Here is a 56,786-nt window from a genome sequence, read left to right as displayed (position 1 = left end):
ATCCGACGGCTACACCGACTACTCGATCCCGCTGTCCGGCAGCGGTGACACGACGATCGCGCTGCCGCACATGTCCGGCCGGATCTACTTCGCGCTGGGCGAGCCGCTGAAGTTCAAGGCGGTGCCGGACGGCAACGGCAACCCCGCGCTGGCGTACCCGGCCGGCTGGGTCGAGTCGGATCCGAACTACCCGGTGCTGCACGACTTCTTCGAGTTCACCTACGACGGTTCCGGGATGCACTGCAACAACACCCAGGTCGACATGTTCAGCGTGCCGTCGTCGGTGCACCTGGTCGGCGCGTCCGACCAGACCACCGGGACGCTGGCGGCTGGTGGCCGCGGCGCGATCTTCGCCGACCTGTCCGGTCAGGCCGGGTTCGGCTCGCTGGTGCTCGACGACCTGCGCGTGATCGCGCCCGGACACGGCATCGAGGTCGGCCGGTTCGCCGGCGACTACTTCGACGGCTACATCAACGACGTCTGGTCGAAGTACACCGGCGAGACGCTCACCGTGCACACCGGCAGCGCCGACCGCACCGGCCGGGTCTCCGGCGGCGTGTTCACCTTCGACGGCGGCGTCGCACCCATCTCCAAGCCGAGCACCTCCGACGTGTTCTTCTGCGCCGGCGCGCTGGCCGCACCCAACGACGGGCTGACCGGCCCGGTGGCCGCGGCGCTCGGCGCCGGCTTCAACCGCTCCACCCTGCTGGCCTCCGCCAGCCAGCCGACCGACGACCCGGCCGGCTTCTACGCCACCGACCCGACCAACCACTACGCGCGGGTCATGCACGCGCACATGACCGACGGCAAGGCGTACGGGTTCCCGTTCGACGACGTCGCCGGCTTCGCCTCGTACATCGAGGACGGCGCGCCGACCGCCCTGCACCTGACCCTCACCGCCTTCGGCTGACCCCGCCCGGCGGCGCCCGGCCCGCGCAGCCCGGCGCCGCCGAGCCGGCCCCGGCGAACGACGACCGGCCGGACCGCCGGATTCGCGGCGTCCACGGCGTTGAGGCCAGGCCGCCGTGGTCCGCGGGGCCGGGGCGGGCCGCCGCCGGTCAGCGGCGCGCGGCGATCGCGGCGTACGAGGCGGACCGGTCGGCCTCGGTCCCGTCGGCGATCGTGTCGGGATGCCAGTCGCCCAGCCGCACCAGGCCCGGCGGTACCAGCGGGAACCCGTCCAGCAGCGCGGCGATCTCCGCCTTCGACCGCGGGTACAGCCGATCACTGGTGTGCTGGTAGAGCGACCGGACCTGCTCGCTGTGCTCGTTCGGCGTCACGTGCGAGATCGCCAGGTACGAGCCCGGCACGGTACGGGACAGGTAGTCGGCGACGAGCGCACCGGGCCGCTGCTCGTCGGCGAAGAAGTGCAGCACCGACACGAGCAGCAGGGCGATGGGCCGGTCGAGGTCGAGCAGCCCGGTCACCTCCGGCGAGCCGAGCACCGCCGCCGGGTCGAGCAGGTCCGCCTGCAGCACCGCGACCCGCGGCGCGTCGGCCAGCAGCAGCTCGCTGTGCGCGACCGCGACCGGCTCGGTGTCCACGTACACCACCCGGCTGTTCGGGTCCAGCCGCTGCGCGATCTCGTGCACGTTGCCGGCGGTCGGGATGCCGGAGCCGAGGTCGAGGAACTGGTCGATGCCGGCCGCCGCCAGCCACCGCACCGCGCGCTGCAGGAACGCCCGGTTGGCCCGGGCGATGTCGCGGATCTCCGGCGCGATGCTCAGCAGCGTGTCCGCCAGCTGCCGGTCCGGTTCGAAGTTGTGCGCGCCGCCGAGAAAGTAGTCGTACATCCGGGCCGCGTTCGGGCGGGAGTCGTCCACCCCGTCCGGCGTCCAGTCGGAGCCCTGTCCGCTCATCGTCCGCCTCCGTCGTGCCCGACCACGGTGACCGAGCAGTCACCGTACCGACGGTAGCCCGTGCGCCGCCACACCGGTGCGCGCGGTCCCGCACCCGGCACCGGTACGACCGGCAGCGGGCGCGGGACAGCGACCGCTGCCGGCGCCGTGGCGGACCGGCGGCCGCTGCCGGGCGGCTCGGGCGGCCAGTTCCGGCGCCGGACGGCCCGGGCGGCCCCGGTTCCGACGCCGGGCGGGTGCGGCGGCCGCCGCCGGCGCGGATGCGGCGGCCGCCGCCGGCGCGGGCGGTGGCCGGATCCGGGCGGGGTCAGCGGACCGCCGCGCCGTCGAAGACCAGCAGGCTGTCCCGGTTCGCCGGGTCGGGCCAGGCGACCAGGCAGGTCTCGTGATTCAGCAGCACCGTCGACCGGGCGTCGTAGCCGGCCAGCCGCCCGGTCTTGATGTCCCACAACACGTTCCGGTCGCCGTACATCGCGTCGACGAACCGGCCGCCGCCGAACCGGCCGCTGGCGACCAGATACCTCGGTGCCGAGACCGTGCGCCCCACCGGTTCGGGCCCGAGCAGCGTCGCGCGGTCACGGAGGTTTCCGATGCACCAGTCCGGCACGCAGTCGCGAGTCCACATGCCGGCCGCGGAGAAGGTACGCCGCGCGCCGGTCACCAGGTTCGTCGACACCACCGCGTGCCGCGATCCGCCGGGGTCGGTCAGGTTGCTCGCCCACGGCCAGGAGGTCAGGTGCAGACCGCGGCCACCCGGAACGGGCTCCGACGCTCCGTTGCCGGACAACGGGATCCGCCGCACGCCGTCGGTGCCGGTGTAGACCAGCCAGCGATGGTCCACCAGGTTCAGCTCGGTGATCCCGAGCTCGCCCGGCACGGTGGCGAGCAGCCGCTCGTGGCCGCCGGCCAGGTCGGCCGCGACGAACTCGGTGACCTTCCTGCCGCGGGCGTCGGTGCCCTCGGCGTTCCAGGCCACCGTGCGGTCGTCGGTGGCGAAGCCCTGCGGGAAGTACCCGCTGAGCCGGCCGACCGGTGCCAGGTCGGCGACGGCGGAGAACGTCTCGTTCCGCAGGTCGTAGCGCAGCAACGCGCTGGTCCGCTCTCCGCCACCGGACTCGGCGACGAGAAGCTGGTCGGCACCAAGCACGCCGACCGGCAGCACCTTCGCGCCGCCCGGCGCCGTCGCCGGCATCCGCTCGATCGCCGCCGGCCAGGTCCGCTGCACCGACCGTACGGTCGGTGTCGCCGGCGGCGCGATCGGCGCGACGATCCGTGCCGGTGTCGGAGTGGCCACCACGGTCGCCGGTGGCAGCCCGCGATCGCGAGCGGCGGGCCGCGCGAGCTGCCAGCCACCCACCAGCACCGCCAGTACCGCCAGTACCGCCAGGGCGAGCCCGCCGGACAGCGCCGCGCGCCGGGTTCGCCGGCGGCGGCGCACCCGCCCTTCGATCCGTTCCCACATCCCGGCCGGTACCTCGATCGTGACGTCGCCATGCCGGCGCAGCGTCCGGATCAGGTCGCGTTCCAGCAGGTCGCTCATCGTCCCTCCACCACCTTCTGCGGCTCGGCGGCCGGGGCCCACGCTGCCCGCAGCTTGGCCAGCGCGCGATGCGCCTGGGTGCGGACCGTGACCCGGGCGACGCCCAGGATGTCCGCGATCTCGTCGTCCGACCGGTCGTCGTGGTAGCGCAGCACCAGCACCGCACGCTGCCGCGGCGGCAACACCGCGAGCTGGGCCCACAGGCCGCGGTCGTCGGCGACCCGGCGCAGCGCCACGTCCTCCTCGACCGGCTCGGGCGGCTCGGCCACCACGCGCTCCCGGCGCAGCCGCCGCCATCGGCTGATGTGCAGCCGTACCATCGTGGTCCGCACGTACGCCTCCGGGTCGGTGCGGCGCCGCACCCGGCGCCAGGACACCCGCAGCCGGGCGAACGCCTCCTGAACCAGGTCGGCCGCGTCGTGCGGGTTGCCCGCCAGTACGTAGCCGTACCGCAGCAACGCCTGCGAGCGGCGCCGGTAGAAGTCCTCGTACGCGTCGTCGGGCTCGTCGGCGCCGGGGCCCGCCGGGGCGGCGCGGTCCGGTACGCCGTCGCCCGGTTCACCGCGGTCGCCCGGCGCGGCGCGATCTGCGCTCATTCGGCCACCTCCCTCCCGTCACCAGGACGCGACAGCCCGCCGTACTGTTGCACCGGCGCCGGCACGGCGAGCGCCCGGCGGCTCCCCGGCGGGTGGCGCCGCCTCCCATCCGCCGGGAGCCAGCGCGCCGGCGGATGATGTCGGCTCCCCGGCGAGCGCCGCCTGCGCGCGGGCCCGGCGGCGCTTCGCGGTCCCGAGGCGTTCGCGGGGGCGGCGGTTCGCGGGTGCGGGCGGTTGGGGGGTGCGGCGGCAGCTTCCGCGCGGAAGGTGCCGCCCGCGGGCGGGTGGCGTCAGGTACCGGGGCGGGCAGCGGTGGCGAGCCGGGCGGCGGCGCGGGCGCAGCCCCACGACAGCGCCACCCCGTTGCCACCGTGGCCGTAGTTGTGCACGCAGCGTGCCGCGCCGAGCGACTCCGCCTCGACCCGTACCGCGGGCCGGTCGGGGCGAAGGCCGGTGACCGTCTCGATCACCTCGGCGTCGTGCAGCCGCGGCTCGATCGCCCGGCACCGGCGCAGGATCCGCGCGCCGAGCTCGGGGTCCGGCGTGGTGTCCCAGCGGTCCGGGATGCTGACGCCGCCGCACACGATCCGGTGCGGATGCGGGAAGAAACTGGTCCACTCGGTGCCGGTGGCGAGCTCCAGGAACAGCTCGTCCAGGCCCGGGTTGGTCAGCACCACGTGCTGGCCGAACACCGGCCGCAACTGCCGGTCGGCGGCCAGCTCGCGGGCACCGAGACCGGCGCAGTCGAGTACCACCGGGGCCACCGCCGCGGCCTCGGCCAGCGAGTCGACCCGGCGCCGTTCGATCCGGCCGCCGGCCGCGGCGAGCCGTTGCGTGAGGTAGCCCAGGTAGCGCGGCATGTCGATCAGCGGCATCGTGGCCCGGATGCCGGCGGCGAACCCGCCCGGCAGCTCGGCCGGGTCCGCCGGGCGCAGCTCCGGTATCAGCCCGACCTGCGGCGGCAGTTCGCCGGCGGGTGGCAGCGCACCCACGGTCAGCGCGGGAGCCAGCCGCACCCCGGTGGCCGGATCGCGCGCCAGCTCGCGGAAGACCCGCAGCGAGTCCCCGGTCCAGGCCAGCGTCTCGGCGACCGGCTCGGTGAACACCGGGCCCCACAGCGCCCCGGCGACCGCGGAGGTCGTGTCGGGCGGCGACTCCGCCGCCCACACGCGGACCGGATGGCCCGCCTCGGCCAGGCAGATCGCCGTGGTCAGCCCACTGACCCCGGCGCCGACCACGACCATCTGCTCCGGTACGGCTGTCATCCCGACACCGTACCGGCGTCGCGCCGCCCGGGATGCGTTCCAGCCGCCGCCCGACCGAGTCGCCCGAGCCGAGTCGGGCCGCGCCGAGCTGGGCCGGGACCGGCCGAGCTGGGCCGAGTCGGAGTTGGCCCGGGCAGGGCTGAGCCGGCCGGGTTGAGCCGAGCTGAGTCGAGTCGGGCCGGGCCGGGCCGGGCCGGGCCGGGACATGGTCGGGCCGGGCCATGGCCGGGCCATGGTCGGGCGGGGCCGAGCTGGGTCGGGCCGGGAAGGCAGTGCTATGCGGAGATGCGCTTCCAGGCGGCCGAGGTCGTGCCCGGCCGGTACGGGGCGTCGCGGCGCTTGGCGACGATGCCGGGCAGGCCGCGTTCCCGGGCCGTCGCGCGCACCGCGGCCGGGTCGTCGAACCGGGGTGCGAGCTGGCAGCTGCCACCCCACCAGGGCAACGCGTCGAGCCGGTCCCACCGCTGCTGCTGCGGCCACCCGGTCAGGTCGACCCCGTCGTCGTACAGCAGGTCGAAGCCGACGAACACCGGGTCGGCCGCGAGCGTGACCAGTTCCCCGTCCAGTACCGCCGGGCGCGCGCCCATCCGGCGGGCCGCGCGGGGCAGGCCGGCCGGTGCCCGGATCTCGCTGCCGTCCGCGGCGTGCAGCCGGATCCGCCCGCCGGACACGAACGCGATCGCGCGCTCGCCACCCCAGTCGAACTCGTAGGAGTACCGGTCCCGATCCCGCGGCGGGTTGGCCTGCCGGACCGGCTGCATCGGCTCGACCGTGTCGGGCATCGGCACCCGGTCCGGGTCCTGCGGCGGGTCGAGCCGGCGGATCAGCCAGTTCCTGCCGTCGGTGGCGAACAGCGCGTACCGGCCGCGCACCCGGCTGCCGGCCAGCGTCACGGTGACCTTGTCGGCGCGCCACTCCTCGGTCTGGTACGTCCCGGCGTCCCAGACCGTCATCGTGCCGCCGCCGTACTCGCCGGCCGGGATCGTGCCCTCGAACGTCGAGTACTCCAGCGGGTGGTCCTCGGTGTGCACGGCGAGCCGGTTGACCCCCGGCTCGGCCGGCAGCCCGCGCGGCACCGCCCAGGACACCAGCACGCCGTCCCGCTCCAACCGCAGGTCCCAGTGCAGGCTGGTGGCGTCGTGCTGCTGGATCACGAACGTGTCGTCGTGCCCGCTGGCGGGTGTCGCGGTGGGCATCGGCTCCGGCGTGCGGGCCGGGTCGCGACGCCGCCGGTACTCCCGCATCGGCCGGTCGGTGTCGGCGCCGCGCCGTCGCGCCATCCCGTGCCCCCTCACCGGCTCGGGCGCGTCAGGCGCCCTACCGTCAGGGTACGGTCAGGCGCGGCGACGGCGGGCCAGCAACCAGACGCAGCCGCCCGCGGCGAGCAGCGCCACGGCCACCGCGACGAGCACCCCGACGCCGCCCCCGGTGACCGGCAACGTGGGCGTCGACGGGCTGGTCGACGTCACCGGCGTGCTGACCGACGCCGACGGCGACGCACTGCCACTGGCCGAAGCACTGCCGCTGGGCGACGCACTGCCGCTCGGCGACGGGCTCGCGCTGGTGGTCGACGGCGAGGGGCTCGGCGACCCGTACCCGCCGGGCGCGGACGGGCTGACCGAGCCGGGCGCCGACGGACTCGGCGAACCGTACCCACCGGGCGTCGGCGTGCAGGACGACCGACCGTAGCCGCCGCTGGCGCAGGTCGGTGACGGACTCGCATGGCCGGCGGCGGGCGACCCCAGTGCGAGGACGGTACCGGTGGCCAGTGCGGCCACCGCCAGCGCGCGGGACGTACGCATGCTTCTCCTTGATCGGGCCCTTGATCTCACCGAACGCAACGAATCGATCCCGCTATGGTTACTGAGGGTCGACATATCGCCGCCATCGGTCGGACCTCGGCGCGACTGGGCGAATTCGGCACCGATGGGTGGCGCGGTCGGCAGGAAGCGGGCGTGCCGCGTGGTGCTGAGGTCGGGCTGCGCACCCGACGCGAGCCGGACGTCGCGATCCTGCACGCCGAGCGGTACGACGACGACCGCACGGCGCAGCTGGGCATCTCGCCGCACCCGGGCCGGTTCGCCACCGAGCCCGGCCCGCCCGAGCGGTGGTCGCCGCGCCCCGCCCGCCCGGACGGTGCGCGCCGGTTCGCGTGGACGGTGCGCACCGGCCCACCGGACGGTGCGGGCCGATGAGTTCCGCCGACACCGGTCGTCTGTTCGGAGGCACCCGCCGGGTGACGGCCGGCCGCGAGTTTCGGGAGGAACCATGCGTTCGATCAGCGCCACGATGTTCATCAGCCTGGACGGGGTCGTGCAGGGCCTCGGCCGGCCGGACGAGGACACCCGCGGCGGGTTCACGCACGGGGGCTGGGGGCCCCGGTACACCGACGAGGTGATGAGCCGGGAGCTCGGCAAGGGCATGGCGCGGCCCGGCGACATGCTGTTCGGCCGCCGTACCTGGCAGGACTTCACCACCGCGTGGGGGCGGGCGACCGATGGCAACCCGTTCAGCACGCACATGAACGCGGCCACCAAGTACGTGGTGTCCCGCACGCTGCCGGACGCGAACGCCTGGCAGAACTCGATCCTGCTGCGCGGCGAGGCGGTCGACACGGTCGCCGAGCTGAAGGCGCGGCCCGGCAGGGACCTGAGCATCAACGGCAGTGCGTCGCTGGTCCGCAGCCTGCACGCGGCCGGCCTGATCGACCGCTACACCCTGCTGATCCATCCGCTCACGCTGGGCAGCGGGATGCGGCTGTTCGACGGTCCCGCGCCGCTCACCGAGCTGGAGCTGACCGGCAGCGTGACCACCGGTACCGGTGTGATCATCGCGCACTACCGCCGCCGCTGAACTCGATACGAAGCACCGAGCCGCGGCCGGCGTGATCCGGTGACCAGCCGGGCCGGTCGTCGGCCGGTTCAGCGGTCGGCCGGGCCGGTGGTCGGCCGGTTCAGTGGTCGGCCGGGCCGGTGGTCGGCCGGTTCAGCGGTGGTCGGTTCAGTGGTCGGCCGGGCCGATGCGCGGCCGGTTCGGCGGTCGGACGGTTCAGTGGTCGGTGGCCAGCAGGGCCGCGAGGCGGTCGAGGTCGCGGCGCAGCGTACGGGCGAGCAGCGGCCGCAGCACCGGCGCGAGCAGCCGCTGCGCGCCGACCGGCCGTACCGTGGCGCGCAGCGTCACCCGCGCCGACCGCGCGCCGAGCGGCCGCACCGTCCGACCGCCGTGCGCGACCAGGCCCGAGGTGGTACGCCAGGCGAAGCCGCGCCCCTCGTCGACCTCGGTGACCAGCCCGCCACTGCGGTAGGTGCGGCCGGCGAACCGCAGCACCTCCGCCGTGGTGGTACCGACGGTGACCGGGCCGGATGGCTGCGGCGCCATCGTCGACACGCCGTGGCGCCACCGCGGGTCGTGGCCGTAGTCGGCCACCACCGCCCAGGCCCGTTCGGCCGGCACCGGCACCTCGCGGGCCGCCGACACCTCGATCATCGACACACCCTACGACGCGACCGGCAGCGGCGTGGACAGGGCGGTCACGGCACCGGCCGGGTTGCGGCCGTCACCACGCAGGCGACCCGCTGACCGGCCAGGTCCGCGCCCAGGGTGAGCGTGTCGGCGTCGGCGCCCCCGATCGGTGTGGGCAGCTCGAACGGCCCGGCCCGCGTCACCGTCGCCCAGCCGTACCCGATCGACTCGGGCCGGTCGCCCCGGGAGCGGCTCCACACCGGTGGCGCGCAGTGCAGCGTGCCGCCCACCGTCGCCGATCCGGTCACCTCGGGCGCACCCGCCGGGTACGGTTCGAGCGGAAGGCGCGGCGCGAACAGCCACCGCCGCAGGCCGGTGGTGTCCGCGGCGTACTGCGCCGACGGTGTACCGCAGGCCTTGCCCGCGGTCTCGCCGCCGAAGCTGAACAGCCCGACCAGCCGGGGCCGGCCCTCCGTCCAGGCCACCAGCGGGCTGCCACTGTCCTGGAAGCAGCCGGTGACGCCGGTACCCGCGGTGTCCTGCGCGCACCACACCGACGGCGTGTCGACCGTGCCGGGCGTCCCCGCCGTACAGTCGTTGGGGCGCAACGTGGTCAGGTCACCGCGGTGCAGCACGTCGTCGCGGAAGTCCGCCCCGGCGTGCCCGGTGGTGCCGTGCGCGAACAGCGACACCTCGGTACCGGCTGCGGGTCGACGGTCGGCCACCGGCAACGGCGCGATGTCGGTGACCGGGCGGTCGAGCAGGATCACGGCGAGGTCGTCGGCGGCGGTGGAGTCGTTCGGGTCGTCCGGGTTCGCCGGCGACGGGATGATCCGGTAACCGGGCCGGACGCTGACACCGCGGATGCGGCGCGTCTCCCCCGGGTCGGTGGACAGCACCCGCGCGCCGACGTGCACCTCCTGCCCGCTGGGATCCACCTGGTCCACGCAGTGCGCCGCGGTGACCACCCGGTCCGGCGCGATCAGCGCGCCCCCGCAGCCGGCCCGCTGCAGCAACGAACCGTCCCCGGCGAGCGCGAGGGTGGCGACCCACGGGGCCGGATCCGGTGCCGGCACCGGTTGCCCTCCGGACATGGCCGCCGCCGGGCCTGCCACCAACACCGTCGCCACCGCGACCGCACCGGCCGCCACGGCCGGCATCCGTCGTTTCCTCATGGGGACCGACCCTAGGAGCCGGACCCGGCCGCGCGCATCGAACCAGCGAGCGAACTCCGGTCCACCGCCCGGCGTACGGGTGTACCCGCAGGCGTCATCCCCGACCATGACACCGTCCGTTGTGGACAGAGCGTGGTCCGGCCCGGCCCCCGGTCGCGCCGTCCGCCCCGACGGTCGTCGCGGACGGCTCGGCGGCGAGCCGGGCCGCTGCCGCCTGCCTGCCGGAGTCCGGCGAGCTCTGGCAGCACCGGCGCGCCCGGCCGGAGCCGCCAGTCCGCCGAGGCACGCAAGGTCCGTCGGCGGCGGCACCCCCGCCGGAGCACGCGAGGTCCGTTGGCGGCGGCACCCCCGCCGGAGCCACCACCCGCCGAAGCCCGAGGGCGGCGGTGAGGCAGGCCGAAGCCGCCAACCCGCCGGGCCCATCGGAGCCCGACGGCGGCGGCGAGCCCGGCCGGAGACCCCACCGGCCGGGGGCCCCGGTCGGTGGGCGGCTCAGTCGAGCAGGGCCGCGACCGCGGTGGCGGTGGCGGGATGCTCGGTGAGCAGCCCGGCCGGTGGCACGGATACGGTGCCGTGCCAGGGATCGGTGCTGCCCAGCAGGGCGGCGACGGCGTCGCAGCTGTCCGGCCGCTCGGCCAGCAGCTCGACCGCCGGCCCCGCAACCGCCGGTACCGCTGGGATCGGCGCCGGCGGCGTCTCGGCCCACGGCGGGGTCCAGGTGTCGAGGGCGCGCAGCGAGCCGGGGAAGGTACGACCCGCCTCGCGCACCAGCAGCGGCATCAGCTCGGCCGCCTCGGCCCGCAGCGTGGTCAGCAGGGTCGGCAGCCAGGGCAGCAGCACCTCGTCGGGCAGCCGGGCGAACGCGCCGGACAGCGCCTCGACCACGAACCCGGTCAGCCCGGGCGCCGGGTCGAGCGCCTGCACGAACCCGCTCAGGTACGCCGGGAAGGACGGCACCGTCAGCGGGTTGCCGAGCAGTTCGTCGCAGCGGGACCGCAGGTCGGCCAGGGTGAGCAGGCCGAGTTGGTACCGCGCGGCCCAGAGCAGCGCGATCGTGGCGGGCGTCTCCGGGTGCGACTGCGCCACCGCCAGCTCCAGCTGGGCCCGGTCGCAGCCGAGCGACAGCGCCAGGCTCTCCATGCTGAACAGGAAGCCCAGCATGGCGGCGACCTGCCGGACCGAGGTCTCCTCGTCGACGGTGGCGACCGGCAGCAGCGTGCAGTAGTGCGCGTAGCCGGCGGTGACGAACTCCTGCACCCAGCCCGGCAGCGTCGGCGCGACGCCCCGGTAGTAGGTGAGGAGCCGGCGGATGCGGCGCAGCACGTCGGGGGCGCCGGCGACGGTGCGTTCGGCGGCGAGCAGGCTGACCGCGCGGGCGCCGAGCTCCTCGGTGAACCGGCGGTTGGCCAGGAACAGGATCGAGTCCTCGACGGCGGCGAGCGCGGTACCGGCGGTGGCGGTGGGGTCCCAGGCAGCGCGGCGCAGCCGCTGTTCGAGCACCTGCTCGACGGTGACCCCGTCGTAGCCGAGCTCGATCAGCGAGCGCTGGTTGCGGCCCAGCGCCAGGTCCCAGCTCTCCTGCACCGAGCTCTCGCCGAGCGTGCGCTCGCCCATGATCGGCCGGACGGTGCCGTCCGGCAGCAGCCGGCGCAGCAGCCACAGCAGGTCCGAGCAGGGCCGCAGCTCGGGCTGCGCGGCCAGGTCGAGCAGCGCGCGCTTCTGGGTGCGGGCGGTCAGGTCGAGGCCGAGCGGGGTGAGCCGGTCGTACACGTCGCGGGCCAGTGGCGGCAGCGCGTCGTAGCCGACGCGGCCGATCCGGTCGCCGCCGAGCAGGATCCCGCACAGCGTCGCGACGTCGCGACGGCCGGGCACGGTGTCCTTCTCGATGCAGGTGACGGCCGCGTCGGAGAAGTCGTACGGGGTGGGTCGGTGCCGGCCGCGGATGCCGGCGAGCAGCATCGAGGTCTCGAACACCGCGATCGCATCGGCGGTACTGGCCAGGTATCCGTTGCGGCGGGCCAGCCGGACCAGGTCGACGCACCAGCCGCGCAGCTCGTCGTCGTCCAGCCCGCCGGGCCGGGACGGCGCGGACAGGAACTCGGACAGCATGTCGCCGCCCGGCTCGGCCGGCGCCGTCGCCGTGGTCACCCGTGGCGTGGAAGCCTTCGCCGTCTTGCCGGACTTCGCCGAACTCAGCCGGTACGGCCGGACTGCCCCGCGGCCGCTGGTGGCGCGGGACCAGGTGGCCGCGGCGATCGACACCGAGCCGGGTGCGAGCCCGAACTGCGCCTCGATCGCCGAGTGGCTGGACGGGATCAGCCCGTAGAGCCAGCTCGTCTCGGTGCGCGGCCCGATCTCGTACGCCGCGGTCGAGTCGACGCCGAACTGGTCGACCCGGGTCGCCGCGTGGAACGCGCCGCACACGTACAGGCAGTCGCCGATGTCCACAGTGGACTGTGAGTGGTGCGCCCGGATCCGGGTCCACATGTACCGCTCGCGCGCCTCGTCCTCGGCCAGCCGGCCGGGGTCCGGGGTCAGCCGCCGGAACAGGCTGCCGATCAGCACCATGACCTGCCGGTACGTCTCGTGGTCGGCACCGACGAGCGGCTGCTCGACGTACTGGTCCCACCACTCCGACCAGTGCCGCACCTTGCCGTGGTGCAGCAGGAACGCCTCCAGCTCGGCGAACCGTGGGCGCAGGTCACCGAGCTGCACGCCGACCGCGTCACCGTGCAGCGCCGGCTCGGCCGACGCCGGCTCGGATGGCTCCGCCGCGGAACGCTCGGGCGGCTCGGCCGTGGAGCGCTCGGGCGGCTTCTGCTGGAACACGTGGTCGGCCGAGTGGTCCACGCAGACCAGCTCGACCCCGGGCGTGGTCAGCGCGTAGGAGATCGCCTGGTACTCGGCGGACGCCTCGGTGATCGGTGCGATCACCGACAGCGGGCCCCACTCGGCGGGGAACCCGTCGAGCTCCGATGCGTACGCCTGCAGCGCGACCGGCAGGGTGCAGTTGGCCAGCTCGCCCAGCAACGGCTGCAGATCCTCGCACAGCTCCAGGTAGATCACCTTGGGCTGCTTCGCGCGCAACCGCCGGGCCATCGCCACCGCGGACGCCGGCGAGTGGTGGCAGACCGGGAAGATCTCCAGCGCCTCGCGCAGCGCCCGGTCGACGTCGTCGACCAGCCCGGTCAGGATCTCGGCCGCGACCTCGCCACCGCCGAACTTACCGGCGGCGTCGTGAAGCTGGCCGCGCAGCGCCGCGAACGGCGCTTCGGCCGGCATCCCGCTCCCGGCAGCGCCGGTCATGACAGCGTCGCGATGGTGTCGCGACCACCGTCCAGGAACGCCGGCCACTCGCCGCCCTCGGCCTTGCTGCGCGGCTCGACCACCCCGTGCCAGTACTTGTTGAGGATCGCCAGGTCCTCCGGGCTGCGCCGGGCCAGCGAACCGACCAGCGAGGAGGCGAGCCGCTGCGCGGTCAGGGTGCGGTCGCCGAAGAAGTGGCTGGACAGGATCGCGTCCTCCAGCACGCCGATCTGCTCGGCGGTGGACAGCGCCGACTCCAGCTTCTCGTCGTCGCTGGCCGCCGACTGCGCCGCCGCGCGCAGGTCGGCGAAGCTCTGCAGCAGGATCGACAGCAGCGACGGCGGCACGTCCAGCTCGATCGCGTGCCGCTTCAGCAGCTCCTCGGTGCGGAACCGGACGATCTCGGTCTCGCTCTTCTTGTTCGTCACCACCGGAATGCGGACGAAGTTGAACCGCCGCTTCAACGCCGACGACAGGTCGTTGACGCCCCGGTCCCGGCTGTTGGCGGTGGCGATGATGGAGAAGCCGGGCTGGGCGAACACGATGTTGTCGTCGTCCAGCTCCGGGATCGACACGTACTTCTCGGACAGGATCGAGATCAGCGCGTCCTGCACGTCGCTGGTGGAGCGGGTCAGCTCCTCGAACCGGCCGATCACGCCGCGCTCCATCGCGGTCATGATCGGCGACGGGATCATCGACTCGCGCGACTGCCCCTTCGCGATCACCATCGACACGTTCCACGAGTACTTGATGTGGTCCTCGGTGGTACCGGCGGTGCCCTGCACGACCAGCGTCGAGTTGCGGCAGATCGCCGCCGACAGCAGCTCGGCGAGCCAGCTCTTGCCGGTCCCGGGGTCGCCGATCAGCAGCAGACCGCGGTCGGAGGCGAGGGTGACGATCGCGCGTTCGACGAAGCTGCGATCACCGAACCACTTCTGCGGTATCTCGCGCTCCAGCCCGTCGGCGCGCTCGGAGCCGAGGATGAACAGCCGCACCATCTTCGGCGACAGCCGCCACGAGAACGGCTTGGGCCCGTCGTCCACCGACTCCAGCCAGTTCAGCTCGTCGGCGTACTTGACCTCGGCGGGCGCGCGCAGCAGGTCGTCGGTCACGATGTGTCTCCTAGCCTTAGCCGAGGAAGTTCTTGAGTTCGGTCACGAGCTTGCGGATGTGGCCCGAGATCACCGGGGTGCCCAGGTCCTTGAACTTCTGCCGGAACCACGGATTGACCTCCTGCCGGCCGGAACTGGTCACCGAGCCGACCGGGATCAGCCGCACCCCCGAACGGTGCGCCGCCTGCAGCCCGTCGAACAGCGGCTGGGACCGGTCGAACTCGTAGAAGTCGGAGATCCACACCAGCACCGTGTTGCGCGGGTCGGCGATCTTGGGCTGGGCCATGGCCAGCGCGACCGGCCCGTCGTTGCCACCACCGAGGTTGGTGCGCAGCAGCACCTCGAACGGGTCGTGCACCCACGGCGTCAGGTCGAGCGAGCGGGTGTCGTACGCGATCAGGTGCACGTCGACCTTGGGCAGCCCGGCGAAGATCGACGCGAGGATCGTGCAGTTCACCATCGAGTCGACCATCGAACCGGACTGGTCGACGACCACGATCATCCGCGCCGGGGTGGTACGCCGCGCGGTGTGCCGGTAGAATAGCCGGTCGACGTAGAGCCGCTCGTCCTCCGGGTTCCAGTTGGTCAGGTTCTGCCAGATGGTGCGGTCGATGTCGAGGTTGCGGAACACCCGCTTGGGCGGCACCGACCGGTCGATGGTGCCGGCGCTGGTCTTCTCCACCTGGGTGCGCAGCACCTGCGCGACCTCGTCGACGTACCGCCGGATCAGCGCCTTGGCGTTGGCCAGCGCGACGCCGGACAGGTTCGACTTGTCCCGCAGCAGTTGCTCGATCAGCGACATGCTCGGCGTCAGCTGCCGGGCCAGCACCGGGTCGGCCAGCACCTCACGCAGCCGCATCCGGTTGACCAGGTCACCCTCGATGCCGGCGAGCACCCCGCCCAGCTCGTTGCCGTGGGGCGAGCCGCGCAGCTGCCCCGGCTCGCAGCCGAGCGCGCGTTCGAACCAGCCGGCGTCTGCCTGCCAGCCGGCGAGCTGGGTGGCGCTGACGTTGCCGCTGCCGGTGGCGAACACGTTGAGCAGCAGCTTGCCGGCGAGCGCGGCCCGGCGCACCTCTGCGGCGGTGTCGCGCTCTCCTGGCGTGGGCCGGAACAGATCGTCGAACTCCGCCGCCAGCTCCGGGAACCGTTGCACCACGGTGTCGACGCTGACCGACGGGTCGGCCAGTGCCGGTGGCAGCCCGAGCTCGTCGACGATCTGCACGCTGGTCGTCTCCAGGTTGGGCTGCTCGTCCGCGCCGAACACCCGCGACAGCAGCCGCCAGTAGAGCACCTGGCGTCGCGCGGCATCGCGATCGGCGTCCGCCGCGCGATCGTCGTCGACCGACCCGGTTTCGCGGTCGGCGCCGAGCGCCCGATCGTCGTGGCCGGATGCGGAATCGGGGCCGGTGGCGTCCCGCTCGTCGTCGGTCATGAGCGCAGCAGCCGTCCCGCGCGCTCCCGCAGCACGGAAACCGCGTCGTTCTTCGCCTCTGCCTTGGCCACCTTGGCATCGGTCGGGCCGAGCGCCCAGTCACCGGTGGCCGCCACGACCGGCTTGCGCTTCACCGTGGCCCGCACCGCGAGCGGCTGCAGCAGCCACTCGCCGGCGTCCCAGCGCAGCAAGCCGATGCAGCCGGTCGAGCCGGCCACCAGCGCCGGGGTCAGCGGGCCGCAGCCGGGCAGCCGGTCGAGATCGAACCGCAGCCGGTGCCCGTCGAGCACGGCCGCACCGTCGACCGTCTGGTAGTCCTCCACCAGCACCGGCTCGGCCAGCCGGGCCGGATGCCGGTCCAGCGGCGGCGGTGCCACGGCGGTCGCGGTCGGCAGGACCAGCCGGGCGGTGGTGAACGGGTCGGCCGGCTCGCCGAGTCGCGCCGCGCTCTCCCGCCAGCGCAGGTCACCGCCGGGCAGCAGGGGCATGTCGGCCAGTTCCAGCGCGCGGTGCTCGGCGAGCGCACCGAGCAGCACCGGCGCGTCGAACAGGCTCCACACCGCGGGACCGACGATCGTGTCGACCTTCGCCGCGACCAGGGAGGCGCGCACCGACCGGACGCCCTCCGCGCTCTCCAGCACGCCGTGCACCTGCACCTGCACCGCGGTGGCGTGCTCGTGCACGTCGACGCCGAGCGGCAACAGCCGGCCGGAGACCGGAACCGGCTCGGCCGGCCCAGGCCAGGTGTCCTGCGCGAGCAGAACGGCCCGCGACCACAGGTCGCCCCAGCGGCGCACCGGCAGCAGCTCCATCGTGGCGACCGGAGCGCAGGCGCGCAGCTCGGCGCCGAACCCGTCGAGCAGCACCGCGAGCCGCCGGGTGCGCGGCTCCACCAGCAGCGCGGCGACCACCGGGGCGGACGCCGCGACCAGGTCCTCGTCGACGCCGCGCCAGCCGGTCACGGCCAGCTCGGTGAGCCAGGAGCGGGCCGCCGCCAGCGGCACGGCCGCGGCGTCGGTGCCGGCACCCGCCCACTCGGCGCGCTGCCGGCCGAGCGCGTCGTCGAGCCGGGCCAGCAGGGCGTCGTGCGCGGCGCCGAACAGCGCCGTGCGGGCGCCCGCGAGCGCCGCCAGGTACTCGTCCGCCACGGTGCCCGCGGCGAGCTTCGCGACCGCCTCGCCGACCGGGGTGGAAAGTGGCGAGCCGCCGACCGCGGCGGCCAGTGCCGTCAGCGCCGCGCGCTCCGGATCGCCCAGCCGGCCCAACCCGTGGGCCAGCGCGTCGTCCAGCCCGTCCGCGACGTCGAGGGCCGGGTCGAGGCCGGCGACCTCGCCGGCGAGCAACGTGCCCAGTTGCGTGGCCAGCATCAGTCGACCGCCCTCGTCCCGCCGAACCAGTGCAGTTCCGGCATCGGCTCGGCGACCTCGGGCAGCTCCAGGTAGGACAGGTGGCGCAGGAACCGGCTGAAGACGGTGGCGGCCGGGGTCGGCTCGTGGTGCGGGTCGAGCGCGGACTCCAGGTCACCGTCCGGCTCGACCTCGACCCGCAGGTAGCGCGCGACCCGCGGCAGGCCGTACTGCAGGGTGGCCTCGGAGAGCAGCAGGCGGAGATGCTTGCACGGGTACGGTCCGTGCAGCGCGCCGCACGGCCGGTTGTTGTTGGTGCTGCAGCTCAGGCCGTGCCCGACCGCCGTCACCGACGACACGTACACCCGGGCGATGTCCGAGCCGCTGGACACCACGCCCTGCACCCGCCCGTCGGCCAGCTCCACGAACGGGACCTTCGCCAGCTTGCGCACCGGCACCGGCCGGACCAGCACGGCGCCGCTGCGTCGCACCGGGTCGGCACCGGTCTGCCCGCCGACCGCAATCGGCTCTGTTTCGTCCATCGACGCGGTGTGCCCTCCCTGTCGACCCGACACCGATCCGGTGCCGTGCTTGCCTGCCGCGTCACGATAACCGGCCGGTACGACAGAACCGCGAAGCCGGCATCGACCTGCGGCGACGCCCGGAACAACCGGTGTCGGCCGGGCGGGGACCGCTCAGTTCGGGGTGCGCCAGCGGGGTCGCTCACCGGCCGGGCCGGTGCACACCATCGCGGTACCGCCGGCGGTCCGGCCACGCGCATCCGGTGTGCCGCACCAGGACCCGGGATGCACGGTCGGCGCCGCCGAACCCGGAGCGGTCGAACCCGGCGCCGACGCACCCGGAGCCGTCGAGCCCGGGGACGGCGAACCGGGAGCCGATGCGCCGGGTTGCGACCCGGCGCCGCAGCCGTGCAGAACGCGGGCGATCGCGTCGTGTTCCGCCCGTGTCACCCACAGTCCGTAGGTGGACTTCACCCGCACCTGGGCCACCACGTACGCGCAGTGGTAGCCGGCGGCCGGCGGCAGCCAGGTGGAGGCGTCCTGGTCGCCCTTGGACTCGTTCGCCGGACCGTCGACCGCGAGCAGGTTCGCCGGGTCGTTGGCGAGTCGCTGCCGCTTGTCGGCGGTCCAGCTCCGGGCGCCGGTGCGCCACGCGTTCGCCAGCGGTACCAGGTGGTCGATCTGCACCGCCGCCGAGGTGCGCACGCCGCGCCGGAACGCGATGGTACGGCCGGTGTACGGGTCGTGCAGGCTGCCGGACAGCACGGTGCAGCCGTCGGAGTCCCGGCGCACCCCGGTCAGGTCCCGGGCCAGTACGTCGTCGCGGGTGTCGCAGCCGTTGTCGTCCACGTCGGCCCAGGCCGGCCCGAACCGGTCGCGACGGTACTCGGCCATGCTCGCCGGCGCGCGGACGGTGAGCTTCGCCAACTGCGCCAACGCTTCCGCGTTCGACGAGCTGGTCGCGCCGGGATCGGCGCCGGAGGCGGTCGGTCCGCATCCGGCGCCGGCCAGTGCGAGCACGACGGCGACGAGGAGGGCGGCGCGGCGAGGGGTCGTCTGCTGTGTCGACACGCCGACATGCTTCCGTACCACCGGCCGGGCCATCCCCGCGACCCGCCCGAAGCACCACCCCCTCACGGTCCGGGTCGGGCCGATCACACCGTGCCGGTCAGAGCAGCGATCACCCCGTACGGGTCAGAGCAGCGAGCCGCCGCTCGCGTCGATCCACTGTCCGGTGACCCAGCGGGCATCCGGGGAGGCCAGGAACGCCACGACGTCGGCGATGTCGGCCGGCGCCGCGACGCGGTCCAGTGGGGAGAGCGCGGCGATCGCGGCACGCCCCTCGGCGGTACCCAGCCGGGCCGCGTTCATGTCGGTGTCGGTGGCGCCGGGGCCGACCGCGTTGACGGTGATGCCACGGCCGCCGAGCTGCTTGGCCAGGGTGGCGGTGAGCGCGTCGAGCGCCGCCTTCGACATCGAGTACGCGAGCAGGTCCGGGTTGCGCGCGCCGTGAGTGAACCGGGTGGACACGTTGACGATCCGGCCGCCGTCGCGCAGCCGCGACAACCCCTGCTGGATCAGGAAGAACGGCGCCCTGGTGTTCACCGCGAAGACGTGGTCGTAGGTCGCGGCGTCGAGGAGCTCGTACGGCGTGCGCCCGCCCAGCACGCCGGCGTTGTTGACGAGTATGTCCACCGCGTCCGCGTGCCGGTCGTACGCCGACCACAGCGCCGCGACGTCTCCGGGCACGCCGAGTTCGGCACCGAACCGGAACGCCTCGCCGCCGGCCGCCTCGATCGCCGCGACCGTCTGCGCCGCCCCGTCGGCGCTCGTCCCGTAGTGCACGCCGACCCGGGCGCCGTCGGCGGCCAGGCGCCGCGCGATCGCCCGGCCGATCCCCCGGCCCGCCCCGGTCACCAGCGCCGTGCGCCCTGCCAGCCTGCCCATGGCCCGCCCTTTCTCTAACGGTCGTTACAGATGAGGACCGTAGCACATTGTCTAACGTTCGCTATAGAATGTGGGCATGGCGACAGCAGCACGCGGGCGACCGCGCTCGTTCGACCGGGACGCCGCGCTGGACAAGGCGGTCCGGCTGTTCTGGCGCCGCGGCTACGAGGCGACCTCGATGCGCGATCTGACCACCGAGCTCGGCATCGGCGCGCCCAGCCTGTACCACGCCTTCGGCGACAAGCAGCAGCTGTTCGTCGAGGCGCTGCGCCGCTACGACACCCGGTACGGGGACTTCATCGACCGGGCGCTGGCCGAGGAACCCACCGCCCGCGACGCCGCCGCACGGGTGCTGCGCGAGGGTCCGGCCCGGTACACCCGGCGCGGCCTGCCGGCCGGCTGCCTGGTCGTCAGCGGCGACGCGAACACCAGCAACGCCGAGGTGCACGAGCTGTTGCGGCGGCTGCGCAACGCGAAGTGCGCCGCGTTCGCGGTGAAGATCCGGGCCGACGTCGCCGCCGGCCGGCTGCCCGCCGACACCGACACGACCGCCCTCGCCCGGTACCTGCTGACCACGCTCAACGGCCTCGCCCAGGCGGCGCGCGACGGCGTGCCCCGCACCCAGCTCGACCACGTCGCCGCCCTCGCCCTGCACGCCTGGCCGGCCCACCGCTGAACCCGGGCCGGACGCCCGGCACCGAACGCCACCGCGGGGTCTTCTCCTCCGATCGGATGGCGCCGGTGGCCCGATCGGCGGCCGGCACCGACGACCGGCCACTACTCCCTGGTAGCTGATACGGCGCAGCTGGCCAGCCCGATGCAGACCGTGAAGCACTCTCACCAGAAAGGGAGTCCGTTGAAGATTCGAACCCTGACCGTCGGCGCGCTCGCGGGGGGCGCGCTCGCCCTCGCCGCCGCGGCGCCCGCGCTGGCCGACACCAGCGGCAGCGTCCCCGGCGGCAGCGTCAAGGACACCGTCCACATCGTCAACGACGTCGACAGTGGCCACCACGGCTACTGGGCGCGCCTGAACCTGCACCGGTCGGTCACCATCACCCCCGGCGACACCGACGGCTCCTGGACCGTGCGGCTGCACGACCAGGGCACCTTCGCGACCATCGGCGGGACGGCGAACTCGCCGCGCGAGGGCAACCGGGTGCGCGGCGTGAAGGGCACCGTGACCGGCGACTACACGCTGACCGTCGACAGCGCGACGCCGCCGTCGACCAAGAACGTCGGCAACCGGTACGACTACGCCTGCGACGTGCACGGCACCGGCGACCGCGGTACCGACTGCCCCGGCATGCCGGCGTCGACATCGGACTGGCCGAAGCTCTACTTCGGCCCCGACGCGCAGATCACCGGCGGCGCCTACCAGTGGACGTACCACACCGCCAGCTGCGGCGGGCAGACCTGGACCGACGCGTCGACCAACGGTGACGGTACCGACGCGGACGCGGGCGACATCACCGGCTGCAAGCCGTGCCCGCCGTCGACCTCGCCCAGCAGCTCGCCGTCCGGGTCGCCCTCGCAGTCGCCGAGCGGCGGGCCGACGTCGCCGTCCGCGTCGCCGTCGCAGTCCGGCAGCGCCGCGCCGTCGTCGTCCGCCTCGGCGCAGCCGTCGCTCACCCCGGCCGGCAACGGCGGCGGCTCCGGCAGCCTGCCGGTGACCGGTACGTCGCTGGGCCTGATCGCCGGCGGTGCGCTCGCCCTGCTCGGCGGCGGTGCCGCGGTGCTGGTCCTGACCCGGCGGCGGCGCACCCAGTCCTGACCGGCCCGGCACCGGCGGCCCGGTGCGCACCGTCGCACCGGGCCGCCGCACGGCGCCGTCGTTCGCAGTCCCCGGGTCAGCGGAGGTGGCGGCCGGTGAGGGCTCGGGCGATGACCAGGCGTTGGATCTCCGCGGTGCCTTCGAAGATCTGGTAGATCTTGGCGTCCCGGTGCATGCGTTCGACCGGGTGTTCGCGGCTGTAGCCGGCGCCACCGAGGATCTGGATCGCGCGTTCGGTGGCCCAGACCGCGACGTCCCCGGCCTTCAGCTTGGACATCGAGCCCTGCGCGGCGTCGAACGTCTTGTCGTTGCGGCCCATCCAGGCGGCCCGCCACACCAGCAGCCGGGCCGCGTCGATCTCGGTACGCAGATCGGCCAGGGTGAAGGCGATCGCCTGGTTGTCGACGATGGGCCGGCCGAACTGCTCGCGGGTGCCGGCGTAGTCCAGCGCGTACTCGTAGGCGGCGCGGGCGATGCCGATCGCCTGGGCGCCGACGGTCGGCCGGCTCATCTCGAACGTCCCGAACGCCGCGTGCCCGCGACCACCCCGCGCCTCGCGGGCCCGAGCCAGCCGGGCGTCGAGCTTCTCCTTGCCGCCCAGTACGCACCGGCCCGGCACCCGGACGTCGTCGAAGAACACGTCGGCGGTGTGCGAGGCGTGCAGCCCGTGCTTGCGGATCTTGCGGGTGGAGACCACGCCGGCGGTGCCCGGCGGTACCACGAAGGCGGCCTGGCCGCGGCTGCCGAGCTCCGGGTCGACCGATGCCATCACGACGTGCACGTTGGCAATGCCGCCGTTGGTGATCCACGCCTTCTGGCCGCTGATCACCCACTCGTCGCTGGCCTCGTCGTAGCGCGCCCGGGTACGCATCGCGCCCACGTCGCTGCCCGCCTCGGGTTCGGACACGCAGTACGCGGCGAGCTTCGGGTCGTCGGCGTCGCCGAAGCAGTCCGGCACCCACTCGGCGAGCTGGTCGGGGGTGCCGGCGGTGAAGATGCCGGCGACCGCCAGGGTGGTACCGAAGATGGACATGCCGATGCCGCCGTCGCCCCAGAACAGTTCCTCGTTGGCGATCGGCATGGACAGCCCGGTCGGGTCGGCCCACAGCTCGGCGATCGTCTCGAACCCGTACAGGCCGATCTTCGCCGCCTCGCGGATGATCTCCCACGGGGTCTCTTCGCGCTCGTCCCACTCGGCGGCGGCGGGCCGCACCACCTCGGCGGCGAACCCGTGCACCCAGTCGCGCAGGTCGCGCTGTTCCTCGGTCAGCTCCATCGAGAACATGGCTGCCTCAGGCCTTCGGGATGTCGAAGTAGCTGGTCAGGCCGGCACCGAGGGCGAGGTCGCCGGCCAGCTTGAGCTTGCGGGTCATGAACAGTGCCGGGCCGGACGCGTTGCCCGACACCAGCTTCAGGAACGAGACCGGGTCGGTGGTGATGGACAGCCGGGGCTTCGCGGCGGTGGGTGCGCCGACGGTGCAGGTGCCGTTGTCGATGACCTGCTCGTACTCGTCGGCGGGGTCGCCGGTGATGGTCCACCGGATCACCGCCGACAGCGTGCCGGCCCGCTCGGCGCGCAACCGGCTGGACATCCGGCCGAACACCTCGTCGAGCACCGCGCGCCGGTGCGGCCCGCTCATCGCGGCCTCCAGCTCGCCCTTGGACGCCTGCTTGACCATCCGGGCGAACTCGTCCGGGGTCAGGCCGCTGAAGTCCACCGTGGACAGATCCAGCACCATCGATCTCTCCCTACTTACTCACAAGTAACCCTACTTCGGAGTAAGGTTAGTGGTCGGACCGCTAAGCTCGCAAGAGTGAGCGGGGAGGCGACCACCAGACGCAAGCGGCTGCCGCGGGCGGTGCGCGAGCAGCAGATGATGGACGCGGCGGTGACCGTGTTCGCCCGGCAGGGCTTCCACGCCGCGTCGATGGACGAGGTGGCCGAGCGGGCCGGCATCTCCAAGCCGATGCTCTACCTCTACCTGGGCAGCAAGGAAGAGCTGTTCCTGGCCTGCATCAAGCGCGAGGCCGACCGGGTGCGCACCGCGATCGTCTCGGCGCTCGACGACGAGCACGGCGCCGACCTGCCACCCGACCGCGCCCTGTGGTACGGGCTGAGCGCGTTCTTCGCCGTCGTCGCGCGGCACCGGGACGCCTGGCGGGTGCTGCACCAGCAGGCACCGGCGCACGGCGAACCGTTCGCCGGCGAGGTCGCCGCGCTGCGGTCGGCCATCGTCGAGTTCGTCACGGTACTGATCGAGCGGGCCGTCGCCGAGCGCCACCCGCGCGGCCGGCGCCGGCCCACCACCGACGACCTCGGGGCGCTGGCACACAGCCTGATCGGCGCCTGCGAGGCGCTCGCCGACTGGTCGGTCACCCGGCCGGACGAGGACCCGGAGGTCACCAGTGCCCGGCTGATGAACTTCGCCTGGCTCGGCCTGGACAACCTGCTGCGCGGTACCCACTGGCCCCGCCCCCGCTGAGCGGCGCGGTCAGTCCCGGGGCGCGACCCGGCCGGAGACCAGCAGCCGGTCGGCCGGATCGGTCACGGCGAACGTGATGGCAGCGTCGTCGATCCGGGCGCCGAAGCCCACCCGGCCGGGCAGGCGTACCGGACGGCGGAACGACACGGTGGCCTCGCCGCGCTCGGGCAGCCGTCCCTCCAGCGCCGCCAGGCAGCGCGCCGCCGACCACATCCCGTGCGCGATCGCGGTACGGAAGCCGAACGGCCGGGCGGTCAGCGCGGACAGGTGGATCGGGTTGCGGTCCCCGGACACCGCGGCGTAGCGCCGGCCCAGCCCGGCCGGCAGCCGCCACCAGGCATCCGCCGGCAACGGCTCGGGGTCCGGCTCGGCCGGACCGTCCCCGGTGGACGGGAGGCGCACGGAACGGCTCAGGTAGGTGGAGCGGCCGACCCAGACCTCGTCGCCGCCGGCACGTACCCGGGTGAGTACGTCGATGGTGGCGCCGCGGTGGTGGGCGGCCAGGTTCGCCGCGGACACCTCGACGTCGAGCGCCTCGTCGACCTCGACCGGGCGGTACCAGGTGAGCACCTGGCGGGTGTGCACCAGCCCCGGCAGCCGGAACGGGAAGTCGCCGCCGGCCATCAGCGTCAGCGCGGGGGCGAAGCCGAGCAGGTGCGGGTAGGCCGGCGGCAGCGGCCCGGTCAGGGTGCAACCGCAGACCCGGGCGTAGCGCAGCAGGTGCGCCGGGTCGATCCGGACGTCGTCGCGGCGCACCACCGTGCTCGGCACGCTCGTGGCGGCCGGCCGCGGCAGCAGCCCGCGCAGGTACGAGGCGGCAACTCCCATCGCGCGTTCCCTTCTCCAGCAAGCGGTCGAGCGGCGCGACCCGGCGCCGGCAGCCGGTCAGGCGCCGAGCAGGCTCTGGCCGCAGACCCGGACGGTCTGGCCGGTGATACCGCCGGAGTCCGGCGCGGCGAGCCAGCTGACGGCCTCGGCGACGTCGACCGGCAGGCCACCCTGGGCGAGACTGTTCGCCCGCCGGCCCACCTCCCGCACGGTCAGCGGCATGCTCGCGGTCATCCGGGTCTCGATGAAGCCCGGCGCAACCGCGTTGATGGTGACGCCACGCTGCGCGAGCACGGGGGCGTACGCCTCGACCAGGCCGATCACGCCGGCCTTGCTGGCCGCGTAGTTGGTCTGGCCGGCCGCGCCGGCGATGCCGTTGAGCGACGACAGGCAGACGATCCGGGCGCCGGGCCGCAGCGCCGTCGGGTCGTCGACCAGCGCCGCGGTGAGCCGCTGCGGCGCGATCAGGTTGACCGACAGTACGGTGTCCCACTCCGCCTCGGTCATCTTCGCCAGCGTCCGGTCCCGCAGCACGCCGGCGTTGTGCACCACGATGTCGACCCCGTCGTACCGCTGGGTCAGGTACTCGACGAGCTCGCGCGGCGCGGTCGGCGCGGTGATGTCCAGGTGCAGCGAGCTGCCGCCGACCCGGTTCGCGACCGCCGCCAGCGCCTCGCCCTGTGCCGGTACGTCCAGGCACACCACGGTGGCGCCGTCGGCGGCGAGCGTCGCGGCGATCGCGGCGCCGATCCCCTGCGCCGCGCCGGTGACCAGCGCGGTGCGCCCGGCCAGCGGCCGCTCGGCAGCCGCCCCGTCGGCGGAGCCGGCTCGGCCGGGGCCGCCGGCCGGTGCCGGAGCGACGTCGACGACCTGGCCGGAGACGTAGGCGGAGCGGGGCGACAGCAGGAACCGCAGCGTACTGCCCAGCGACGACTCGCCGCCGGTGGCGACGCGCAGCAGCGAGACGGTGGCGCCGCGGCCGACCTCCTTGCCCAGCGACCGGACGAACCCGGTGAGCGCGCGGCGGGCCACGTGCGCGGCCACGTCCGGCGCCTCGGCGGGCGGCCGGGCCAGCACCAGCACCCGGCCACCGGTGCGCAGCGACCGCACCCGGGGCCCGAGGAACTCCCGCAGGCCGCCGAGCTGGGCGGCGTCGGTGAGCCCGGACGCGTCGTACACCAGGGCGGCGGGATGTTCGGCGGCGGCGACGAACTCGACGCCGGTAGCGGCGAGCGCCGCTCGCACCGCGTCGGCCAGCTCGCCACCGGCCGTGACGGTGACGGCGCCGTCGGCACCGGGGTCGCGCGCCGCACCCTCGGCACCGGCACCGGTGTCGCCGCTCGCGGTGCCGGGATCGGTGCCGATATCGCGGTCGCCACTCGCGGTGCCGGTGTCGCCGCTCGCGGAGCCGGTGCCGGTGCTGGTGTCGCCGTCGCTGCTCTGGGGGCGGTTCCCGCTGGGGGCGGTGAGGCCGGCGAGCACGATCGGGCCCGGCACCGCGGCCGGCTGCGCGGGGTCGCGGCGGGGCAGCACCGCGGGGCGCGGCAGGCCGAGGCGCCGGGCGATCGCCCGGCCGGGGCCGGCGGAGGTGAGGCGCTGGTATCGGTCGACCATGCGGAACATCCTTACTTGCGAGTAAGTCTACCCGCAAGTATGGTCTGCGCCGTGAAGGTCGGCGTGCTCGGCGGCAACCGCATCCCGTTCGCGAAGGCGAACGGGCACTATGCCACCGCCACCAACCAGGACATGCTCACCGCCGCGCTGGACGGGCTGGTGGCCCGGCTCGGGCTGGCCGGCGAGCGGCTCGACGAGGTGGTCGGCGGCGCGGTGCTCAAGCACAGCCGCGACTTCAACCTGACCCGGGAGGCGGTGCTCGGGTCCCGCCTGGACCCGACGACGCCCGCGTACGACCTGCAACGGGCCTGCACGACGAGCCTGGAGGCGGCCGTCGCGGTGGCCAACAAGATCGAGCTGGGCCAGGCGGCGGCCGGCATCGCCTGCGGCACCGACACCACCTCGAACGTACCGATCGAGCTGCACGACGACCTGCGCGCGGTGCTGCTGGCCGCGAACCGGGCCCGCGGGGTGCTGGGCAAGGCGCGGGCGTTCACCGGGCTGCGGCCCGGGCAGGTCGTCCCGGCGATCCCGCGCAACGCCGAACCGCGTACCGGGCTGTCGATGGGCGAGCACGCCGCGCGCACCGCGCAGCACTGGCGGATCGGCCGTACCGAGCAGGACGAGCTGGCCGCCGCGAGCCACCGCAACCTGGCCGCGGCGTACGACTCGGGGCTGTTCGACCACGAGGTGACGCCCTACCTCGGGCTGCGGCGGGACGAGATCCTGCGGCCGGAGACCAACGTCGAGACGCTGGCGGGGCTGCGTACCGTCTTCGGTTCCGAGACGATGACCGCCGGCAACTCCACCCCGCTGTCCGACGGAGCCGCCGCGGTGCTGCTCGCCTCCGACGACTGGGCGAAGGCGCACCGCATCCCGGTGCTGGCACACCTGGTCGACGCGGCCAGCGGCGCGGTCGACTTCGTGCACGGCGCCGACGGGCTGCTCACCGCACCGGTGTACCTGGTGCCGAAGCTGCTGGCCCGCAACGGGTTGACGCTCGACGACATCGACCTGTTCGAGATTCACGAGGCGTTCGCCTCGCAGGTGCTGGCCACCCTGGCGGCCTGGCGCGACCCGGAGTTCGGCGCCGAGCGGCTCGGGCTCGACGGCGCGTTCGGCGAGCTGGATCGCGATCGGCTCAACGTGGCCGGGTCCTCGCTCGCCACCGGCCACCCGTTCGCCGCCACCGGTGCCCGGATCGTGGCCACCACGGCCCGGCTGCTGCACGAGCGGGGCGCCAGACGCGGCCTGGTCTCGATCTGTGCCGCCGGTGGTCAGGGGGTGGTGGCGCTGCTGGAACGGCCCGCACCGGCCCGCAAGCGTCGGACCGCTCGCCCGGCGGCGCGCTAGGAGGTGGCGTGATGGCGGCGGAGTGCAGCGTCCCCGCACTGGTCGAGCCGCCGAGCGCGGGCGGCCTCGCCGACAGCGTGTACGCCACCGCCGCCCGCTCCCCGCGGCTGGTGCTGTTTCGCCGCCGTACCGGCGCCGGCTGGGCCGACGTGACCGCCGTGCAGTTCCGCGACGAGGTACGGGCGGTCGCCGCCGGCCTCGTCGCGATCGGCGTGCGGCCCGGCGACCGGGTCGCGCTGATGTCGCGCAACCGGTACGAATGGGCGGTGCTCGACTACGCGATCGCCTCGGTGGCGGCCGTCAGCGTGCCGATCTACCCGACCTCGTCGGCCACTCAGGTGGCCTGGATCCTGCGTGACTCCGGCGCGGTCTGCTGCGTCACCGAGACCGCCGGGCACACCGCGACACTCACCGCCGCCGAGCGTACGACCAGCCCCGATGCGGGCGAGTCGGCCAGCGCCGCGGAGCGTACGACCAGCCCCGATGCGGGCGGGGCTCCGGCCGCCGAGGGCGACCGCAGCGATGCCGCCGCCGGGGGTGGGTTGCCGGCGCTGGTGCACCGGTTCGAGCTGGACTCGGGTGGGCTGGACGAGCTGCGCCGGCACGGCGCCGGGACCGACGCGTCCACAGTGGACGAGCGGCGGGCGGCGGTGGGCCCGGACGATCCGGCGACCATCATCTACACCTCCGGCACCACCGGACGGCCCAAGGGGTGCGTGCTCAGCCACGCGAACCTGATGGCCGAGGCGGACAACGCCACCGCGCTGCTGTACCCGGTGTTCCGGGCGGTGTCCAGGCGGCCCGCGAGCACCGTGCTGTTCCTGCCGCTGGCGCACGTGTTCGGCCGGGTGATCCAGGTCGGCTGCGTGCGCGCCGAGGTGTGCGTCGGCCACTCCCCCAGCGTGAAGCCGGCCGACCTGCTGCCCGACCTGGCGTCGTTCCGGCCCACCTTCCTGCTGGCCGTGCCGTACGTGTTCGAGAAGGTGTTCCACACCGCCCGGGCGACCGCGGAGGACATCGGCCGGGCCGCCTCGTTCGACCGCGCCGCGCGCGTCGCCACCGCGTACGGTGCGGCGCTGGAGCGGCGGGTCAACGGCACCGGGCGCGGACCCGGGCTCCGGTTACGGGCCGCGCACGCGCTCTACGACCTGCTCGTGTACCGGCGGGTGCGGGCGGCGCTGGGCGGCCGGGTGCGGTACGCGATCAGCGGCGGGGCGATGCTCGGCCGCCGGCTGGCGCTGTTCTTCGCCGGCGCCGGCATCGTGGTGTACGAGGGCTACGGGCTGACCGAGACGACCGCGGCCGCGACCGTCAACCCGCCGCTCGCACCGCGGTTCGGCAGCGTCGGCCGGCCGCTGCCCGGTACCACCGTGCGCATCGACGAGCACGGCGAGGTGCTGGTGCGCGGCCCGCAGGTGTTCCAGCGGTACTGGGGCAGCGACGAGCCGGTGACCACCGACGGGTTCCTCGCCACCGGGGATCTCGGTGCCCTGGACGCCGACGGGTACCTGACGATCACCGGGCGGGCCAAGGAAATCCTCGTCACCACCGGCGGCAAGAACGTCGCGCCGGGCCCGCTGGAGGACGCGGTACGGGCCGACCCGCTGGTCAGCCAGTGCCTGGTGGTCGGCGACGGCCGACCGTACGTGGCGGCGCTGGTGACGCTGGATGCCGAAGCGGCGCAACGGTTCCGCGACCGCGGCGGCGACGTCGAGGCGGCGGTGCGGCGGGCGGTCGAGAGGGCCAACGAGACGGTGTCCCGGGCCGAGTCGATCCGCCGGTTCCGATTACTCGACGACGACTTCACCGAGCAGAACGGGCTGCTCACCCCGTCGCTGAAGCTGCGCCGGGACCGCATCCTCGCGGCGTACCCGCAGCAGCTGGACGAACTGTACGCACCACGGGCCGGTTCCGTTGCCACACCGCGGGATCCGGTCGACGCGAGCACATCGACCGACGAGGAACTGCGCACCTGAGACAGGGTGGTGGTCCGGCGTGGACCCGAGGCAACCGGAAGGCGATCTGGTCGGCGAGACGCGGGTGACCGTGTGGCCGGCGGCGAAACCGTGGGGCTCGGGTGGCCGCGCGTTCCTCGGGCTGTGCTTCGTCCTGCTGGTCGTGGCGCTGCTCGCGGTCTCGGTCGGTGCGTACCGGCACGTGTTCACACCGGCCGTCACGGTCACCGTGCTGACCGACCACACCGGCCTGCAGCTCGACCGCAACGCCGACGTGAAGCTGCGCGGCGTGGTGGTCGGTCAGGTCCGCGACATCAGCGCGGACGGCCGCACCGCCCGGCTCACCGTCGCGCTGGACCCCGGTTCGGTACCGCGGATTCCGGCCAACGTGTCGGCGTCGATGCTGCCGAAGACGCTGTTCGGGGAGAAGTACGTGTCCCTCACGCCGCCGGCGCACCCGGCCGGCACGCCGATCGCCGCCGGCGCGGTCGTGCACCAGGACCGGTCGGCGCGGGCGGTCGAGCTGGAGCGGGTGCTGGATCGCGCGTTGCCGCTGCTCAAGGCGGTACCGCCGGAGAAGGTCTCGGCCACGCTGACCGCGCTGGCGGCGGCACTGCGCGGGCGCGGCGACCAGCTCGGCGACACGCTGGTCACCCTGGACCGGTACCTGAAGACGCTGAACGCGAACATGCCGGCGATCCGCGCCGACGTGCGCAAGCTCGCCGGCGTGCTCGACACCTACACGGGTGCGTTGCCGGACCTGATGGCGATCCTGGCGAACCTGACCGTGACCGCGTCGACCGTGTCCGAGCAGCGGGCCGCGCTGGCGGAGTTCTGGTCCGAGACCACCGGGCTGGCCGACACCGCGACGCCGTTCCTGCAGCGGCACGAGGGCCGACTGATCCAGCTCGGCCAGGTCAGCCGGCCGCTGCTGTCGGTGCTCGCCGAGTACTCACCCGAGTACCCGTGCCTGACCGCCGCGGCGGTGAAGCTGCAGAAGAACATCGAGGGGGCGTTCGACACCGGCCGGCTGCACATCACGCTGGAGATCACCCGGGACTCGGGCAAGTACCTGCCGGGCGACGAGCCGGTCTCCGGGGCCGACCTCGGCCCGAAGTGCTGGGGGCTGCCCGACCACCCGCCGGTGCCGGCCCCGGAGGCACCCATTGACGACGGGTACGACCGGGGCGCGAACCACGGTGGCGTGGTGAGCGGGCTGCCGCAGGTACCGATCGTGCCGGGCAAGGACGTGCCGCCGGACTCGTTCGGCCAGGGCGGCGGCACCGGCAGCGTCGAGATGGGCTACGCCGGTACCGCCGAGGAGCGCGCGGTGGTCAACCCACTCGTCGCCGCGGCCACCGCCCGCAACGTCACCGACCTCGGCGACATCACCGACCTGCTGTGGGGACCGCTGCTGCGCGGCGCCACCGTCGACGCCCGCTGACCGCGACGCCGCGGCGTGCCGAGCGGTGCGCCGGCGCCGCCGGGTGCGACGCGGCGGACCGGGTCAGGCCAGCACGGCGCGGTAGAACGACGACTCCAGGAACTCGGTGAGCCGCTCCCGCGGTACCGGGCCGCCGGGGGTCCAGGAGATGATGGCCTCCTCGGTGAACGCCAGCCAGGCCCGCACCGCGATGGGCAGCAGCGGGTCGCCGGGGTCGCCGCCGAGCTCGGCGATGCCGTCCATGATCCGGTCGACCAGCGCGGCGCGGGTGCGGTCGAAGATCTCCTGCATCGCCGCGTCGCCGCTGGCCGCGCCGCGGACCAGGGACAGGTAGAGATCGCGGCGGGACGAGACGTAGTCGACCGAGTCCTCGATCGAGGCGCGCAGCTGCTGCGCTGCCGGCAGCGCCGGGTCGGGGTCGGTGCCCTGCAGCAGCCCGGCGGCCGCGGCCTGCACCACGGCGAGCTGGAAGCGCCGTTTGGAGCCGAAGTAGTGGAACAGCAGCGACCGGGAGATGCCCGCCGCGGCGGCGATCTCGTCCAGGTTGACGTCGTACAGGCTGGCCTTCGACAGCGCTCGCACGCCCAGCTCGACCAGCTGGGCGCGGCGCGCGTCCGGGTCGAGCCGGGTACGGCGGGGCGCGGTCACGGCGTATCTCCTCTCCCGGGCGCCAGGGCTCGCCGGGCGCCAGGGCTCAAGCTGACGTCGGGCCGGACGAGCGGGCAAATCGGACCCGTTCGCCCTTGACGTCGCGGCAGCGCCAGCATAGCTTATTGACTAACGGTCAATAGCGGGAAGCGTAGGCCCCCATGGACGAACACCACGACGTGCTCATCGTCGGCGCCGGGTTCTCCGGCCTCGGCGCCGCGGTCCGGCTGCGCCAGGCCGGCCGGCACGACTTCGTCATCCTGGAGCGCGCCGACGACGTCGGCGGCACCTGGCGGGACAACGACTACCCCGGCGCCGCCTGCGACGTGCCGTCACACCTCTACTCGCTGTCGTTCGCACCGAACCCGCGCTGGAGCCGCTCGTTCTCCCCGCAACCGGAGATCCAGGAGTACCTGCGGGGCCTGGTGACGCGCTACGACCTGGCCCCGCACCTGCGGCTCGGGCACGAGCTGGTCGAGGCACGGTGGGACGACACCGCCGCGCGCTGGCGGGTGCGTACCGGGCGGGGCAGCTTCACCGGGCGGGTGCTCGTGATCGGCACCGGGCCGCTGTCGGCGCCGAAACTGCCGGCGATCGACGGCCTCGACGACTTCGCCGGTACCGCGTTCCACTCCGCCCGCTGGCGACACGACCACGACCTGACCGGGCGGCGGGTCGCGGTGATCGGCACCGGCGCATCCGCCATCCAGTTCGTCCCGCGCATCGCCGAGCAGGTCGAGCGGCTGACCGTCTTCCAGCGCACCCCGCCGTGGATCATCCCGCGCAACGACCGGCCGATCAGCGGCCTGGAACACTGGCTGTACGAGCACCTGCCGCCGACCCGGCTGGCCGCCCGCGCCGGGATCTACACCGCCCGGGAGACGCTCGCGGTCGGGATGACCTGGCGACCCCGGCTGCTCGACGCGGTCGCCGCGATGGCCCGCGGGCACCTGCACCGGCAGGTCGCCGACCCGGCGCTGCGCGAGCGGCTGCTGCCCGACTACCGGATCGGCTGCAAGCGCATCCTGCTGTCCAACGACTTCTACCCGGCGCTGTCCCGCGACAACGTCGAGCTGGTCACCGACCCGATCGACCGGATCGAGCCGCACGCGGTGCGGACCGCGGGCGGGGTCGAGCACCCGGTCGAGACGATCGTGTTCGGCACCGGCTTCGAGGCGACCCGGCCGCCGGTCGCCGACGCCGTCGTCGGCCGCGACGGGGCGCGGCTCGCGGACGCCTGGGCAGACGGGATGACCGCCTACCGGGGCACCACGGTGACCGGCTTTCCCAACCTGTTCCTGCTCATCGGGCCGAACACCGGCCTCGGCCACACCTCGATGATCTACATCATCGAGTCGCAGCTGAACTACCTGGTCACCGCACTGTCCAAGATGGACGAACACGACATCGTCGCGGTGGAGGTCGACGCCGGCGCGCAGCACGCGTACAACGAGGGGCTGCAGCGGCGGCTCGACGGCACCGTGTGGAACACCGGTGGCTGCGCCAGCTGGTACCTGGATGCCCACGGGCGCAACACGACCCTGTGGCCGTCGTTCACCTGGCGGTTCCGGCGGCTGACCCGGCGGTTCGACCCGCGCGGCTACCACCTGCGCACCCGGCAGGAGGTGACGACCGCGTGCCCACCGCAGACCCCCGTACCGTGATCGCGGCCGACGGGACCCGGCTCGCCGCGCACGTCAGCGGCCCCGAGGACGCGGACACCACGCTGGTGCTCGCGCACGGTTGGACCCTCTCCTCCGCCGCCTGGCGGCCGGTGATCGCCCAGCTGCACCGGATCGCACCGGAGCTGCGCGTCGTCGCGTACGACCAGCGGCACCACGGCGACTCCGGCCGCGGCGACACGACGCTGTCGATCGACCTGCTCGGCGCCGACCTCGGCGCGGTCGTCGACCAGCTGGCGCCGCGCGGCCGGCTGCTGCTCGGCGGTCACTCGATGGGCGGCATGACGGTGATGGCGCTCGCCGCCGTCCGGCCCGAGCTGTTCACCGACCGGGTCGACGGGGTGCTGCTGGTCGGTACCTCCGCCGGCGAGCTGGCCGCCGACCGGGGCGGGCTGCTGACGGTGTTCGGCGGCCCGGTCGGCACCGTGCTGGCCGCCTGCTCGTCCATCGTGGACGGTGCGCGCCGGTTCGCCGCACCGGTCCTGCCCGCGTACCGGCGGGCGCTGGGTCCGTTGCTGTTCGGGCCGGTCGCGGCACCGGAGGTGGTCCGGGTCGGCACCGAGCTGATCCTCGGCTGCCGGATGCGTACCGTGGTCGAGTTCGTGCCCGCCTTGCGGGAGCACGACAAGCTGGCCGACCTCGATCCGCTCGCCGCCGTCCCGGTGCACGTCATGGTCGGTCGGCACGACCGGCTCACGCCCCCGCGGCACGCCCGGTACCTGGCCGAACACATCGACGGCGCGCGCCTGACGGTGCTGCCGCACTGCGGGCACATGCTCACCCTGGAGTGCCCGCAACTGCTCGCCCGCAGCATCGTCGCGCTGAGAGGCTGTTGGGGAACCTCATGATCGGCTGCGCCGGGCCCATTCGCCCGCTCGCCGCGTTGTCGGCACGAGCGCATACGACACCGGTATGCACTCGCACCTCCGCCTTGCGAGCAGACGAATGGACTCCGCCTCGCACGATCGAAGGTTCCCCAACAGCCTCCGGCACCGAAACGGAAGGGAGACCGGGATGCGTCGATCCCTGCGTGACGCGGTCGTGTTCGTCACCGGGCCGGCCCGCGGCATCGGCGAACGCGTCGCCCGCCTCGCCGCCGCCCGCGGCGCCAGGCTGGCACTGGTCGGGCTGGAGACCGACCGGCTCGCCGCCCTCGCCGCCGACCTCGACGGCGAGCACTGCTGGTTCGGCTGCGACGTGACGAACCAGGCCGAGCTGGACGCCGCGGTGGCCGGCACGATCGAGCGGTACGGCCGGATCGACGTCGTCGTCGCGAACGCCGGCATCGCCAACAACGGCACGGTCGCGGTCAACCCGGCGGACGCGCTCGCCCGTACCGTCGAGGTGAACCTGATCGGGGCGATGCGGACCGCCTCGGCCACCCTGCCGGCGCTACTGGACAGCCGCGGCTACGCGCTGCTGGTCTCCTCCGCCGCCGCGTTCACCGTGCTGCCGGGGATGGCGGCGTACTGCGCGTCGAAGGCCGGCGTCGAGCAGTTCGGCAACGCGCTGCGGTTGGAGGTGGCGCACCGCGGCGTGGCGGTCGGCACCGCGCACCCGATCTGGGTGGACACCGACCTGGTCCGCGACCAGCAGCAGGACCTGCGGACGTTTCGCGCCGTGGTGCGCAAACTGCCCTACCCGCTCAACACCACGATCACCGTCGAACGCTGCGCACTCGCCATCGTGGACGGCATCGAACGCCGGGCCCGCAAGGTGTACGCGCCGCGCTCGCTCGCCGCCGTGCAGGCGCTGCGCACGCTCTACACCGGTCCGATCGCCGGCGCGGTACTGGCCCGCGGCGCCCGCACCATGGTGCCCGAGCTGGAGGCGGAGGTACGCGCGCTGGGCCGCTCGTTCGGTCCCCGCAGCGCCGCGGACCGCTAGGAGCTGTCTCGACGTCCGTCTTCCGGGGCGGGACACCGGAGTGGTGCCGCGGCCGGCCGGGAGGGGTGGGCCGGCCGCGGCACCGGTCGTCAGGCCATCAGCGCGGTGCGGACGATGCCACCGGACAGCGCGCACCAGGTTTCCGGCCCGACCAACCCGTTCACCGTCACGTGGTGCAGCCCCTGCAGGTTCGCGATCGCCGCCGCGGTGGCGGAGTCGTACGTCCCGCTCGCCGACACCTGGTCGTACCCCTTGTGCTGCAGCAACTGCTGCACCCCGAGGACCCGCTCGCCGGTGTCGCCGGGCGCCAGCGGCGCGACGAGCGTCTCCCACGTCTTGGTGGTCAGCGTGGCGTCCTGGTCGACCGGCAGCGAGTTCTTCGCCTGCCAGTCCTGTACCGCGCTCACCGTGTCGGCGCCGAAGACGCCGTCCGCGCCGAGCTGGTAGCCGCGCGCGTTGAGCAGGTGCTGGGCCAGCTTGACGACCGGCCCGCCGACGAACTTCCAGATGTCCGGCCAGCGCCGGGCGGGCGCCGACGACGCGGTCTCGCCCAGCCCGGCCTGCACCGAGCGGCGGATGCCGGGGAACATCCGGTAGAACGCGATGCCGGGGCAGTCGGTGTCCCGGAAGTCCCAGTGCCCGAAGATGTCGTACGCGTGCAGCCCGTACTGCTGGCAGACGGTGACGCACAGCGCGGTCAGCGAGGTGACGAGCGCCGCCGGCGGGGTGGCGGTCACGTACGTGCCCTCGTTCTCGATGCCGATCGCGTTGCCGTTCTCGCCCGGGCAGTGCGCCGCGACCACCTGCTGCTGGCCGGCGGTCAGCGTCTCCAGGCTGCGGTGCCGACCCTCCAGCACGTACCCGCCGCGGCTGACGGTGAAGTGCTGGCCGGTGTCGGCCCAGCCGTTGGTGTCCATGTGCAGGTCCTGGCAGTCCCGGGCGAGCTGCTCGGCGTGCGCCTTGGAGTAGTCGGTGCTGTTCGGGAACGCCATGTGGTGCACGATGATCTTGTTGGTGACGTTGCCGCTGAGCTGGATCGCGCTGGACGGCGGGCGCGCCCCCCACTCGTCGCAGCCGATGATCGTGTCCAGCTCGCTGTTCGGCCGGATCACCGCCGCACTCGTCCGGCGCCTCGACGCCGGATCGGCACCCGCGGCGGCCGCACCGGCCAGGCCCAGCCCGCCGCCGACCACCGCGACGGTCGCGGTACCCAGGGTGGCCTTCAGCAGCGTCCGGCGATCCAGCTCGGCTCGGTCGTGCGACATACCGCCTCCACACGTAGGCAAGAGTTTGCAGAAATGTCGGATCTGACGGAAGAATATTGCCGCCCACCGCGCCGCGCCACCCGGCAAATCACTCGACTTCCGCCGCCGGCACCGAGCCGTGGCCGACGAAGAACGTGTAGTGGAACGTCCCCTCCCCCACCGCCGTGGCGGCCAGCTCCGTCATCCCGCGGCGCCAGTCGGCCGCCGACAGCAACCCGGCGGCCAGCACGTCCGCACGGGCGGCGGCCATCATCGCGGTGAAGGTACGGCGGGTGAACCCGTCCATCAGGCCCGGCCGACCCGCGTCGGCATAGACGGTGCGCGGCCACACCCGAACCTCGGTGCAGCCGGCCGCGGTCAGCAACGGACGCAGCCGGCGCCCGATCAGCGCGTCGCCGCCGGCCGCCGCCTGCACCGCGACCTGCGCGTCGACCACCGCCTGGGCGTACCGACCGCGCGGATGGAACACCGCCGTACCGTGGTCGCCCTCGATCACCGTGACCGCGCCGCCAGGCCGTACCAGCCGGCGCAGCCCACGCAGCACACCGACCGGGTCGGGCAGATGCTCCAACACGAAACACACGAACAGCGCATCGAACCGGCCGGCCGGGTACGGCAGGTCGGCCAGGTCGGCGCACAACCAGCTGACGTCACCGGACGGGACGGCCACGGCCACCCGGGAGCGGGCCCGGGACACCGACTCCGCCGACCGGTCCACCGCGGTCAGCTCGATGCCGGGGTTGTTCGCCAGCAGGTGCACCGTCTGCGCCCCGACCCCGCACCCGGCCTCCAACACCCGGGTGCCCGGCGGGTACCGCACGTCGGCGTGCAGCAACTCCGCCAGCGTGTCGGCCTGGTCGCCGAGCCGCGTCGCCTCACGGCCGGAGTATCCGTGCACGTAGCCGGTCGTCATCGTTCTCCCTCTCGCCGGTGCCTCGACGACCTCCAGCCTGGGCGGACAATGGACCGGTGCACAGGTCCAATGACGAGCAGGATCAGCGGTCCATAACCGCCGCCGGACCGCCCCGGACGACCCCCGCGCCCACAACGCCCGCGTCGGCCGGGGCCACCCCGAGCGACGCCGCCCTGAGCGAAGCCGCCCCGAGCGACGCCGCCCTGGCTCGGGCCGCCCCGAGCGACGCCGCCCTGAGCGAAGCCGCCCCGAGCGAAGCCGCCCCGGGCAAGGCCGCCCCGGGCGAGGGCGCCGACTTTCTGGGGCTGGACCCGGGCACGGCACCGGGCGGCCGGGTCACCGACTGGCTGACCGATCGGATCAGGGCCGCGATCGGCGACGGCCGGTTGCCGGTCGGCGCCCGGCTGCCGGCCGGCCGCACCCTCGCCGCCGACCTGCACGTCTCCCGCGGCGTGGTGACCGGCGCCTACCAGCGACTCGCCGACGAGGGACACCTCGTCGGTCGCGGCCGGGCGGGCACCGTCGTGGTCGGCGTCCCGGCGCCGGCCCGGTCCGAACCCGCCGCCCCGGCACCGACCCCGGCTGGGTCGCTGTTCGCCGCCGTGCCCGGCCCGGACGTCTTCGACCGGCTGCGCGCCGCGCCGGCACGGATCGACCTGACACCAGGCGTACCGGACCTGACCGCGTTCCCGCGGGCCGCGTGGCTGCGCGCCGAACGGGCCGTGCTGGCCGACCTCGCGAGCGATCGGCTCGGGTACGGCGATCCGCGCGGCATGCCCGCGCTGCGGGCGGCGATCGTCGACTGGCTCGCCCGGTACCGCGGGATCCGGGCGGACCCGGCCGACCTGGTCGTGGTCGCCGGTACCGCGCAGTCGCTCACCCTGCTCGGCCGCATCCTCGCCGGCGGCGGCGCGGGGCGCATCGCGGTGGAGGATCCGGGCTCGCTGGGCACCCGGCAGCACCTGGCCGCCGCGGGGCTCGCGACCGAGCCGGTACCGGTGGACGCGGAGGGCCTGGTCGTCGACCGGTTGGCGGCGACAGGCGCCCCGGCGGTCCTGGTGACGCCGGCGCACCAGTTCCCGACCGGCGTCGTACTGTCCGGCGCGCGGCGCCGGGCGCTCGCCGCTTGGGCCGCCGGCGGCGGGCTCGTGATCGAGGACGACTACGACTCCGAACACCGCTACGACCGCGCGCCCGCGCCGGCACTGCACGCGATGGCGCCGGACCGGGTGATCTATCTGGGCAGCGGTTCCAAGACGCTCGCGCCCGCGCTGCGGATCGGCTGGATCCTCGTGCCGCCCGCCTACCGGAGCGCGGTGATCGAGGCCAAGCGGTACGCCGACCTGGGCAACGCCACCCTGCCGCAGTTGGTGTTGGCGCGGCTGATGGCGGACGGCGGGCTGGAACGGCAGCTGCGCACGCTGCGGGCCCGGCACCGGCGCCGTCGCGACGCGATGATCGCCGTGATCGCGGCCCGACTGCCGGCCGCGACGGTCGGCGGCGCGGCCGCCGGCCTGCACCTGACCGTCACGCTCCCGCTCGACCGGCCGGACACCGAGGTCGCCGCCGCGGCACTCGACGCCGGCGTGAAGGTGCACCCGCTCTCGTGGCATCGCCAGACCCCGGGCGAGCCCGGCTTCGTCCTCGGCTACGCGGCGCGTACCGCCGGCGAGATCGACGCCGGCGTGGCGCTGCTCGCCGCCGCCCTCGCGGCGCGCTGACGGGGCCGGGTCAGCGGCCAGGCCGGTGCCGGCGCAGGTACAGCTCCATGACCAGCACGTTCGGGATCCAGGCGAGGACGCTGGACGCCACGTACGCGGTGCTGAACAGGTGCCCGAACGACCCGTGGTAGAGCGGGCCGAGCAGCGGAAGCTGCACCGCGATCAGGATGCCCAGCCACAGCCGCAGCGTGACGGCGGAGAACGTGCCGGCGAAGCTGCGTCGCATCCAGCGCTCGTGCGAGCGGAACCGGTGCGCCCGCGCGGCCCGGTAGCCGGCGATGGTGGTGCCCAGCCAGTACACGTCGAGCAGGACGAAGGACGTCGCCGCGATCGGGCCGGAGGTCGTCAGCACCGCCACCACCATCCCGGCCAGCCCGGCGACCAGCACGGCCGGTACGTAGACGAGGCCAACGACCCGGTGCACCCGGGGCGCGCGGCGACGCAGCCGGGCGCTGAACTGCAGCGGCCCGAGCAGCAGTGCGAGGCCGGCGGTGATCGCGTGCACCGCGAGCACCGGGTAGTGGAACGGGACGTCGGCACGGATGCCGACGCGCGCCTCGGACGCGTCGAAACCGAGGTAGCGCGGCACGAAGGAGAGCACGATACCGGCGCTGAACAGCGCGATCAGCGCGAACCGGACGCGGTGCGATCGGCGCGGCGGGCTGATCGGCGGGGCGGGAGTCACCACGGAGGTCATGAAGTTCGTCTCCCGTTGTCGACACCAACTATATCGATAGCGCAGCTATCCATAGCGGATAGTGTGAGTATCGATAGCTGCCGTGTCAACCCAGTCGCGGATGCGGTATGAAGGACCCGTGCGGATCGGAGAACTCAGCAAGGCCACCGGGATCCCGGTGCCGACCATCAAGTACTACCTGCGGGAGGGGCTGCTGCCGGCGGGCGAACGCACCCACGCCAACCAGGTCTCGTACACCGCCGAGCACGCCCAGCGCCTGCGGCTGATCCGCGCCATGGTCCAGGTCGGCGAGCTGCCCATCGGCACGGTCCGCACCATGCTCGCCGAGGTCGACTCGGCCGAGCGGCCGACCGACAGCATGCTCGGCCGGCTGTCCGGCGCGCTGGTCGCGTCGCGGTCGCCCGGCGCGCATGCCGACGAGCAGGAACTCGCCGAGACGGCGGCCCTACTCCAGCGGCACGGCTACACCCGCACCGACTCGGTGCACGTACGGATGATCGCGGACGTGCTGGCGATGCTGCACCGGCTGGGCCGACCGGAACTCGTCGGCATCGTCGATCACTACGCCGACCTCGCACTGCAGATCGCCGAGACCGACCTCGCCACCCTGACCGCCATCGAGGACCGCGACAACCTGGCCGAATCCATGATCATCGGCTCGGTGCTCGGCGAGGCGCTGTTCGCCGCGCTGCGCCGCGCCGCGCACGCCACCGTCTCCGCCCGCGTCTTCCCCGAGGACAAGGTCGATACATCCTCGGCCAGCTGAAAGAACACATCAAACTCAGCGTGCGGCGAGGGCGGTCGTAGGCTCGGTGGATGTTGTTGGAGCATCGAGGAGCGCGGCCCGTCGTGCCGGACTCGGCCTACGTGGCGCCGAGTGCGGTGCTGTGCGGTGACGTGGTGCTGGGCGAGCGGGCCCGGATTCTGCACGGCGCGGTGCTGACCGCCGAGGACGGCGCGGTGCGGGTCGGATCGGACGTCGTGGTGATGGAGAACGCGCTGGTCCGCGGCCGGGCCGGGCACCCGGCCACGATCGGCGACGCGGTGCTGGTCGGGCCGCACGCGCACGTGAACGGGGCGCGCATCGAGGACGAGGTGTTCGCCGCCACCGGGGTGTCGATGTTCCCCGGGGCCATCGCCGGGGCCCGGTCGGAGCTGCGGATCAACAGCGTGCTGCACGTCAACTCCCGGTTGGCGGCCGACGCGGTGCTGCCGATCGGCTGGATCGCGGTCGGCGACCCGGCGCAGCTGTTCCCGCCCGACCGGCACGGCGAGCTGTGGGAGATCCAGCGCGGACTCGACTTCGCCGGCACCGTGTACGGCACCGATCGCGACACGTCGATGCGGTCGGTGATGGCGCGACAGGTCGAGTTCTACGGCGCGCACCGCGACGACCGCCGGCTCGACGTGGGCTGAGGCGCCCGCGGACGCGACGAGCGCCCGGGCCACCGACCGCCCTGGCCGACGGGGGTCAGAGGGCGTCGAGGGCGCGTTCGATCCGGCGGTCGGAGATCGGGTACGGGGTGCCGAGGCTCTGCGCGAAGTAGGAGACGCGCAGCTCCTCCAGCATCCACCGGATCGCGGTCAGCTCGGGGCTCGGCGGCCGTTGCGCGCGGGCGTCCTCGTACTCGGCGGCCAGCTCGCGCACCCGGGTCATCTGTTCCCGGTCGCGCTGCGGGTTGCCGGGCAGCCGGTCCAACCGTTTGTCCACAGCGGACAGGTACCGCGGCAGGTCGGCGAGCCGCTGCCAGCCGGTCTCGGCCACGAACCCGGCATGTACCAGCCCGGCCAGCTGCTGCTTGATGTCGGCGAGCGCCGCGACCAGCAGCACGTTGCCGGTGTTGGACACCCGGGCGAGCACCCGGCGGTGCGCGGCGAGGATCTTCTCCACCGCGGTCAACGCGCCGAGCACCATCGGGTTCAGGTTGGCGCGCACCGCGTCGCGCAGCCGGCGGAACCCGGCCTCGTCGTACACCGGGCCGCCGGCGTCGGCGATCAGCTTGTCGGCGGCGCAGTCGGTACAGTCGGCGAGCAGCGCGGCGACGCTGCCGTCCGGGTTGGTGGACAGCGCCAGCTTGCTGGTGTTCGACAGGTTGGCCAGCACGTACTTCGCCGGCGACGGAATCGACAGCAGGATCAGCCGCCGGGTGCCGCGCCACAGCTGTTCCCGTTGCGCGGCAGGGCTTTCCGCCAACCGTACGGACACCGAGTCGCCGTCGTCGTGCAGCGTCGGGTAGGCGCGCACGTGCTGGCCGCCGACGCTCTGCTCGTAGAGCTGGGGCAGTTCACCGATCGTCCAGTCGGTCAACCCGGTGCGTTCGATCCCGCGTACCGAGGCGGTCAGCGCGGTGCGGGCCTGCTCGGCGAGCTGGTCCTTCAGGGCGCCCAGGTCGCGGCCGGTGGCGACCGGATCGCCGGCGCCGTCCTCGACGACGTAGTGCGGCCGCAGGTGCGCCGGCAGCGCGTCGAGCTGCCAGGCGTCGCGCGGCACGTGCACGCCGAGCAGGTCGCGCAGGCCGCGTTCGATCGCGGTCAGCAGCGGTCCGTCGGCCGGCGAGATGCGGGCGAGCAGGGCGCGGGCGGTGTCGGGTACCGGCACCAGGGAGCGGCGCAGCTGCTTGGGCAGACCCTTGAGCAGCGCGGTGACCAGCTCCTCGCGCAGCCCCGGTACCTGCCAGTCGAGCTGCTCGCCGCGCACCTGACCGAGTACCGCGAGCGGCACGTGCACGGTGACCCCGTCGTCGGCGGTACCGGGCTCGAACGCGTACGACAGCGGCAGCCGCAGACCGTCGGAGTGCCACTCGTCCGGGTACTGCTCGGCGCTGACCGCACCGGCCGCGTCGGTGACGAGCATGTCCGGGGTGAACGTCAGCAGCTCGGGCTGCTCGCGCCGGATCTTCTTCCACCACGCGTCGAAGTGCCGGCCGCTGACCACGTCGGCGGGGATCCGGGCGTCGTAGAACTCGTACAGGGTGTCGTCGTCGACCACGATGTCCCGCCGCCGGGACCGGTTCTCCAGGTCCTCCACATCGGACCGCAACCGCTGGTTGTCGGCGAAGAACTGGTGGTGCGTCTCCCAGTCGCCGTCCACCAGCGCGTGCCGGATGAACAGGTCGCGGGCGATCTCCGGATCGATTCGGCCGTAGTTCACCTTGCGCCGCGGCACGATCGGCACCCCGTAGAGGGTGACCTTCTCGTACCCGACGACCGCGGCCTGGCGCTTCTCCCAGTGCGGTTCGGAGTAGGTGCGCTTGACCAGGTGCGCGGCCAGCGCCTCCACCATGGCCGGATCGATGCCGGCGACCACCCGGGCCCACAGCCGGGAGGTCTCCACCAGCTCGGCGGCCATCACGAACTGCGGCTGCTTGCGCGCCAGCGCCGACCCGGGGAAAATGGCGAACTGCGCGCCGCGCGCGCCCAGGTACTCCACCGGGCCGCGCGCCTTCTGCTGCTTCTTGCGTTCGGTGTCCTTCAGGCCGATGTGCGACAGCAGCCCGGACAGCAGCGCGGTGTGCACCCGGTCGGCCGGCGCGTCGAGCGTGTTGCGGTTGATGCCCATCCCGCGGATCACCTGGCGCAGCTGGGCATGCAGGTCCTGCCACTCCCGTACCCGGAGGTAGTTCAGGTATTCCGACCGGCACAACTTGCGGAACTGGTTGCCGGACAGCTCCTGCTGCTTGTCCCGCAGGTACTTCCACAGGTTCAGGTAGGCGAGGAAGTCGGACTCCTTGTCGGCGAACCGGGCGTGCGACGCCGATGCCTGCTGCTGCGCGTCGGCCGGCCGCTCCCGCGGGTCCTGAATGGACAGTGCGGCGGTGATGACCAGGATCTCGCGCACGCAGTCGTTCGAGTCCGCTTCGAGGACCATCCGAGCCAGCCGCGGATCGATCGGCAGCTCGGCGATGCGGCGGCCGAGCTTCGTCAGCTCGCCGCCCGGGCCGAGCGCGCTCAGCTCCTCCAGCAACTGCACGCCGGCCCGTACCTGGCGGGAGTCCGGCGGGTCGACGAACGGGAACTCCGCGATGTCGCCCAACCGCGCGGCCGCCATCTGCAGCAGCACCGACGCCAGGTTGGTACGCAGGATCTCCGGCTCGGTGTACTCGGGCCGGGACGCGAAGTCGTCCTCGTCGTAGAGCCGGATGCAGATGCCGTCGGAGGTACGGCCGCAGCGGCCCATCCGCTGGTTCGCCGACGCCTGGGAGACCGGCTCGATCGGCAACCGCTGCACCTTCAACCGGTGGCTGTAGCGGGAGATGCGTGCCGTACCGGTGTCGATCACGTACCGGATGCCCGGCACCGTCAGCGAGGTCTCCGCGACGTTGGTCGCGAGCACCACCCGGCGACCGCGGTGCGGCTGGAACACCCGGTGCTGCTCGGCGGACGACAGCCGGGCGTACAGCGGCAGGATCTCCAGCGTCTCGGTACCCGGCCGGCCGCCCCGCTGCTGCTCGCGCTTGGCCAGCGCGTCCGCCGCGTCCCTGATCTCCCGCTCGCCGGACAGGAACACCAGGATGTCGCCGCCGCCCTCGGCGCGCAACTCGTCGACCGCCGCGCCGATCGCGGTCACCTGGTCGCGGTCCGGATCCTCGGCGGTGATCGGCCGGTACCGCACCTCGACCGGGTAGGTCCGGCCGGACACCTCGATCACCGGCGCGGGCTGCTCCGCGGTGCCGAAGTGGCGGGAGAACCGTTCGGTCTCGATGGTGGCCGAGGTGATGATCACCTTCAGGTCGGGCCGGCGCGGCAGCAACCGCTTCAGGTACCCGAGCAGGAAGTCGATGTTGAGGCTGCGCTCGTGCGCCTCGTCGATGATGATCGTGTCGTACCGTCGGAGCATCCGGTCGCGCTGGATCTCGGCCAGCAGGATGCCGTCGGTCATCAGCTTGACCAGCGTGTTCGGCCCCACCTGGTCGGTGAACCGGACCTGGTAGCCGACCGCCCCGCCCAGCGGCGAGTCGAGCTCCTCGGCGATGCGTTCGGCGACGGTACGGGCGGCGATCCGGCGCGGCTGGGTGTGCCCGATCGTGCCGTGGATGCCGCGCCCCAGCTCCAGGCAGATCTTCGGGATCTGGGTGGTCTTGCCCGACCCGGTCTCGCCGGCGACGATCACCACCTGGTGGTCCCGGATCGCCGCGGCGATCTCGTCCCGGTGCTCGCTGACCGGCAGCTCCGGCGGGTACTTCAGCACCGGCACCGTGGCCCGCCGGTTCGCGATCCGCTGCTCGGCCGCCGTGACCTGCTCGGCCAGCCGGTCCAGCTCCGCCGCGTCGGCCGCGCCGCGCGCCTGGTCCAGCCGGCGACCCAGCCGGTACCGGTCGAGCACGCTCAGCGTGCCGATCCGTGCCCGCAACCCGCGCTCGGCCGGCCCCCGCGCCACCTCGGTGCCGGCCCCGTCGGGTCGCCGCGGCCCACGACGTCGCTGGCCGCGGCCGGACGACCCACGAGCCGCCGACCGACCACCCGGTGTCCCCGGGGATCCCGGTGCGGCGGCGGAATCGGACGTCGGGGCCGAATGCGGGGAGTCTCCACCCGCGGGCACGGTGCGGTCGGTGGCGGGCGGCGTATCCATCTCGCGCACCAGGATAGGCATGCCCCCGCCCGACCCGCCTCCCGGTTTCCGGCCAGCGGGCGTCGCGGCCCGGGCCCGCCACCAGCGGTCGGTTAGCGTGCGGGGATGGGTGACGACTGGCTGGCGCGGACGCGGGCGTCGTACGACGCGGAGGCGGCCGGTTACGCCGAGGTGGTGCGAGACATCCTGGGCGGCCGGCTGCCGTACCTGAACGCGGCGCTGGACGTGTTCGCCGGTCAGGTACGGGCGGCCGGTGGCGGTCCGGTCGCCGACGTCGGATGCGGTCCCGGGCACGTCACCGCGCACCTGCACGGCCTCGGCGTCGAGGCGTTCGGCATCGACCTGGCCCCGGGGATGATCGAGGTCGCCCGGTCGAACCATCCGGGGCTGCGGTTCGAGGTGGGCTCGATGACCGAGTTGCACCTGCCGGCGGCCTCGGTGGGCGGGCTGCTCGCCTGGTGGTCGCTGATCCACGTGCCGGACGACACGGTGCCCGCCGTGCTGCGGCAGTTCCACCGGGTGCTGCGCCCCGGCGGGCCGCTGCAAGTCGGCTTCCACGTCGGTGACCCGGCCCGACCGGTACCGCCGGGCAGCAGCGGGGACGCTCCCGTGCACCGGCGCCGCGCGGAGCGGGTTGCCGGCTGGCTGCGTGAGGCCGGGTTCACGGTAGCGGCGCAGTGGGAGTTCAACCTGGACACCGACCGACCGGGCGCGATCCTCTTCGCCCGCCGCTGACCCGGCCGACTGGCACGTGAGCCCACCGGTGGCCTGGTGGCGGGGCCGCCTCCACTGACCAATCTAGTCATATTCTGGCTAATACGGTCTTTTTTATCTTTATTACGGGACGTAACCTACCTGCGTGTCCCTGGTTCGTTCGCGGGGATCCCCTACCAGCGCCGGTCCCAGCAGCCACACCGGCGAAGAACGGAGAGTGTGCCGTGTTCAGATCCGGCAAAGCACGCATCGCCATCCTCACCGCGACGGTCGCCGGCGCCCTCACGCTGGCCGGTACCACCGCACCCGCGCAGGCGTCGCCCCAGACCTCGGCGGCCGCCGCGAGCGCCGCCAGCCACGGCGGGATGAGCCCCAACAACTCGCCGATCGCCCCGTCGGTGATCACCCAGAACGAGCAGGCCGCGTTCAACTACTTCGTCGCCAAGGGCCTGACCGCGCAGCAGTCGGCCGGCGTCATCGGCAACCTCGACCAGGAGTCCGGGATGGACCCGACGATCTGGCAGTACGGCGGTGGCCCCGGCCGGGGCATCGCGCAGTGGAGCGCCGGCGGCCGGTGGGACACCGACCCGGGCGACAACGTGGCCGCGTTCGCCAACGGCGGCAACGTCTACGACCTGACGCTGCAGCTGGACTTCATCTGGTTCGAGCTGACCAGCTTCCCCGGCTACGGGCTCGGCGACCTGCAGGCGGCGGGCACGATCGACGACGCCGTCATCGCCTTCCAGGACAAGTACGAGATCTGCGGCGCGTGCAACAGCACCAACCGGATCAACTTCGCCTACGCCGCCTACAACGCCTACGCCGGCTGAGCGCGGACCGGTGCGGCACCTGCCCTACGGGGCCTTCTGCTCCCGGTAGAAGCGTTCGGCGCCGGGATGCAGCGGGACGGGGTAGGTGCCGAGGGCCGAGCGCGGATCGAGCTGCCGGCCCTCCGGGTGTGCGGCGGACAGCCGGGGCTTGGCGACGAACAGCAGCCGGGTCAGCTGGTATGCCGCGGACTCGCTCATCGCCGCCGGTACCGCGAGGACGTTCGCGACCGCCACGGTGCTGACCGAGGTGAGGTTGTAGATCGAGTTCGGGATCCAGCCGGTGCTGTAGACCTCGCCGTACTGGCTCTGCAGGGTCGGCACGTACCAGCTCAGGTCGGTCAGGCCGACCTCCAGGTCGCCGGAGGCGACCAGCTCGGCGATCGCGGTGCAGGGCAGGCCGCTGGAGAAGAAGAACGCGTCGATGATGCCGGCGCGCAGCGCCGCGATCGAGTCGCGCAGCCCCAGCTTGTGCTGTTCGAAGCCGCGCAGGGTGATCCCACCGGCGGCGAGCAGCCGGGTCGCCGCCACCTCGGTACCGGACCCGGCGGCGCCGGTGGACACCGGCCGGCCGGCGAGCCCGTCCACCCCGAACGCGCCGCGTTCCAGCGCGGTGACCAGGTGCACGTGGTCGGCGTAGAGCTCGGCGAGCGCCCGCAGCTGGTACTTGGAGCCGAACGAGCCGAGCCCCTCCAGGTCCTGCGCGGCGACGTCGACGCTGGTGAACGCGACCTGCGCGCGACCGGAGCGCAGCCGTTCCAGGTTCTCCACCGAGCCGGCCGTCGGAGCCGCCTCGACCCGCCAGCGGGAGTCGAGGGTCGTCCCGAGCGCCCGGCCGAGCGGCTGGTAGACGCCGCCGTTCTCGCCGGTCGCCAGGGCCAGCCGCGGTCGCGGGCCGGGATCCTCGGTGCAGCCGGCGAGCAGTGGCGTGACGCCGGTCAGGGCGGCGCCGGTGAGCGCGGTGAGGATGCTGCGGCGCCTCATTCGACCGGCTCCGTGACGCGGGCCGGGGCCGGTGCCGCGGCCAGCCGCACCCCGGCGTCCAGGCCACCGGCGGCGGAGCGGCGCAGGTGCAGCATGCCGCCGGACGCGGTGACCAACGCGTTCGCGATGGCGAGGCCGAGGCCGGCGCCCGCCTGGCCGCGGTCCGGTTGCCGCCAGAACGGCCGCATCGCCTGTGCCATCTGGTCGTCGGTCATGCCAGGCCCGTCGTCGCAGACCGCGACGCGCACCCCGTCGGCATCCCGGTCGACCACCACCTGCACCGTCGCGCCGGGGCCACAGTTCTTGATCGCGTTGTGTACCAACACGTCCAGCACCTGGTCGAGGGTCTGCGCGGCGGCCCGGGCGGCGGCGGTGTCGACGCCCGCCCGGGTCAGCCGGACCCCGGCCGCGTCCGCCATCGCCTGCCACGCCACCACCCGGTCGTCGGCGATCGCGCCGGCGTCGATGTCGGTCAGCTCGGCCGATTCGGTGTCCGCGCGGGCGAACGTCAGCACCGCCTCGAAGATCGCGGACAGCCGGTCCACCTCGTCGACCACCAGCCGGTACTCGGCGGCGTCGGCCGGCGGTGCCGCGTCGGCGAGGTTCTCCACCCGCAGCCGTACCGACGCGAGCGGCGTGCGCAGCTGGTGGCTGGCGTACGAGATGAAGCCGCGTTGCCGGTCGATCAGCGCGGACAGCCGCGCCGCCATCGTGTTGAACGAACTGGCCAGCCGGCGCAGCTCCGGCGGTCCCACGTCGTCGTGCACCCGCTCGGTCAGCTCGCCGCGGCTGATCGCGTGGGTCACCTCGTCCAGTTCGTTGAGCGGGCGGGCGAACCAGCGCCCGATCGGGATCGCCAGCGCCGCGCCGACGGCGAGCAGCATCAACCCGATCGCCGCCAGCACCGCCCACTGCTGGCCGATCGAGGTACGCAGCCCGTCGGTCGGCGACACCGTGACCACCGCGCCGTCGATCGCGCCGGAGTTGCCGATCGGTTCGGCCACCACCATCGGCCGGTGCTGCCACGGCCAGATCACCCCGGCCGGTTGGGCCCGGGAGCCGGACAGCGCCGCGCGGATCTCGTCGCGCAGCAGCGGTTCGTCCGGGTCGATGCCGGCGCGGGAGGCGATGCGTACCACGCCGTCGGGCAACACCACCGCCACGCCGATCCCGTACAGCCGGTCGTACTCGGCGATCTCGCTCTGCAGGGTGGACAGCCGGCCGCCGCGCAGCCAGGTGCCGGCGACGGTGGCGAACCGGGTCGTGTCGTCCACCCGGTCGATGAACATGCCCTGGTTCTCCCGGGACGCGATGGTCACCGACAGCGGCAGCAGGAACGCCACCACCGCCACGCCCAGCAGCGACAGGTAGGTGATCAGCAGCCGCCGGCGCACTCTGCCTCCCCCGCGTCGAAACGACGCACTATGCCTCCCCCGCGTCGAAACGACGCACTATGCCTCCCCCGCGTCGAAGCGACGCACTATGCGTCCCGCACGTCGTAGCGGTAGCCGACGCCGTGGACCGCCTCGATCCGGCCGGCCGCGGCGATCTTGCCCCGCAGCGACCCCACGTGCACCTCCAACGTACGGGCCGCGCCGGGCCAGGTGGAGCGCCAGACCTCCATGATCAGCCGCTGCCGCGGCACCACCGCTCCGGCCTGCCGCGCGAGCACCACGAGCAGCTCGTACTCCTTGGGGCGCAAGGCAACCGGCTCGGCGCCGATGTGCACCTGCCGTGCCTCGGTGTCGATCCGCAGCGTACCGACGGTGACCGGGCCGGCGGGCCGGGGCCGGTGCCGCCGCAACACCGCCTCGATCCGCGCGGTCAGCTCCGCCATGCTGAACGGCTTCACCAGGTAGTCGTCCGCGCCGGTGCGCAGCCCGAGCACCCGGTCGCGTTCCTCGCCGCGGGCGGTGAGCACGATGACGGCCACGTCGGAGCGCTCCTGCAACTGCTTGCACACCGCCAGGCCGTCCATGTCGGGCAGCCCGAGGTCGAGCAGCACCAGGTCGCAGTCCGGCGCGGCGAGCGCCTGTTCGCCGGTACCGACGTGGGTCACTCCGTAGCCGCGGCGGTGCAGCGCCACGCACAACGCGTCGGCGAGGCGGGCATCGTCCTCCACGACGAGGATCTCCACGTCACCCTCCGTCCGTGTGCAATCACCGTGCTCGCCGGCTCCTCAATGTTTGCTCAACGATCCTCGCCGAGCGGCGCCGAGCAGTCCAGACCGCCCTATCGTCACGCACACCGGGCCTGCGCGATGCGGCGGGGACCGGGCGACCCACCACGCGGCCAGGAAAGGGAGGACACCATGCTTCCGGATCTGACAGCGTTGCGACGACGACTGCAGCTCGGACCGATCGATCACCGTACCGCGGGCGCCGAGGCGGCCGTGCTGCACCGTGCGGTGACCGTACCGGCTCCGGCCACCCGCCGCAGCACCAGCAGTGTCGGCCTGCTGACCGAGGCCGACACCCTCACCTCGTTCGACACGGTGGCCGCGGCCGCCCGCTTCGCCGGTACGCTGCACGCCGCGACCGGCGTCGCCGTCGAGATCGACAGCCGTACCCTCGGCATCCGGCACCGGCACGAGATGCACTTCGTCCGGGTGGCGCCGTCCGAGCAGGACGCGGTACTCGCGGCGCTCGGCACCGGTTGGCACGCCGCGCGGGCCGCGGTCGCCGCCGCCCCGGTCGGCGGCATCGCCACCGAGGTACGCACCGGGCCGGCCACCGCCGCGGCGATCTGGCGCGCCCTGCTGCTCACCACCGCACCGGTCCGCAACACCGCCGATCTGCGGCTGCGGATCCGCGACACCGAACTGCTCGCGCTCGCGGTGCGCTCCGCCCAGGTGCTCGGGGTGCCCACGCAGGCCCGCGCCACCGGCACCCTCGGCGTACTCAGCGTGTCCGCCACCGACGGCGTGTACCGGCTGCTGGACCGGCTGGTGCCGCGGCTGCCGGCGACCCGCCGACCCGTCGGCAGCCGACCCGCCGGTACGACCAGGCCGGCCCGGGCCGTCGCGGCGGCCGGGCCCCGCCGGCCGATGCCCGTCCGCTGACTGGCTCCCGCGAGGGGCGATAGTCTGCCCTGTTGCCCACATCGCGGGAGGACTTGAAGGATGGGACATCGACGAACGGTCGCGGCGCTCGCCACGGCATGTTGCCTGACCGGAGCCGTGCTGAGCGCCGTGGCCGCGCCGGCGGCGGCCGCGCCGAAGGACGTCACGCTCACCGTGCTCGGCACCAGTGACGTGCACGGCCACGCGCTCGACTGGGACTACTACAAGGACAAGCCGTACTCCGACGCGGCCGGCAACTCGGTCGGCCTGGCGCAGGTGTCCACCGTGGTCGACCAGGTGCGCCGGGAGAACCCGAACACCCTGCTGGTCGATGACGGTGACGTCATCCAGGGCACCCCGCTCGACTCGTACTACGCGACGGTCGAGCCGATCACGAAGACCGGCGCCACGCACCCGATGGCCGCGGCGATGAACCAGATGGGTTACGTGGCCGGTGCGGTCGGCAACCACGAGTTCAACTACGGCGTCGACTACCTCGGCGCGTACCGCAAGCAGCTGAACTTCCCGCTGCTCGCCGCGAACGTCACCGACCACCGCACCGGTGCGCGGGCGTTCGAGCCGTACGTGATCCGTACCGTCAAGCCCGCGCACGGCGGCAAGCCGGTGCACGTCGGCTTCCTCGGCCTGACCACACCCGGCTCGGCGATCTGGGACAAGCCGCGGGTGGCCGACCGCCTCGACTTCACCGGCGTACTGGAGTCGGCGAAGCGCTGGGTGCCCCGGGTCCGGGCCGCCGGCGCCGACGTGGTCGTCGTGCTGGCGCACTCCGGCATCGAGACCAGCTCGTCCTACGGTGACGCGCTGCCCTGGCCGGAGAACGACATGCGCCAGGTCGCCGAACAGGTACCGGGCATCGACGCGATCCTGTCCGGCCACACCCACCTGAACAACCCCGAGGTGGACGTCACCAACAAGCAGACCGGCCGCAAGGTGGTCATCTCGCAGCCCGGCCTGTGGGGCGAGCGGGTGTCCCGCTTCGACCTGAAGCTCCGGCTGGTACGCGGCCACTACCAGGTGGCGGGCGCCAGCTCGTCGCTGCTGAACCCCAACAGCGCGCAGCCGGACCCGAAGGTGGTCGCGGCGACGAGGACGCAGCACGACACCACGGTGTCCTACGTCAACTCGGTGATCGGACAGTCCACTGCGGACATGCCGGCCGGCCCGTGCCGCTGGTCCGACTGTGCCGCACTGGATTTCATCAACCAGGTGCAGACCGAGACGGTACGCAAGGCGCTCACCGGTGACGACGCGAAGCTGCCGGTGCTGTCGGCGGCGGCGCCGTTCAACCGCGACGGCGGGATCACCGCGGGCGACGTGACGGTACGCGACATCGCCGGCATCTACGAGTTCGACAACACGCTGCTCGGCATCAGGCTGACCGGCGCGCAGGTCAAGGCGTACCTGGAGAAGTCGGCGGAGTACTTCCAGCAGGTGTCCGGCACCGGACCGTACCCGGCCGACGACGTGACGAACGCGCCGACCACCGACTCCCCGAACGGCACCCCGGACTACCTGTACGACGTGCTGTCCGGCGTCAGCTACGACATCGACATCGCGAAGGCGCCGGGCAGCCGGATCGAGAACCTGTCGTACGACGGGAAGCCGGTCACCGACGACCAGCAGTTCGTGCTGGCGATCAACAACTACCGGCAGTCCGGCGGCGGGAACTTCCCCGGCGTCACCACCGCGCCGGTGGTGTACGACCAGCAGGTCGCGATCCGCGAGTCGCTGATCGACTGGGTCCAGCAGGCGGGCACCATCGATCCGGCGCAGTTCTCGGCGGACGACTGGAAGCTCGTCGCGAACGGCCAGCCGGTCCAGATCACCGGCTGAGCGCCATCGGGCGGTGCGGTCCGAGTGCCGTACCGCCCGGCGGCCGTTCCCGCTGTCGGGAAACAGCATGGCGGCAAATCACGAAATGACCGACATCGATCTTCACTTAGAGTAGGTTCATGAATACCGACGGTGACCTACCGCGGTACACCTCTCTCAAGGAGACGATCATGCTGGCGATCTTCACCGATGGTCTGGCCGTCATCATCAGCCACTGCTGGTGGTGGTAGGCCGCTCCGGCACCGCAGCGCACCGGGCGCCCGGCCACCAGCCGGGCGCCCGACGCATCCGTCGCAGCTCCATACCTCGACGTACCCGCCTGCCGGCTCCACCGCTCGACCGAGCCGGCCCACCAGCCTGGGCAAACGTCCAGTGGATGTTGCGGAAATCCCCGGCAACACCGGCAACCGCGACGTAACGTCGAGCCAGACGGGCGGAGTCGCGCTCCGCACGTCTACCCACACCTCGGTCGAGGGCCATCGGTCGGAGGTGGTTGGGCGCCCGGCAGCCAGCCGGGCGCCTTTTCGCACCCGCGGGTCGAGGCCCGGCCTACCGGCCGCGCTGGGTGCGGTAGCGGGCGATCAACGCCGCCGTCGACGGGTCGGCGTCGCCGGGCTCACCGGCCAGCAGCGGCGCCAGCTGCTTGGCCATCTCCTTGCCCAGCTCCACACCCCACTGGTCGAACGAGTCGATGCCCCAGACGGTGCCCTCGGTGAACGTGACGTGCTCGTACAGCGCGACCAGCTGGCCCAGCGTCGCCGGCGTCAGCTTCGGCGCCAGGATCGAGGTCGTCGGGTGGTTTCCCGGCATCACCTTGTGCGGCACCACGTCCGCGGCGACCCCGGTGGTCTCGACCTCCGCCGCGGTACGGCCGAAGGCGAGCGCCGCGGTCTGTGCGAAGAAGTTCGCCATGAACGCGTCGTGCATCTCGTCGACCTCGTAGTTCGGCTCCGCGAACCCGATGAAGTCGGCCGGGATGATCTTCGTGCCCTGGTGGATCAGCTGGTAGAACGCGTGCTGCCCGTTCGTGCCCGGCTCACCCCAGAACACCTCGCCGGTCTGGTACGTCACCGACACGCCGTCGCGGGTCACCGACTTGCCGTTGGACTCCATCGTCAGCTGCTGCAGGTACGCCGGGAACCGGTGCAGCAGCTGCGAGTACGGCAGCACCGCATGCGTCTGCGCGCCGAGGAAGTTGTTGTACCAGACGTTGAGCAGCCCGAGCAGCGCCGGCACGTTCCGCTCGATCGGGGTGGTCCGGAAGTGCTCGTCGACCACGTGGAAGCCGGCCAGCATCTCGCCGAACGCGTCCCGCCCGATCGCGAGCATCAGCGACAGCCCCACCGCCGAGTCGAACGAGTAGCGCCCGCCGACCCAGTCCCAGAAGCCGAACATGTTGTCGGTGTCGATACCGAACTCGCCGACCAGCTTCGCGTTCGTGCTCACCGCGACGAAGTGCTTCGCCACCGCCGCCGGGTCGTCGCCCAGCCCGGACAGCAGCCAGGCCCGCGCCTGCCGCGCGTTGGTCAGCGTCTCCAGCGTGGAGAACGTCTTCGACGCGACCACGAACAGCGTCGACGCCGGGTCCAGGTCGGCCAGCGTCAGGCTCAGGTCGGTCGGGTCGATGTTGGAGATGAACCGGCACGCGATACCCGCGTCGCGCCAGGGCGCGAGCGCCTCGTACGCCATCACCGGCCCCAGGTCGGAGCCGCCGATGCCGATGTTCACCACGGTACGGATCGGGTCACCGGTGTGCCCGCGCCAGTCACCGGACCGGACCCGCTCGGCGAAATCGCCCATCCGGTCCAGTACCGCGTGCACGTCGGCGACCACGTCCTGACCGTCCACCACCAGCTCCGCCGAGCGCGGCAGCCGCAGCGCGGTGTGCAGCACCGCCCGGTCCTCGGAGGTGTTGACGTGCTCGCCGGCGAACATCGCCGCGATCCGGTCGGTCAGCCCGACCCGCCGCGCCAGCGCCGTCAGCAGCCCGATCGTCTCGTCCGTGACCAGGTTCTTGCTGTAGTCCACGAACAGGTCGCCGGCCTGCGCGGAGAGCCGCTCCGCGCGCTTCGGATCCCGCTCGAACTCGGCCCGCAGCCGCAGCGCCCGCGCCTGGTCGGCATGCGCCGCGAGGGCACGCCACTCGTCGGTCGTGGTGATGTCCGTGCTCATCGATCGCTCCAAGATCTCATCGACCGCTCCCCCGGCACCTCGCACCACGATCCCTCGCTCCGCGCCCGGCGCAGCGCTGGCCGGCGCGCGCCGGTGCGCGGAGCGAGGGACGGAAACGACTGGTCGCCACCCCCGGGCCGCAACGCGATCGGTACCGCAACGTTCCGATCATGCCTCATCGACACCGCGGCCCGGACGCACCGGGGTCAGGCGGCCCCCACCGGCGCCGACAGCACGAACCGGACCTCGACGTTGCGGTACCCGCCGCGCTCGAACGCGCGTTGCATCGGCACGTTGACCAGGTCCGTGGTGGCGCTGATCCGCTCCGCCCCGGCCGCCGCGTGGAACCGGGTGATGTCCGCCAGCACCTCGTCGATGTACCCGTTGCCGCGCAGCTCCGGCAGCACGCCCAGGTAGCCGACGTTGCGCCCGTACGGGTTGCGCCACGGGATGCCGAACCCGGCCAGCGTCCCGTCCCGGGTGTACGCCAGCCGCCACCAGCCGCGCGTCTCCGGCACGCTGGCGTAGAAGTTCAGGTCTTCCCGCGCCGCCGCATCGACACCGAGCGCCGCCACGTGCCGGCAGCTCGTCGTGTCCAGCGAGCCGACCGCCACCCGGCGGAACACGTCGAGGAACGCCTCGTCGTCCGGCTCCGGCCGGAACACCAGCCGCTCCCCCGCCGGCGGCAGTCCGGACTCCGGCGCCCACCGGTACTGCAGCCGTTCCAGCTCCTCGACCAGCCCGGCACGAGCCGCGGCCTGCCGCCGCCAGGTGAACGCGGCCACCGCGTCCGGCTGGTCCCGCCAGCCGACCGGAAGCCGCAGGTGGAACTCCGGCGTCGCGCGGAACGCCCGGTGCGCCGCGGCGAGCAACTCGGCCGCCACCGCGACCCGGTCACCGACCGAGCCCGCCACCCACAGATGATCCAGCGCGACCGGCTTGGCCTCCCCCGCACGAGACCACCACACCGCCGACGCCACCGGCGTGCCGGCGTCCTCGGCGATCCAGACCCACTCCGGTCGGTACTGGCCCGCGGCCAGCTCCGCGCCGAACCTGTCGCCGCCGAGCCAGCACACCGGGTCCGGCTCGAACAGCGCCGCCACCCGGTCGAGATCCGCCTCGACCACACTACGAAACAACACGTTGGTGCCTTCCCTGCCGAAGGCGCCGCCGTACGGTCAGGACCTGCTGCCGGCCCGCCCCGGAAGCGCCGAGAATCCACTGGACATCACCGGTGCCTCCCTTCTCGTCCGATCGCCGGCCGGTCGCCGGCGCACACCGCGCGCACGCTACGGGACCGGTCCGACGGCGGCAATCGGGTTTCCGCCGGGCCTGTCGTACCCGACTGGTAGACACCGCGGGATGGACGATCCGGCAACCTTTCTGCGTCGGTACGAGCAGGCCACCAACAGCCACGATCCGGCCCGGCTGGCGCCGCTGATCGCGGCCGACGCGAGCTACTGGTTCACCGACGGCTCGCACCACGGGCGGGACGCGGTCCTCGCCGCGATCGGCCGCACGTTCGCCACCATCACCGACGAGACCTACCGGATCGAGGACGTGACCTGGCTCTACCGCGGCGACGACCAGGCGGCGTGCCGGTACCGGTTCCGCTGGTCCGGCACCGTCGACGGCCGCGCGGCCAGCGGCGCGGGCCGGGGTACGGCGATCCTCGTCCGCGGCGACGACGGCTGGCAGGTACGGCACGAACACCTCAGCCACTGACCGTCATCCGCCTCGGCGCCGACCGCGAGGCGGCACCGACGGGCCCGCCGACGATGGG

General features: G+C 73.5%; 50 protein-coding genes (1 of these 50 running past the window's edge). 21 read left to right on the top strand and 29 right to left on the bottom strand.

Annotated features, from left to right (window positions below; genetic code table 11):
* On the top strand, window positions 1-910 hold the 3' portion of the coding sequence (locus NUM_RS34300) for a beta-1,3-glucanase family protein (protein WP_207129099.1). It extends 284 nt beyond the left edge of the window; 910 of the gene's 1,194 nt are visible here — the last part of the coding sequence; its start codon lies beyond the left edge, outside the window; the stop codon is at window positions 908-910.
* Window positions 911-1,058: 148 nt separating this feature from the next.
* On the opposite strand, the gene NUM_RS34295 is transcribed toward NUM_RS34300, so the two are convergent.
* The 6 genes from NUM_RS34295 to NUM_RS34270 form a co-directional block, all read right to left on the bottom strand.
* Window positions 1,059-1,859, bottom strand: coding sequence for an SAM-dependent methyltransferase (locus NUM_RS34295; protein ID WP_207129098.1), 801 nt, complete (start codon window positions 1,857-1,859; stop codon window positions 1,059-1,061).
* A 307-nt stretch (window positions 1,860-2,166) separates the two neighbouring features.
* On the bottom strand, window positions 2,167-3,399 hold the full coding sequence (locus tag NUM_RS34290) for a hypothetical protein (RefSeq protein WP_207129097.1): 1,233 nt from the start codon (window positions 3,397-3,399) through the stop codon (window positions 2,167-2,169).
* The gene (locus NUM_RS34285) at window positions 3,396-3,995 is read right to left on the bottom strand and encodes a SigE family RNA polymerase sigma factor (RefSeq protein ID WP_207129096.1); all 600 of its coding nucleotides are present in this window, start codon (window positions 3,993-3,995) and stop codon (window positions 3,396-3,398) included. The genes NUM_RS34290 and NUM_RS34285 overlap by 4 nt, the downstream gene beginning before the upstream one ends.
* A gap of 290 nt (window positions 3,996-4,285) precedes the next feature.
* Window positions 4,286-5,260 carry an FAD-dependent oxidoreductase gene (locus tag NUM_RS34280; protein ID WP_207129095.1) on the bottom strand — a complete coding sequence of 325 codons (975 nt, stop codon included), beginning with the start codon at window positions 5,258-5,260 and terminating at the stop codon, window positions 4,286-4,288.
* A 275-nt stretch (window positions 5,261-5,535) separates the two neighbouring features.
* Window positions 5,536-6,540 carry a DNA polymerase ligase N-terminal domain-containing protein gene (locus NUM_RS34275; protein WP_207129094.1) on the bottom strand — a complete coding sequence of 335 codons (1,005 nt, stop codon included), beginning with the start codon at window positions 6,538-6,540 and terminating at the stop codon, window positions 5,536-5,538.
* Between the two features lie 54 nt (window positions 6,541-6,594).
* Complete coding sequence (locus NUM_RS34270) at window positions 6,595-6,699, bottom strand: LPXTG cell wall anchor domain-containing protein (RefSeq protein ID WP_207129093.1); 105 nt, start codon at window positions 6,697-6,699, stop codon at window positions 6,595-6,597.
* On the opposite strand from NUM_RS34270, the gene NUM_RS34265 reads away from it, so the two are divergent.
* The 3 genes from NUM_RS34265 (at window position 6,689) to NUM_RS34255 (ending at window position 8,113) form a co-directional block, all read left to right on the top strand.
* Entirely contained in the window at window positions 6,689-6,949 is a 261-nt protein-coding gene (locus NUM_RS34265; protein WP_207129092.1) for a hypothetical protein, read from the top strand. The genes NUM_RS34270 and NUM_RS34265 overlap by 11 nt on opposite strands.
* 266 nt (window positions 6,950-7,215) lie before the next feature.
* The gene (locus NUM_RS34260) at window positions 7,216-7,455 is read left to right on the top strand and encodes a hypothetical protein (RefSeq protein ID WP_207129091.1); all 240 of its coding nucleotides are present in this window, start codon (window positions 7,216-7,218) and stop codon (window positions 7,453-7,455) included.
* Between the two features lie 73 nt (window positions 7,456-7,528).
* Window positions 7,529-8,113 carry a dihydrofolate reductase family protein gene (locus NUM_RS34255; protein WP_207129090.1) on the top strand — a complete coding sequence of 195 codons (585 nt, stop codon included), beginning with the start codon at window positions 7,529-7,531 and terminating at the stop codon, window positions 8,111-8,113.
* A gap of 195 nt (window positions 8,114-8,308) precedes the next feature.
* On the opposite strand, the gene NUM_RS34250 is transcribed toward NUM_RS34255, so the two are convergent.
* From NUM_RS34250 to NUM_RS34210, 9 genes are all read right to left on the bottom strand, one after another.
* Window positions 8,309-8,746, bottom strand: a complete 438-nt coding sequence (locus NUM_RS34250; protein WP_207129089.1) for an SRPBCC family protein — start codon at window positions 8,744-8,746, stop codon at window positions 8,309-8,311.
* A gap of 44 nt (window positions 8,747-8,790) precedes the next feature.
* Complete coding sequence (locus NUM_RS34245; protein WP_207129088.1) at window positions 8,791-9,897, bottom strand: S1 family peptidase; 1,107 nt, start codon at window positions 9,895-9,897, stop codon at window positions 8,791-8,793.
* Between the two features lie 492 nt (window positions 9,898-10,389).
* Window positions 10,390-13,179: a DUF5682 family protein gene (locus NUM_RS34240; protein ID WP_207129125.1), complete on the bottom strand. Its 2,790-nt coding sequence runs from the start codon at window positions 13,177-13,179 to the stop codon at window positions 10,390-10,392.
* 20 nt (window positions 13,180-13,199) lie between these two features.
* Window positions 13,200-14,315 (bottom strand): ATP-binding protein, encoded by a 1,116-nt coding sequence (locus NUM_RS34235; protein WP_207129087.1) that lies wholly within the window; start codon window positions 14,313-14,315, stop codon window positions 13,200-13,202.
* A gap of 16 nt (window positions 14,316-14,331) precedes the next feature.
* Window positions 14,332-15,747 (bottom strand): vWA domain-containing protein, encoded by a 1,416-nt coding sequence (locus NUM_RS34230; RefSeq protein WP_207129086.1) that lies wholly within the window; start codon window positions 15,745-15,747, stop codon window positions 14,332-14,334.
* Complete coding sequence (locus NUM_RS34225; RefSeq protein ID WP_207129085.1) at window positions 15,744-17,114, bottom strand: hypothetical protein; 1,371 nt, start codon at window positions 17,112-17,114, stop codon at window positions 15,744-15,746. Before NUM_RS34225 ends, NUM_RS34230 begins: the two co-directional genes overlap by 4 nt.
* Window positions 17,114-17,635 carry a hypothetical protein gene (locus NUM_RS34220; RefSeq protein ID WP_225919037.1) on the bottom strand — a complete coding sequence of 174 codons (522 nt, stop codon included), beginning with the start codon at window positions 17,633-17,635 and terminating at the stop codon, window positions 17,114-17,116. Before NUM_RS34220 ends, NUM_RS34225 begins: the two co-directional genes overlap by 1 nt.
* A gap of 153 nt (window positions 17,636-17,788) precedes the next feature.
* Entirely contained in the window at window positions 17,789-18,685 is an 897-nt protein-coding gene (locus NUM_RS34215) for an HNH endonuclease family protein (protein WP_207129084.1), read from the bottom strand.
* A 123-nt stretch (window positions 18,686-18,808) separates the two neighbouring features.
* The gene (locus NUM_RS34210) at window positions 18,809-19,561 is read right to left on the bottom strand and encodes an SDR family oxidoreductase (protein ID WP_207129083.1); all 753 of its coding nucleotides are present in this window, start codon (window positions 19,559-19,561) and stop codon (window positions 18,809-18,811) included.
* Window positions 19,562-19,637: 76 nt separating this feature from the next.
* Here NUM_RS34210 and NUM_RS34205 point away from each other — a divergent pair, with 76 nt between their 5' ends.
* A complete protein-coding gene (locus NUM_RS34205; protein WP_207129082.1) occupies window positions 19,638-20,237 on the top strand; it encodes a TetR/AcrR family transcriptional regulator in 600 nt (199 codons plus the stop codon).
* A gap of 180 nt (window positions 20,238-20,417) precedes the next feature.
* A complete protein-coding gene (locus NUM_RS34200; protein ID WP_207129081.1) occupies window positions 20,418-21,332 on the top strand; it encodes a hypothetical protein in 915 nt (304 codons plus the stop codon).
* A gap of 76 nt (window positions 21,333-21,408) precedes the next feature.
* Here NUM_RS34200 and NUM_RS34195 read toward each other — a convergent pair whose 3' ends face one another.
* Both NUM_RS34195 and NUM_RS34190 read right to left on the bottom strand, forming a co-directional pair.
* Window positions 21,409-22,617, bottom strand: coding sequence for an acyl-CoA dehydrogenase family protein (locus NUM_RS34195; RefSeq protein ID WP_207129080.1), 1,209 nt, complete (start codon window positions 22,615-22,617; stop codon window positions 21,409-21,411).
* Between the two features lie 7 nt (window positions 22,618-22,624).
* Window positions 22,625-23,071, bottom strand: a complete 447-nt coding sequence (locus NUM_RS34190) for an SCP2 sterol-binding domain-containing protein (protein WP_207129079.1) — start codon at window positions 23,069-23,071, stop codon at window positions 22,625-22,627.
* A 75-nt stretch (window positions 23,072-23,146) separates the two neighbouring features.
* Here NUM_RS34190 and NUM_RS34185 point away from each other — a divergent pair, with 75 nt between their 5' ends.
* On the top strand, window positions 23,147-23,815 hold the full coding sequence (locus tag NUM_RS34185) for a TetR/AcrR family transcriptional regulator (protein WP_370467113.1): 669 nt from the start codon (window positions 23,147-23,149) through the stop codon (window positions 23,813-23,815).
* Between the two features lie 9 nt (window positions 23,816-23,824).
* Here NUM_RS34185 and NUM_RS34180 read toward each other — a convergent pair whose 3' ends face one another.
* A complete protein-coding gene (locus NUM_RS34180; protein WP_207129078.1) occupies window positions 23,825-24,643 on the bottom strand; it encodes a MaoC/PaaZ C-terminal domain-containing protein in 819 nt (272 codons plus the stop codon).
* Window positions 24,644-24,700: 57 nt separating this feature from the next.
* Window positions 24,701-26,257: a 3-oxoacyl-ACP reductase gene (locus tag NUM_RS34175; protein WP_207129077.1), complete on the bottom strand. Its 1,557-nt coding sequence runs from the start codon at window positions 26,255-26,257 to the stop codon at window positions 24,701-24,703.
* A 51-nt stretch (window positions 26,258-26,308) separates the two neighbouring features.
* Between NUM_RS34175 and NUM_RS34170 the strand changes: the two genes are divergently transcribed.
* From NUM_RS34170 to NUM_RS34160, 3 genes are read left to right on the top strand one after another with little or no spacing between them, the layout of a single operon-like run.
* Window positions 26,309-27,610 carry an acetyl-CoA C-acetyltransferase gene (locus NUM_RS34170; protein WP_370467112.1) on the top strand — a complete coding sequence of 434 codons (1,302 nt, stop codon included), beginning with the start codon at window positions 26,309-26,311 and terminating at the stop codon, window positions 27,608-27,610.
* Window positions 27,611-27,621: 11 nt separating this feature from the next.
* Complete coding sequence (locus NUM_RS34165; RefSeq protein WP_207129075.1) at window positions 27,622-29,586, top strand: AMP-dependent synthetase/ligase; 1,965 nt, start codon at window positions 27,622-27,624, stop codon at window positions 29,584-29,586.
* A 19-nt stretch (window positions 29,587-29,605) separates the two neighbouring features.
* Window positions 29,606-31,009: an MCE family protein gene (locus NUM_RS34160; RefSeq protein ID WP_207129074.1), complete on the top strand. Its 1,404-nt coding sequence runs from the start codon at window positions 29,606-29,608 to the stop codon at window positions 31,007-31,009.
* 63 nt (window positions 31,010-31,072) lie between these two features.
* Here the strand turns inward: NUM_RS34160 and NUM_RS34155 are convergent, their stop codons facing one another.
* Complete coding sequence (locus NUM_RS34155) at window positions 31,073-31,657, bottom strand: TetR/AcrR family transcriptional regulator (protein WP_207129073.1); 585 nt, start codon at window positions 31,655-31,657, stop codon at window positions 31,073-31,075.
* 161 nt (window positions 31,658-31,818) lie between these two features.
* Between NUM_RS34155 and NUM_RS34150 the strand changes: the two genes are divergently transcribed.
* The 3 genes from NUM_RS34150 to NUM_RS34140 all read left to right on the top strand — a co-directional run bounded on the left by NUM_RS34150 (window position 31,819) and on the right by NUM_RS34140 (window position 35,226).
* A complete protein-coding gene (locus tag NUM_RS34150; protein ID WP_207129072.1) occupies window positions 31,819-33,321 on the top strand; it encodes a flavin-containing monooxygenase in 1,503 nt (500 codons plus the stop codon).
* On the top strand, window positions 33,294-34,187 hold the full coding sequence (locus tag NUM_RS34145; protein WP_207129071.1) for an alpha/beta fold hydrolase: 894 nt from the start codon (window positions 33,294-33,296) through the stop codon (window positions 34,185-34,187). Before NUM_RS34150 ends, NUM_RS34145 begins: the two co-directional genes overlap by 28 nt.
* 166 nt (window positions 34,188-34,353) lie before the next feature.
* The gene (locus NUM_RS34140; RefSeq protein WP_207129070.1) at window positions 34,354-35,226 is read left to right on the top strand and encodes an SDR family oxidoreductase; all 873 of its coding nucleotides are present in this window, start codon (window positions 34,354-34,356) and stop codon (window positions 35,224-35,226) included.
* 89 nt (window positions 35,227-35,315) lie between these two features.
* Here the strand turns inward: NUM_RS34140 and NUM_RS34135 are convergent, their stop codons facing one another.
* Together NUM_RS34135 and NUM_RS34130 are read right to left on the bottom strand one after the other, a co-directional pair.
* Complete coding sequence (locus tag NUM_RS34135; RefSeq protein WP_207129069.1) at window positions 35,316-36,491, bottom strand: peptidoglycan recognition protein family protein; 1,176 nt, start codon at window positions 36,489-36,491, stop codon at window positions 35,316-35,318.
* An 88-nt stretch (window positions 36,492-36,579) separates the two neighbouring features.
* Window positions 36,580-37,404, bottom strand: a complete 825-nt coding sequence (locus NUM_RS34130; protein WP_207129068.1) for a methyltransferase domain-containing protein — start codon at window positions 37,402-37,404, stop codon at window positions 36,580-36,582.
* Window positions 37,405-37,460: 56 nt separating this feature from the next.
* Between NUM_RS34130 and pdxR the strand changes: the two genes are divergently transcribed.
* Entirely contained in the window at window positions 37,461-39,125 is a 1,665-nt protein-coding gene (gene pdxR / locus NUM_RS34125; protein ID WP_225919036.1) for a MocR-like pyridoxine biosynthesis transcription factor PdxR, read from the top strand.
* Window positions 39,126-39,135: 10 nt separating this feature from the next.
* Here pdxR and NUM_RS34120 read toward each other — a convergent pair whose 3' ends face one another.
* Window positions 39,136-39,822 (bottom strand): DUF2306 domain-containing protein, encoded by a 687-nt coding sequence (locus tag NUM_RS34120; protein ID WP_207129067.1) that lies wholly within the window; start codon window positions 39,820-39,822, stop codon window positions 39,136-39,138.
* Window positions 39,823-39,940: 118 nt separating this feature from the next.
* Here NUM_RS34120 and NUM_RS34115 point away from each other — a divergent pair, with 118 nt between their 5' ends.
* Together NUM_RS34115 and NUM_RS34110 are read left to right on the top strand one after the other, a co-directional pair.
* Window positions 39,941-40,588: a MerR family transcriptional regulator gene (locus NUM_RS34115; RefSeq protein ID WP_207129066.1), complete on the top strand. Its 648-nt coding sequence runs from the start codon at window positions 39,941-39,943 to the stop codon at window positions 40,586-40,588.
* 50 nt (window positions 40,589-40,638) lie between these two features.
* Window positions 40,639-41,238 (top strand): gamma carbonic anhydrase family protein, encoded by a 600-nt coding sequence (locus tag NUM_RS34110; RefSeq protein ID WP_207129065.1) that lies wholly within the window; start codon window positions 40,639-40,641, stop codon window positions 41,236-41,238.
* Between the two features lie 55 nt (window positions 41,239-41,293).
* On the opposite strand, the gene hrpA is transcribed toward NUM_RS34110, so the two are convergent.
* Entirely contained in the window at window positions 41,294-45,199 is a 3,906-nt protein-coding gene (gene hrpA, locus NUM_RS34105) for an ATP-dependent RNA helicase HrpA (protein WP_440588078.1), read from the bottom strand.
* A 297-nt stretch (window positions 45,200-45,496) separates the two neighbouring features.
* Between hrpA and NUM_RS34100 the strand changes: the two genes are divergently transcribed.
* Both NUM_RS34100 and NUM_RS34095 read left to right on the top strand, forming a co-directional pair.
* Window positions 45,497-46,126, top strand: a complete 630-nt coding sequence (locus NUM_RS34100) for a class I SAM-dependent methyltransferase (protein WP_207129063.1) — start codon at window positions 45,497-45,499, stop codon at window positions 46,124-46,126.
* A gap of 203 nt (window positions 46,127-46,329) precedes the next feature.
* Window positions 46,330-46,935, top strand: coding sequence for a phage tail tip lysozyme (locus tag NUM_RS34095; RefSeq protein WP_207129062.1), 606 nt, complete (start codon window positions 46,330-46,332; stop codon window positions 46,933-46,935).
* A 24-nt stretch (window positions 46,936-46,959) separates the two neighbouring features.
* Here the strand turns inward: NUM_RS34095 and NUM_RS34090 are convergent, their stop codons facing one another.
* From NUM_RS34090 to NUM_RS34080, 3 genes are all read right to left on the bottom strand, one after another.
* Window positions 46,960-47,916, bottom strand: a complete 957-nt coding sequence (locus tag NUM_RS34090) for a TAXI family TRAP transporter solute-binding subunit (protein ID WP_207129061.1) — start codon at window positions 47,914-47,916, stop codon at window positions 46,960-46,962.
* On the bottom strand, window positions 47,913-49,310 hold the full coding sequence (locus NUM_RS34085) for a sensor histidine kinase (protein WP_207129060.1): 1,398 nt from the start codon (window positions 49,308-49,310) through the stop codon (window positions 47,913-47,915). Before NUM_RS34085 ends, NUM_RS34090 begins: the two co-directional genes overlap by 4 nt.
* Before the next feature lie 86 nt (window positions 49,311-49,396).
* Window positions 49,397-50,053 (bottom strand): response regulator transcription factor, encoded by a 657-nt coding sequence (locus tag NUM_RS34080; protein ID WP_207129059.1) that lies wholly within the window; start codon window positions 50,051-50,053, stop codon window positions 49,397-49,399.
* Window positions 50,054-50,227: 174 nt separating this feature from the next.
* Between NUM_RS34080 and NUM_RS34075 the strand changes: the two genes are divergently transcribed.
* Both NUM_RS34075 and NUM_RS34070 read left to right on the top strand, forming a co-directional pair.
* The gene (locus tag NUM_RS34075; RefSeq protein ID WP_207129058.1) at window positions 50,228-50,977 is read left to right on the top strand and encodes a hypothetical protein; all 750 of its coding nucleotides are present in this window, start codon (window positions 50,228-50,230) and stop codon (window positions 50,975-50,977) included.
* A 60-nt stretch (window positions 50,978-51,037) separates the two neighbouring features.
* Window positions 51,038-52,831 carry a 5'-nucleotidase C-terminal domain-containing protein gene (locus tag NUM_RS34070; RefSeq protein WP_207129057.1) on the top strand — a complete coding sequence of 598 codons (1,794 nt, stop codon included), beginning with the start codon at window positions 51,038-51,040 and terminating at the stop codon, window positions 52,829-52,831.
* Between the two features lie 549 nt (window positions 52,832-53,380).
* Here NUM_RS34070 and pgi read toward each other — a convergent pair.
* The gene (pgi, locus tag NUM_RS34065; protein ID WP_207129056.1) at window positions 53,381-55,003 is read right to left on the bottom strand and encodes a glucose-6-phosphate isomerase; all 1,623 of its coding nucleotides are present in this window, start codon (window positions 55,001-55,003) and stop codon (window positions 53,381-53,383) included.
* Between the two features lie 206 nt (window positions 55,004-55,209).
* Window positions 55,210-56,145, bottom strand: a complete 936-nt coding sequence (locus tag NUM_RS34060) for a GNAT family N-acetyltransferase (protein ID WP_207129055.1) — start codon at window positions 56,143-56,145, stop codon at window positions 55,210-55,212.
* A gap of 220 nt (window positions 56,146-56,365) precedes the next feature.
* On the opposite strand from NUM_RS34060, the gene NUM_RS34055 reads away from it, so the two are divergent.
* Window positions 56,366-56,728, top strand: a complete 363-nt coding sequence (locus NUM_RS34055; RefSeq protein WP_207129054.1) for a YybH family protein — start codon at window positions 56,366-56,368, stop codon at window positions 56,726-56,728.
* Window positions 56,729-56,786: the final 58 nt, after the last annotated feature.

It is taken from the genome of Actinocatenispora comari (genome assembly GCF_017312725.1).
GTDB classification, from domain to species: Bacteria; Actinomycetota; Actinomycetes; order Mycobacteriales; family Micromonosporaceae; genus Actinocatenispora; species Actinocatenispora comari.
This window is presented reverse-complemented; position numbering and strand designations above follow the sequence as displayed.

Excerpts from the sequence above, each read along its gene's own strand:
- NUM_RS34295 (WP_207129098.1), bottom strand. The coding sequence starts at position 1,859 with ATGAGCGGACAGGGCTCCGACTGGACGCCGGACGGGGTGGACGACTCC.
- NUM_RS34290 (WP_207129097.1), bottom strand. The coding sequence starts at position 3,399 with ATGAGCGACCTGCTGGAACGCGACCTGATCCGGACGCTGCGCCGGCAT.
- NUM_RS34285 (WP_207129096.1), bottom strand. The coding sequence starts at position 3,995 with ATGAGCGCAGATCGCGCCGCGCCGGGCGACCGCGGTGAACCGGGCGAC.
- NUM_RS34280 (WP_207129095.1), bottom strand. The coding sequence starts at position 5,260 with ATGACAGCCGTACCGGAGCAGATGGTCGTGGTCGGCGCCGGGGTCAGT.
- NUM_RS34275 (WP_207129094.1), bottom strand. The coding sequence starts at position 6,540 with ATGGCGCGACGGCGCGGCGCCGACACCGACCGGCCGATGCGGGAGTAC.
- NUM_RS34255 (WP_207129090.1), top strand. The coding sequence starts at position 7,529 with ATGCGTTCGATCAGCGCCACGATGTTCATCAGCCTGGACGGGGTCGTG.
- NUM_RS34250 (WP_207129089.1), bottom strand. The coding sequence starts at position 8,746 with ATGATCGAGGTGTCGGCGGCCCGCGAGGTGCCGGTGCCGGCCGAACGG.
- NUM_RS34245 (WP_207129088.1), bottom strand. The coding sequence starts at position 9,897 with ATGAGGAAACGACGGATGCCGGCCGTGGCGGCCGGTGCGGTCGCGGTG.
- NUM_RS34240 (WP_207129125.1), bottom strand. The coding sequence starts at position 13,179 with ATGCCGGCCGAAGCGCCGTTCGCGGCGCTGCGCGGCCAGCTTCACGAC.
- NUM_RS34230 (WP_207129086.1), bottom strand. The coding sequence starts at position 15,747 with ATGACCGACGACGAGCGGGACGCCACCGGCCCCGATTCCGCATCCGGC.
- NUM_RS34225 (WP_207129085.1), bottom strand. The coding sequence starts at position 17,114 with ATGCTGGCCACGCAACTGGGCACGTTGCTCGCCGGCGAGGTCGCCGGC.
- NUM_RS34220 (WP_225919037.1), bottom strand. The coding sequence starts at position 17,635 with ATGGACGAAACAGAGCCGATTGCGGTCGGCGGGCAGACCGGTGCCGAC.
- NUM_RS34210 (WP_207129083.1), bottom strand. The coding sequence starts at position 19,561 with ATGGGCAGGCTGGCAGGGCGCACGGCGCTGGTGACCGGGGCGGGCCGG.
- NUM_RS34205 (WP_207129082.1), top strand. The coding sequence starts at position 19,638 with ATGGCGACAGCAGCACGCGGGCGACCGCGCTCGTTCGACCGGGACGCC.
- NUM_RS34195 (WP_207129080.1), bottom strand. The coding sequence starts at position 22,617 with ATGTTCTCGATGGAGCTGACCGAGGAACAGCGCGACCTGCGCGACTGG.
- NUM_RS34190 (WP_207129079.1), bottom strand. The coding sequence starts at position 23,071 with ATGGTGCTGGATCTGTCCACGGTGGACTTCAGCGGCCTGACCCCGGAC.
- NUM_RS34180 (WP_207129078.1), bottom strand. The coding sequence starts at position 24,643 with ATGGGAGTTGCCGCCTCGTACCTGCGCGGGCTGCTGCCGCGGCCGGCC.
- NUM_RS34175 (WP_207129077.1), bottom strand. The coding sequence starts at position 26,257 with ATGGTCGACCGATACCAGCGCCTCACCTCCGCCGGCCCCGGCCGGGCG.
- NUM_RS34165 (WP_207129075.1), top strand. The coding sequence starts at position 27,622 with ATGGCGGCGGAGTGCAGCGTCCCCGCACTGGTCGAGCCGCCGAGCGCG.
- NUM_RS34150 (WP_207129072.1), top strand. The coding sequence starts at position 31,819 with ATGGACGAACACCACGACGTGCTCATCGTCGGCGCCGGGTTCTCCGGC.
- NUM_RS34140 (WP_207129070.1), top strand. The coding sequence starts at position 34,354 with ATGCGTCGATCCCTGCGTGACGCGGTCGTGTTCGTCACCGGGCCGGCC.
- NUM_RS34135 (WP_207129069.1), bottom strand. The coding sequence starts at position 36,491 with ATGTCGCACGACCGAGCCGAGCTGGATCGCCGGACGCTGCTGAAGGCC.
- NUM_RS34130 (WP_207129068.1), bottom strand. The coding sequence starts at position 37,404 with ATGACGACCGGCTACGTGCACGGATACTCCGGCCGTGAGGCGACGCGG.
- NUM_RS34120 (WP_207129067.1), bottom strand. The coding sequence starts at position 39,822 with ATGACCTCCGTGGTGACTCCCGCCCCGCCGATCAGCCCGCCGCGCCGA.
- NUM_RS34110 (WP_207129065.1), top strand. The coding sequence starts at position 40,639 with ATGTTGTTGGAGCATCGAGGAGCGCGGCCCGTCGTGCCGGACTCGGCC.
- NUM_RS34100 (WP_207129063.1), top strand. The coding sequence starts at position 45,497 with ATGGGTGACGACTGGCTGGCGCGGACGCGGGCGTCGTACGACGCGGAG.
- NUM_RS34090 (WP_207129061.1), bottom strand. The coding sequence starts at position 47,916 with ATGAGGCGCCGCAGCATCCTCACCGCGCTCACCGGCGCCGCCCTGACC.
- NUM_RS34075 (WP_207129058.1), top strand. The coding sequence starts at position 50,228 with ATGCTTCCGGATCTGACAGCGTTGCGACGACGACTGCAGCTCGGACCG.
- NUM_RS34070 (WP_207129057.1), top strand. The coding sequence starts at position 51,038 with ATGGGACATCGACGAACGGTCGCGGCGCTCGCCACGGCATGTTGCCTG.
- pgi (WP_207129056.1), bottom strand. The coding sequence starts at position 55,003 with ATGAGCACGGACATCACCACGACCGACGAGTGGCGTGCCCTCGCGGCG.
- NUM_RS34055 (WP_207129054.1), top strand. The coding sequence starts at position 56,366 with ATGGACGATCCGGCAACCTTTCTGCGTCGGTACGAGCAGGCCACCAAC.